Below are 57,671 nucleotides of genomic sequence, written 5' to 3' on the forward strand. Positions count from 1 at the left end.
ATCCAATCGTCCCGAACCTAAGCCAAGTGCCCTGTCCGATTCTGCTCATGAAGAGCACACGAACAAGCAACGTCTGAAAGTGCAGGATGTCAAAGCAACAGATCTCCTGACTCGCATGGATGCCAAGCAACATCTCAATATCATGCTGGAGAAAACCTCAACAATGACTGCCGCACAAGTTAATCGATATGTGAATGATCTACAAAGTTCACATGAACATATCAGATCCATTCATCTCATGGGTACCAATGGCTCGTTCAACAAGCCATTTGATCAGGCATCCCAGCAAGGTAGCAAACTAGAGCGACAGAAGCTTGACCATGCGCTGAATCTTGCCAAAAAAGCGGTAAATAAACGTCAAAGCTTCGAATCCTCTTCTTTCCCTTTGGGAAAAGAAAAGTACTTTGTTATGGGGCAACCCTCGAAAGATGGCAAAAGAGCTGTGATTGCCTTGTTCAGTCAGAACGTCTTAAATGCTGTTGAACAACATCAGCGCAAAAATCTGCGTATGATCCCTTATCCGCGTGAAGGCAAGTTCAAAATTGAGTCTGTTCACCCGGATACGCTGAATGAAATCACCGTGAAAACCGGGCATGATAATGCCAACGCCAGTCATTTCTACGAAAATGAAATTGTCATCCGTTTTCGGCAGGATCCCGGTGAACGGGATATGCGTATCATTAAATCTGATCTAAGAGCGCAATCTGCGCGTAAGCTGGGATACACGTATGTTTTTCGGTCAGAACACATGAATTACAAGCAATTGCATAGCTATTTCGAAAGTAAATGGAATCCACTCTATATGGAACCCCACTACATGTATTTAACCAATGACACCGTAACTGAACAAACCGATGTAACGATACCCAACGACATTTTGTTCTCCGATTATCAGTGGAACTTGCCTGCGATTGAGACGAACAGAGGTTGGAATATTACCAAAGGAAACAAAGATGTTATCGTTGCAGTGGTCGACACAGGTGTGGATATGAATCACCCTGACCTGAAGGGCAAGCTCCTTGAGGGCTATAATGTGGTCGAGCCGGGAAGCCAGCCTATGGACGATGTGGGACATGGTACACACGTCGCAGGCATTATCGGCGCGATTGTCAACAATAATGAAGGCGTGGCAGGCATGAGTTGGTATAACAAGGTACTCCCGGTGAAGGTGCTGGACAACTCGGGGTCTGGAACCACGTATGCCGTTGCCGAAGGCATCATCTGGGCAGCGGATCATGGAGCTAAAGTCATCAACATGAGTCTCGGGAATTATGCTGATGCACAATTTCTTCATGATGCCATTAAATACGCTTTTGACCGCGATATCGTGCTGATTGCAGCAACAGGGAACGATAATACGGAGCGTCCAGGCTATCCTGCTGCCTATCCGGAAGTATTCGCCGTATCTGCTACGGATCCGGATATGAGCAAAGCGTCCTATTCCAATTACGGGGATTATGTGGATGTGATGGCTCCAGGGTCCAGTATCGCAAGTACGTATCCGGACAATCAGTACGCAGCTTTGTCTGGCACATCCATGGCTAGCCCGCATGTAGCCGCACTTGCAGGTTTGATTCGTTCCTTGAACCCGGATTTAACGAACACGGAAGTGATGGATCTGATGCGCCAAAGTGTCATTGACCTCGGTGATCCGGGTCACGATAAGTATTTCGGCTATGGGCAGATCGATGTCTACAAAGCACTGCAAGCCGCATCAGGCAACAGCGCACCCTTACAGTTCTGGCCCCAGCATGTCAGACAACAAATGGATAATACGATGAAAAAGTATACCAAGTAGTCGTCATGACTCAATTCTGTAAAAACACAAAAGCAGCTGCGCCCCGGGGCGTACGCTGCTCTTTGGTTTATATCCAAATTCCCCGGGGCACCCGCTGCGATTAACGTTTGCGTGAAGTTGTGCGGGCTTTGCTTGATTTTTTCACGGATTTTTTCTTCGGATTATGGCTGGATACATAGCAAGGGTCTTCTTCTTTAACAACAACCGGGTACATGTGGTGGTGAATCGGAACACAGTGATGTTTTTTGATAACTTCAATCGGGTGGATTACAGGTACGATTTGCGGGATGTAGTAATCCTCAACAACCTGGATCGGGTCACAGACAATCGGGCAAAGCGGTGGACAGTAATGGTTCATTCAAAACCAACTCCCTTTCTGGTGATACTATAACCTATTGCATCAGGCCGAAAGTGGATTGGATGTATGTCCATACTCCGAAAAATTATATGAGCGGTAGCCTGTCCGCCACTGCCCCACCCTGCCCAGGTGTTACTCTGTTAATGACTCCGCAGAGAACACGAAGCCCTTCACACAAAAGTTCAACGCTCGTTACCGTGAAGCAGATGCGCAGACTTGAAGTATCCGTCTCCCCCACATAACAGGCGGAACCCGGCAGGAATGAGACCCCCGCGGCAAGTGACTGATGATGCAGCTCACGCATATCCAGACTACTCGGAAGTTGAAGCCACAGATTAAGTCCTCCCTCTGGCAAACGCCAGTGTATACCCTCAGTAGCATGTTCTTCCAGCACCTCAGCTGCCGCACACAAGCGAGAATACAATTCATCCCTCAAGCGGGATACATAGGCCCCATACTGATTCTGAATAAAGGATTGCAGTGCCTTCTGTGTAAGCAGTGGGCTCCCCAAATCTGCCGTAGATTTCGCAGCCACAAGCCTAGTCAGTACGCTTCCGTCTGCAATGGCGCAGGCTATACGGCAACCGGGAGACAGCACCTTGCTGAAGCTTTTGATATACACCACATGACCTGTCCCATCCATGGATTTAATGGAAGCCGGGGGAGGATCACGAAAATAAAGATCGGCAAACGGATCATCCTCCAGAATGAGGCAATGATAGCTTTGCGCGAGATTCAGGAGCTGTGCTCGCCTTCTTGCACTCATCGTAATCCCAGTCGGATTGTGATAGGTCGGAATTGTATAGATCAGCTTGGGCGGATAGGTGTCACATAAGCGGGTTAACAGATCAATACGCATGCCTTCGTCGTCCATCGGAACCGTAATGATCTTCGCACCTCTGCTTGTAAACACATCAATGGCTCCGGTATAGCTTGGCGCCTCCATATACACTACATCCCCGGGTCCGACAAAAGTCCGTGCCACAAGATCAATCCCCTGCTGAGCACCGCTTGTAATTAACATGCGTTCAGGTGTCACCTGTAGTCCACGCTCGGCAAAATGTTCCGCAAAGATCTGTCTGAGTTCCCGATCTCCCTGAAAAGATCCATATGCCGCCATACGCTCTGCATGATCAGAGGAAAGCCGATAGGCACTGTCAATAATCTCACGTGTAGGTAACAGTTCAGGCTGAATCGCTGACATATGAAGTTCATACCGTACTTGAGGTGACGTATCAAAATGTCTCCAGAGCTGTGCTCGCGGTAAATAATCCACCAATGCCATTTGCCAATTCCATGGCGTACTGGATTCACTATTGCTATTTTTCCGCTGCGCTCGGTCCACATCCTCCCTCTGATCCGTGTGTAATGCCCCTCTGACATAACAACCTTTACCCTGGGAGCAGGTAATCAATTGAATCGCTTCGAGTTCAGCATAGGCCTTCGATACGGTGACCAGGCTGACACCCAGATCCGTGGTCATTTTACGAACAGAAGGAAGTCGGGTTCCGGGTTCAATCAGTCCTGACCGGATGCGATCCGCAATCGTTAGTGCTATTTGCACGTACAATTTGGTACTGCTTCCCCTTTTTAATTCAATATGCATGCGTGCTCCCCCCAACTGTTATGATCCTCATTTTACTGTTATAGTGCAGTCCGTCTATTATAGTTTATAATATCAGTATAACAGTGAATAACAGGAGATGAGAATAACATGAGTATCCCTTGGTCCAAAATGGCACAAAACACCCCGTCCTCTGTCGTTCGCGACATGCTCCAGGCCGCTCAGGCACCTGGAATGATCTCACTAGCCGGTGGATTACCAGCGCAGACTTCATTCCCGCTGGAAGCTATCCGCGTTGCATATGAAAAAGTATTTATGAGCGGAGCAGCCGCTCTTCAATATGCGGAGACTGAAGGTTACCGTCCTCTTCGCGCCAAAATCGCCGAGCGTCTTGAATCCAAAGGCATTCCTGCTTCACCCGACCACATGCTCCTCACGACGGGTTCACAGCAATCCATTGACTTAGTCTGTCGCATCCTTCTTGATCCGGGTGACCGCGTACTGGTTGAATCACCTACCTACCTCGCTGCCCTGCAAGTTATTCATTCCTATCAGGCTGAATCTCACGGCGTAGCCTGTGATGATCACGGCATGTTGCCTGAATCTCTGGAGGAACAGCTCCAGCTGCATCGTCCAAAGCTCGTCTATATCAACCCAACGTTCTCCAATCCTACGGGTAAAGTATGGTCACGAAAAAGACGTCAGCAGGCTGTGGACCTATGCCGCAAGTATGGTGTACTCATCCTCGAAGATGATCCCTATGGCGAAATTCGGTTCAATCCGGAGCAATTGGATGTCCCTGCTCTCGCAGAATTGGATGCAGCATCCTATGAAGGCCCTTCTAATGTCGTTTACACAAGTACGTTCTCCAAAACGGTAGCACCGGGTCTTCGTACGGGTTGGATTCTTGCAGCTCCTGATATTGTCAAAATGGCAGCACGGGCTAAACAGGGTGCCGACTTGCATTCCAGCAGCATCGACCAAAGAGCTCTTCACGCACTGCTTGAATCTTTCGATCTGGATGCGCATATCCGCCAGATTTCAGAGGATTACGAAAAACGCATGAAAACACTGACGACTCTTATGGCAACCAAAGCATGGGAAGGCATCTCGTGGAATTCACCACAAGGTGGCATGTTCTTGTGGCTGCAATTGCCTGAAGGCATGCTTGCAAGCAATTTGTTCACTTACGGTATTCAGGAGAAAGTGTGCATTGTCCCGGGTGATTCCTTCTATGCGGGTACACCGGAGCTGAACCGCATGCGGATCAACTTCACGCATACGGATCCCGAGCTACTCCCGGAAGCTGTAGAACGAATGGATCGCGCCATTCAACGCTGGCATGCTTCGTTAACATCGGACAGTGTGGTTACACTGTAATGAACTGTCATGAACGTTTCGCTATTTATTAGCGTATGAAGGTTAAATAACTTAATATGAGAAACAAAAATAAGGCGGCAGGCCCGAGAATCTCGGAACTGCCGCCTTATTTTTATAGAACCTGTTATCAACAGGAGTTATGTTTTTTTGATGTTCATGGGTCCTTCTGATCAGTCAGGCCATCGAATGATTCATACGAGTTGTCCTCGACTGATAGGTGGACTACATTGTGTTGTTATAGTGTTGTTGTTGCAGTTAGGAAAGCTTACCGTAAGCCGGGTTCTGTGCTCTTCGTGGTTCATACGGGAACTACCCTCCCACCAGAAGCGACAATCATCTATCTAGGCCATACATTGCTGCACAGCTCAAGCGACCAACCTAGACACACCTCGGGCTAAGGTTGCCTCCTCCGAAAAGGCGGCTGTGTCCCATTAGGTCTTGCTCCAGATGGGGTTTACCAGGAACGAAGTCACCAGCGTTCCTCGGGGTCTCTTACACCTCGGTTCCATCCTTGCCTGTGCCGGAGAATCCGGCCATCGGCGGTCCATTTCTGTGGCACTATCCTTCAACTCGCGCTGACTGGACGTTATCCAGCATCCTGCCCTGTGGAGCCCGGACTTTCCTCTCGTGGCAACAAAGGCCACCAGCGATTGTCTGTCAAACTTTCCGAACAACATTACATAGTATACAGGCATTTGGGTTCCCAGACAAGCTTAATATTACTGGGAATCGCACAGCAACTGTCTTTTTAGATAAACTGGAATACTTCCGTATTTACCTCTGAAGCTGTAACTTGCGTATCATATCGTTTTTCTTGCAAACGGGAACGAAGCCAATCGGCTGTTTTCGGTTTCATAATCTTTTCGGAATTATGTCCCGGGTCGATGATACACATGCCGGCCATCAACGCATCATGAGCCGTGTGATAATCGATATCCCCCGTCACAATAACATCCGCGCCTTTGAAGCGAGCCGTAAGCGCGTAACGGCTGCCAGAGCCGCCAAGAACCGCTGCTTTTTTGATTGGTTTGTTCAGATCCCCTACTACACGCACATGAGGAACATTAAATTGGGTCTTAACGACCTCCACGAGCTCACCTAATGTCTTAGGCTCCCTAAGGGGTCCCAAGCGTCCCAGACCGAGCGTACGGCCTTTTAAATCCATTGCATAGAGGTCATACGCCACTTCTTCATACGGGTGAGCCTTAAGCATCGCCTGAACAACCTTACTCCGCAGGCTTTGAGGCACAATGGTCTCAATCCGCATTTCTTCCACACGTTCCATCTGCCCCTGGGTACCAATAAACGGCTGTGTCCCTTCACCTGGTACAAATGTTCCTGTACCTTCTGTGTTGAAGCTGCACTTGTTGTATTGACCGATACTCCCCGCTCCGGCTTCCAGAATGGCTTGAAGAACCTGTTCATGATGCGTGCGAGGTACAAATACAGCCAGCTTGTACAGATGATCTGTGTGTACATCCTCCAGCGATTCTTTACTCTCGATGCCGAGTGCCTCGGCCATCCAGTCATTCATGCCACCTTCGGCTACGTCCAGGTTCGTATGACTGATATAGACAGCGATATCATGCTTAATCAGTTTTTCATACAATTTACCCATAGGGGTATCCGTACTAAGTGACTTAACCGGTCGGAAAATGATGGCATGATGTGCGATAATCAGATTGGCTCCGATGCGAATCGCTTCGTCCACCACTTCATCCGTCACATCCAAAGCCACAAGAACGTGACTAATTTCTTTTTGCAAACTGCCCAGCTGCAGACCAATGCGGTCGTCCGGCACAGCCAGATGTTTCGGAGCGAGCTGCTCCATCAGTTGAATTACAGTTTGACCTTTGGCAAACATGCCAAAACCTCCTTCAAGTTTGCGATCAGACGCTCTACCTCAGCCGCCTTGTCCCGGGAAGAATCCTGATCGGATTTGGAGATGGAGTTAACAACCCCTTGCAGCTTGACGATCTCGCTTTCCCATTTGGCAAAAAATACATCCGTTGGACGATCCACCAAATAAGGTCCCATCCGCAGCAGCAAATCTTCCGTCAATTCTACCCCGTCTTGAAGCGGACGTGCACGATATACCTCAACATTTGCAATCGGGCTTACGGATTGTGGCATCGCCGTGATAATTTCATAGAGCTTACCGTCTTCTTCGAGCAACTGTTCTGCTACAACTACCCAATTATGCTCCAACAACCATCGTCTGAGGATATCCTCTCCCACATTCGGTTGCAAAATCAGGAGTTGGACCCCTTCCAGTTTGGATAAACCTCGGTCCAAAATAGAAGCAATCAGAGCACCACCCATGCCTGCAATGGTGATGACTTCCACTTCTCCCGCAGAAATCACATCAAGCCCGTCTCCACGACGTACTGTGATTTTCTCTTTCAGGCCAGCATCACTGACTTGTTTACATGCAGCATCATAAGGGCCAGGATTGACTTCCCCGGCTACTGCACTTGCGGCTTTCCCACTGCGGATCGCGGCTACTGGCAGCAATGCGTGGTCTGAACCGATATCAGCCATGCGGCTGCCATCGGGAATTTGATCATGTATTTGTTGTAATCGATTCGAAAGTTTCATGAAGCACCTACACCATTCATTTAATTTATTGATTTGCATTGAACAAGGAAAAGCGATAAAATAAAATCCAATCAAACATTTCAAGGATGAATTTCCAAAACCAAGAAATCAAGACGTTTAAATTAAAAATAAAGGAGACCCCGCCGCCGCTAAAGCGTCTTGCGGAAAGTCTCCCATAGTTCGATTATTCGAGGAAATCCTTAAGTCGTTTACTACGACTCGGGTGACGCAATTTACGAAGAGCCTTGGCTTCGATCTGACGAATACGCTCACGCGTAACTCCAAATACCTTGCCGACTTCCTCCAGCGTTCTTGTCCGTCCATCGTCCAGACCAAAACGTAGACGAAGAACATTCTCTTCACGCTCAGTCAATGTATCAAGTACATCTTCGAGCTGTTCTTTCAACAACTCATACGCAGCAGCATCCGCTGGAGCAAGTGCTTCCTGATCCTCAATGAAGTCACCCAGATGGGAATCATCTTCCTCACCAATCGGTGTTTCCAGAGAAACCGGTTCCTGTGCAATCTTCGTAATTTCACGAACTTTCTCCACACTCAGATCCATCTCAGCAGCGATTTCTTCTGGTGTCGGTTCACGCCCAAGTTCCTGCAACAGCTGACGGGATACCCGGATCAGCTTATTAATCGTCTCTACCATGTGCACAGGGATACGAATGGTACGCGCCTGGTCAGCAATAGCACGAGTAATCGCTTGGCGAATCCACCATGTGGCATACGTACTGAACTTGTATCCTTTTTTGTGGTCGAACTTCTCAACCGCTTTGATCAGACCCATATTACCTTCCTGAATCAAATCAAGGAACAACATTCCACGTCCAACGTAACGCTTGGCGATACTGACAACGAGCCGTAAGTTCGCTTCAGCAAGACGACGCTTGGCTTCTTCATCCCCGTTCTCAATCCGTTTGGCCAGTTGTACTTCGTCATCTGCCGACAACAATGGCACACGACCAATTTCCTTGAGATACATACGGACAGGGTCATTGATTTTGATACCTGGCGGCAAGCTCAGATCATCATCAAAGTGGAATTCGTCCTCTCCCTCTCTGGTGTTGTTCTCGGAATCTTCACTAGGACGAAGTGTAACCTCTTCATCATTTTCATTCACTACATCGATACCCAGATCACTCAGTTGCTCATAGAACTCATCCATTTGCTCTGCATCTTGCTCAAAAGGAGAGAGTTTCTCTATAATTTCCTTGTAATTCAGCGAAGCTCTTTTCTTACCTGATTCAATCAATTGATCTTTAACCTGATCCAGTGTCAATTCTGTTTCTAGTTCAGTATGCTGATCATTCGCCATAACTCGACTCCCTCCTCCCTAGAAACATCCAATAATCAGACGTTCACTGTCTCTCTAGGGCAATCATTTCAATTGCAATCTGTGCCGCGCGTACAGAATCACCTGCCCGCTCTGCAGCAATCATTTCTTCTTTTTTCAAATCGTACTCTTTCTTACGCGGATGCTTCAGCACTTCCCTGATGCAATCATCGAGCATTTGAATACTCCATTCACCTGGACCATCCATCATCGAGATTGAACTAACCGTCTTTTCCAGGCGATCGTCATGCAGTGAAGACATAAAACGGCTTGTATCCGACGGTTTGCCTTGCGCATAGTAGGCATATAGATAAGCAGCAATAGCTGCATGATCATCCAAGTTAAAAGCTTCACCAAGATGCTCATTCACGTACTGGGCAGCCTCATCATCCTGCAACATCCAGGCAATCAGTTTGCGTTCAGCAGCGTGGTAAGCTGGCAACAGATTGGGTGTAGGCACCTGCCTATTTTGTTGCCTACCATTATTCCACCTTTTCGGGTTATTATCCCCAAACTGGAGGTTATTTTTCATCGCCTCCCGTTCTTCATTACACTCCTGCTTCAATGTTTCGAAGGATACGTCCACTTCTGCAGCCAGTTCACGAAGATACACTTCCCGCTCTGTTGGAGAAGGTAAGGGGGCAATCAATTTTACTGCTTCTTTCGAATAGGCGATTTGTCCGCCACCCTCTAGCAGTATATGGCTTTTTTTTAGGTTTATAAGTTTAAATTTTGTAGTTGTCACGGCGCCGTCCACAATCTGGTTTCGGAACCGCTCACCACCATGCTTCCGGATAAAATCATCCGGGTCGAGTCCCTCAGGTATGAGAGCCACTTTGACCTGCAATCCGGCTTCCTCAAGAATGGGAAAGTTTTTGAGTGCAGCAGCCTGTCCTGCTCGGTCGCCGTCATAACATATGATGACCTCGTCGCACATGCCTTTGAGCATCAGTGCCTGATTCTCGGTTAACGCAGTACCCATTGCCGCTACACCGTTCTGGATATCCTGATCCCATGCGGAGATGACATCACCGTATCCCTCGAACAAAATGGCTTGTCTTTGTTTGCGAATTGCATTTTTGGCATGATGCAGATTATAGAGAACACGGCTTTTGTTAAATAACCGGGTTTCCGGTGAATTTAGATACTTCGGTTGCCCGTCTCCTAATATGCGTCCTGCAAATGCAATCGGCTTACCGCTCCTGCCATTGATCGGGAACATAATCCGGTCTCGGAATCGATCCACATATCCCTGACCTTCATTTCGCGGTGACAGTAGTCCACCCTTTTCCATCTCTTCCAGCGGATAGTTACGTTTTTCGAGAAATTGTACCAGGGTGTCCCAACGATTTGGTGCGAACCCAATCTGGAACTGGTCGATCAACTTGTCGCCAAAACCTCGTGAGCGTAAATACTCCATGGCTGACTTGCCGTGCTCTGTATTTTTCAACAAAAAATGATACAGCTTTGCGGTAAGCTCATAAGCCTCCAACAGACGTTCCGTCTCCGGATTCACATGAGCAGATTCACGCCCTTGCCAGTCGCCCATAGAGATGTGACTTTCTTCCGCCATCGTCTTGACAGCCTCGGGAAAGGATAACCCTTCGATTTCCATCCTGAATTTGATGGCATTTCCACCCGTGCCGCAACCGTAGCAGTAAAAAATCTGTTTCTCAGGTGTAACGGTGAACGAAGGCGTCTTCTCGGAATGAAAAGGACAGAGGCCTTTCATATACTTCCCCTGTTTGGTCAGATGCACAAATCGGCTCACCGTATCGACAATATCATTCTGCTGTAACACCGATTCAATAATACTTTCGGGTATACCGCCTTGTCCGGTACTCATCTCTGGCCACCTTCATCTCTTCAACACGTAAATATAATTCGATAAACTTACACATTCTCCTGCAAATCTTTTAAAAGTTTTGTCAGTTTATGTTGAAAAATTTCTCGATCCTGCTCTGTGAAAGGCTTTGGGCCTTTTCCGTAATGGCCTCTTTTTCGTGCTTTGGCCGCAGTATGACGAGAATCCAACATGAAATCAATGTCACGATCGTTAAACTCACGACCACGAAAGGATAAAACATAACAACGTTTGCCAAGCGCAAGTGCCGCAAGTCCATAGTCCTGAGTGATAACCACATCGTATGGCTTAATATGATTAGCAATATACAGGTCTGCGCTCTGATCACTACGATCCACTTGCACCGTTCGCACCCCTTCTCCTCCTTGAAGCAAATGATCAAATGAAGAGACTAACAGTACAGGGACGTTGAAAAGGCGAGCGGTTTGCGCAATCTCGGTTTTGACCGGACAAGCATCACCATCCACAACAATGTGGCGTATATTTAACTCACTCAAACCCAGACCACCCGGTTTCATAAAATAGCTGCATATTGTAATATACGACCCCGGCCAGGCAAAATCCTTCTGCCAGAACGAGGGAAATCAAAGGCTAAAATACGGAGCGGTTGTCAAAAATACATTTCACAACCCGTTCCGTATATTTATACCCTCATATATCCTTCTTTAATACTGAATTTTAGCATTGCTCCAAGACTGTGGAAAAGGACTCATGAAATACGCCCAATTACCAAACCAACTTGGAAAAATCAGCAAATCCTTTCAAGTCACGATCAATAGCCGCGAGCAGTGCAAGTCGGTTCGCACGAACAGCATCATCTTCAGCCATAACCATAACCGAATCGAAGAATGAGGTAATACCATCCTTCCAAGCGGATGCAATAGCCAGCGCTTCAGCAGCATCGTGCTGAGTCAACGCCTGACGGTACTCTGCATTCGTTCTGCTCCATGCCTCGTGTAACTGACGCTCTCCATCTTCTGTGAACAGTTCCGGATGTACGGAAGCATTGGATGCTTTGGCAGCCAGATTACCCACACGGTTGAATGATTCAACCGTTGTTTTGAATGCGTCTCCTGTCAGAACAGCTGCCATCAACGCTTCACCTTTTGGAACCACAGCGCTGATATCATCGAATCCGGAAGAAATTACTGCATCCACGACGTCGTAACGGACAGTTTCAGACAACAATTTTTTCACACGAAGTCCGAAGAAGTCTTGCAGATCTTTACGAACTTCTTCATCTGCACGTTTCAACAGGTTCATCTGGGCATGCACTTGAAGTGCCACTCCGAACACATCTGACAATGTCAGCGGGAGCTTGTGATCCAGCAAAATCTGTACAATACCTGCAGCCTGACGGCGCAGCGCATACGGATCTTGAGAACCTGTTGGAATGATGTTGATGGAGAAGCAACCCACGATTGTATCCATTTTATCCGCAGCACTCACAATAGCACCGACAAGAGAAGCAGGGGATTGATCTCCGGCGAAACGTGGCTGATAGTGTTCAAATACCGCTTTAGCTACCTCTTCTTTTTCGCCGGCTTTACGAGCGTAATCCTCACCCATCACACCTTGCAGTTCCGGGAATTCACCCACCATCAGTGTCACCAGGTCGAATTTGCAGATATCTGCTGAGCGGCTAACAGATTCAGCAACATCACCGGATACTTGCAGTTTGGCAGCAAGTCCATCGGCAATCTTGCGAATACGGCGCACTTTATCTCCAACCGTTCCGAGCTCTTCCTGGAAGACGATACTTTCCAGTTTCGACAATGCATCCTTAATCTGTAGCTTCTGATCTTCCTCATAGAAGAACTTGGCATCAGACAGACGTGCACGCAGAACTTTTTCATTCCCTCTGGCAATAACGTCCAGTGAATCACTTCCACCGTTACGTACCGTCACGAAGAATGGCAACAATTGTCCTTCATTGTCCAGTACAGGGAAATAACGCTGATGCTCACGCATGGAAGTAATCAATACTTCTTGTGGAATATTCAAGAATGAGGAGTCAAATGTCCCGAACAATACGGTAGGTGTTTCCACCAGGAACAGGACTTCCTCCAGCAAGTCTTCCTTAATCGCGATATCCCATTTCTTCTCAGCAGCCAGTGCCTGAATCTGGGATACAATCATCTGTTCACGTTCCTGGATATCAGCAATGACATGTTCTGCACGCAACACTTCCACGTATGAAGACGGAGTGGAGATCACGGCCTCCTTACCCAGGAAACGATGTCCGCGAGTTACATTACCCGATTTAACACCTGTCACTTCCAGATCGATAACATCACTGCCGAGCATAGCCACAATCCAGCGGATTGGACGTACAAATTTGAAATCATAGGAAGCCAAACGCATGAATTTCGGGAACGTCATGGCATGTAATACAGAAAGTAATCCTTCCCCAACCACAGAAGCCGTTTCCACACCTTTGCTGCTCTTCGTTGCATAGATATATTCGACACCGTTCAGTTCCTTGAACGTAAACTGGTCCGGTTCAACACCTTGACTGCGGGCGAATCCAAGTGCAGCCTTGCTCCAATTGCCACTGTCGTCCAGGGCAATTTTGCGTGAAGGACCTTTCACTTCTTCCTCGATATCTTCCTGTTTTTCAGCCACATTTTGAATCAAAACAGCCAGACGGCGCGGTGTAGCATATGCATTCACTTCACCATAAGCAATGCGGGATGCGTCAAGCCATTTCACGACACGCTCTTGCAGCTGTGCGATTGCTGCGCGCATAAAGCGTGCAGGTACTTCTTCCAGCCCGATTTCAAACAACAGATCCTTAGACATGCTCGGCTCCCCCTTTCTTGATCAGCGGGAAGCCTAGCTTCTCACGCTCTTCCATATATGTTGCAGCGACTTGGCGAGCCAGATTACGGACACGTGTGATGTAACCCGTACGTTCCGTTACACTGATAGCTCCACGTGCATCCAACAGGTTGAACGTGTGGGAACATTTCAGCACATAGTCATATGCCGGGAATACCAGATGCTGCGCCATGGCCTTGTTTGCTTCTTCTTCATGCATGTTGAAGAGTGTAAACAGCATTTTGACATCAGATACTTCAAACGTATATTTAGAGTGTTCGAATTCTGGCTGACGGAATACATCACCATAAGTGATACCTTCCACCCATTCCAGATCAAACACATTCTCTTTATCTTGAATGTAAGAAGCCAAACGCTCCATACCATACGTAATTTCAACAGCTACCGGATTTGTCTCGATTCCACCAACCTGTTGGAAATACGTAAATTGTGTAATTTCCATTCCATCCAACCATACTTCCCAACCAAGACCTGCACAACCAAGGGAAGGGTTCTCCCAGTTATCTTCAACAAACCGAATATCATGTTTGAGCGGATCAATGCCCAGACGCTTCAGACTTTCTAGGTAAATTTCCTGAATATTATCCGGAGAAGGCTTGATGATCACCTGGAACTGATGATGCTGGTACAGGCGGTTAGGGTTCTCACCATAACGTCCGTCCGAAGGACGACGGGAAGGCTCTACATAAGCCACTTTCCAAGGTTCCGGTCCAAGCGAACGTAAAAAGGTCATCGGGTTCATCGTACCTGCCCCTTTTTCCGTATCGTATGGCTGGACAATAATACAGTTATGCTCGGCCCAGAATTGTTGCAGCGTTAAAATCATCTGCTGAAAATTCATAATCATGCTCCTTTTCAATGGTTTGTTAGCAAGCTTAGAACGGTTCAGACAACAATAAATAGCCCCCGTCCTACGCCTGTTGTACAGACGTAGGGACGAGAGCTATTCCCGCGGTTCCACCCTACTTGGCTTGGATCAAACAGATGACTCTGTTCGTTCCAGCCCACTTTTCCGTATCCATTCATGCTCCCGAGTGCCGTTTCAAAGACCGATTTAGCCCGGCTTCCACCATCCCCGGCTCGCTCATTCATGATTCACAAGTGTACTACAACAACTTGCACCCACAAATGCAATAAATCCAGTCTTTTACTTTCTCGTTCAATGCATGTCTCATAAAGAGAAATTATATTTCATAATATATAAAATCTAGTATGAAGTCAAGATATAGTTTCACTTCCAGCAAAACGCCTCAAATCCCGTACTTCTCCATCTGATCGAGGAAAGAACGGGATTTAAGATTCAGACCAAGCTGATGATCCATAAAGGCCCGCATCAGTTTTTTGATCTCATCACGGGTAGATTCACTCACTGATATATTTCCCAAGCGCTGCAGATCCAACTGTGCGAACAAACGCAACAACTTCAGAGCTTTTGGACTGACTGACATCGCCGGAGGATCGAAATGTTTGCAGGCACGACACAGAACGCCGCCAAGTCTGGGACTAATAAACAACTGCTCATCCGGTCGCTCCTGGTTACAGGAGATACATTCATCAAACTGCGGACCATAACCGGATGCCTGTAATATTTTCATTTCGTACAGACTTGTAATAACAACCGGATCTTTCTCTTCCTTCAACGCCTGCAAACACGCCTTTAACTGTTTGAACCAAAAAGTACCTGTCTCTTCATCCTGAAGCACGCGATCCAATAGTTCACACGCATAAGAGGCATAAGAGGCCTTGACCAGATCTTCACGCAACTCATGATAGGATTCAACAATTTCTCCAGCATTCAGTGTACCTAGACCTGTATTGCGAAAATATACATATTGACCATACGTAAACGGCTGCACCAGTGCAGCATGTCGGCTCTTGGGCTTTTTGGCACCGCGGACGAGTACGCCTACTTTCCCGCCGCTTTCGGTGCAAAGCGTAATGATTTTGTTCCCTTCGCCGTAGTCCATGCTGCGGATGACAATCCCTTCCACCCTGTATAGCATGCCTCGTCACCTAACCATTCCCGAATCAGCCAGTTATACCTCGGCTTCTTCATCTTCAATCACTTCCCTTGCAGGTTCCGACTCCTGTCCTAACGAGTTACACGCCTCGGTATATAACAAATAGGACTCCACGTCCCCCGTCATCGCAAAAACCTTCCACGAAAAATCTCGCATCGGAATTTCATCCTCTCTTCGGAAATGACGTCTGCATCTACCAAATAGGATGGAGTCTTGCAAGGTAAACTATGTGTTGCAATTACTGGATACAATTCCGACGATCAGTCGCGACCAAAGCCAAGGTCACGCAGAACTCGATCCTGATTTCTCCAGTCTTTTTTCACTTTAACCCACAGATCCATGAAAATTTTGGAACCAAGCAGGTTCTGAATGTCATGTCGAGCACGTTTGCCCACTTCTTTCAGAAGCGCACCTTGCTTCCCAATAATGATCCCTTTTTGCGAATCCCGTTCCACAAAAATGACGGCTGAGATATAAACGACACCGTTATCCTGTACTTTCATATCCTCAATCGTTACAGCAATGGAGTGAGGTACCTCTTCACGAGTCATCTGTAGAATCTTCTCACGAATCAACTCGGCACATACAAACTGCTCCGGATGGTCAGTAACCTGGTCATCAGGATAGTACTGAGGACCTTCAGGCAAATACTTGCCGAGTTGTTCCAGTAGTGTGCTTACATTGCTGCCCAGCATGGCAGATACAGGTACGATTTCAGCGAAATCGTGCAACTTGCGATACTCCTCGATGAGGGGCAGAAGCGCTTCCGGCTCAATTTTATCAATTTTATTCATGACGAGAATGACAGGCGTACGGATATTTTTCAACTGTTCCGCAATGTAACGGTCACCGCCACCCATGCCCTCCGAAGCGTCAATCAGGAACAGCGCTGCTTCTACTTCTCCAAGTGTGTTCAGAGCAGTCTGGTTCATGTAATCGCCAAGTTTGGATTGACGTTTGTGAATCCCCGGTGTGTCCAGGAAAACGATTTGCTGATGTTCGGATGTATACACACCATGAATTTTATTACGTGTCGTTTGCGGCTTGTCCGACATGATCGCAATTTTCTGTCCGATCACCTGGTTCATCAGTGTGGATTTACCTACGTTTGGACGTCCAATAATGGCTACAAAACCGGATTTGAATGCTTGTTTTTTCATATGTTCCTCCTCAGGCGCCTAGGCCTGGAATATTGGTTTATTTTTTAGCAGAATTCAGATCAGAAGGCCCAAAAGCCCAAGGTAACAGTTCAGCAACGGTGGTCTCTTGCAGATCACCTTTCATGTTCCCCAAGATGACTTTCATATCGGGTTCACACAGTTCGTACATGACCTGACGACATACGCCACATGGAGCAATCGGACCATCCGTGTCTCCCACAATGGCAATCGCTTTGAAGCTGCGAGGCTGCTGGCCACCTGCAATGGCACTGAACATCGCTGTACGCTCAGCACAGTTACCTGGGGTATACGCAGCATTCTCGATATTACAACCATGATGCACATGCCCTTCACTGTCAAGCAAAGCTGCACCTACACCAAAATGAGAGTAAGGCGTGTACGCCTTCGTACGTGCCTTAATTGCCTCTTGCATTAACAAACCGTTATCCATCAATATTCTCTCCCTTAGGGTGCAATATAAAATCAAACTAGTGCATTTACACTGGACACTTCGCTGTCAGAACAACCTTCCGAGCGCTGTTATCCCCAGATTTTTTTGATCCCTTTTAATAAGGGAAAATCCGGGGATAAAGGCGCACACTTCGTTTCTTCAGGTTTCTTCTGACCTCTCCGTTATCGTGTTTGCATCAAGCAAATTTATATTTGTGTGTAGTATTAAAATCAAAACAAAACGAATCAAAACAAAGTTAAAACAAATTCAGTACAAACCTAGCCAGCTCATCATCGGCTTAATGAAAACGATACAACCGATGATGACGGCGAATACCGCAGCCAGCAGAACTGCCCCGGCCGCGGTATCCTTTGCCGCTTTTGCCAGCGGATGGATATGGGGATGTGCCAAATCAACTGCCGCCTCTACAGCCGTGTTCATCAATTCAGTCACCAGGACCAAAAAGACAGCGGTTAGCACAAACATCCAATCTATTCTTGAGATTCTGAAAAAAAAGCCGGCTACACACATCAAAACAGCCACTCCCGTGTGAACTCTCACATTACGCTGAGTCCGCAACCCATATGCGATTCCTTCCGCAGCATTGCGGAATACCAGACCCCAGGAGCGTCTTTTCATTATCGTGTCAACCCGGCCTGGGCCAATACCGCTTCTTGTTTGCCCATCATTTCAGCCTCACTATCTTCATCCTGATGGTCATATCCGAGCAGGTGCAAGAAACCATGGACAAACAAAAAACCAAGCTCACGTTCAAATGAGTGTCCATACTCCTCACTTTGCAGGATGGTCCGCGGTACGGAAATGATGATGTCTCCAAGAACATCCGGCATTTCTTCCATTTCTTCATCTTCGTCCAGCTCATAGATAATATCGAGTTCTTCATCCACCGTCTCGTTCATTGCAAAGGACAATACATCCGTAGGACGGTCAATACCGCGATAATCACGGTTCAACTCATGAATCTGCTCATCATTCACAAAAGTCAGAGCCACTTCCCCGTCTGCAACACCTTCCGCTTCTCCAGCAAGATTCAGCAACTGTTCCAGCATTGCAATCATTGGTTCTGTAATTTCTTTATCCTGTTGTTCATTATTCCATGCCAGATTAAGACTCATTCCTTCATAACTCCTGTCTACTAATATTAGAGGTTGTTCAAAAAGCCCGCTTTTGATTACGAATGATGCCTAAGGGCATCATCAGCATCGAATATGGAATTCAGCCGAAATAAGCGGGAGGCTTACGAAGTATGTTTCCTGAGGAAACATTGTAGTTGCTCACGTAGTTTTCCCTACGCTCCGCTACTCCATTTCTAACTTCATCCCATCTTCTCGGTACTGAAAACCAACCTTTTTGAACACGAACTATTGAATTAGCCTGCTTCGGGTGAAGTCGGCTTCGGTTTCTTGATCTCCTCCGGATATTCTATCCGGGAGTGGAAGATACCCATCACGGTTTCCTTCAATGTTCTGGCGACGATATCCAGTTCACGCATCGTAAGGTCACAATCATTGAATTGATGATCATCCAATCGTCCTTTAATAATTTTCTCAATCATGGACTCCACTTGCTCCACTGTCGGTTTGCGCAAAGATCTCACAGCAGCCTCCACACTATCGGCAATGCCAACAATAGCAGATTCCTTCGACTGAGCCTTTGGCCCAGGATAACGGAAGTCTTCTTCGGTGAAATCAGGCTCAACGCCTGCTTCTTCCGCCTGGCGCAGTGCTTTGTGATAAAAATAGTGGAGAAATGTCGTGCCGTGATGCTGTTCCGCAATATCCCGAATAGGTCTGGGCAGCTTGTAATCCTTTTGCATTTCCACACCATCGCGCGCATGGGCAACAATAATAGATTTGCTCAGTTTTGGATCAATGGAATCATGCGGATTCTCCATATTGTTCTGATTTTCAATAAAATAGATGGGCCGCTTCGTCTTGCCAATATCATGATAATACGAACCCACTCGGCAGAGCAATCCGTTAGCTCCTATGGCTTCTGCTGCTGCTTCAGACAGATTCCCTACCATAACGCTGTGATGATAGGTACCCGGGGTCTCCGTCAGCAACTTGCGAAGAAGCGGATGGTTCGGATTAGACAATTCCACCAGTTTGAGCGCTGACAAGATACCAAATGATGTTTCGAAAAATGGCATCAGCCCGATGACCAGTATGGCCGTCAATACGCCTCCAGCAAATGCAAATCCAACGCCATACAGTGTTGTGGTTCGGTTCCAATCTCCCGAGTCAATCAAAGCCAGTGTGAAGACGGCTATGGACCCGAACAGGCAGACCATAATGGCCCCTTTCAGGATCGTTGATCGCTGACTAGCCTTATGCGTTGCGAAGATCGCAACAAACGAAACTACGACAGCGAAGAACCCTAATTCGAAGTCAAAAAGTTGACCCTGATGCGTGTTCAAAATGATGCTGGACAACATACCGATCAATATCGAACATACAAAGGCAAGAGACGTATCCAGCAGCAGCGCAATTAACATTGCCCCTACCGCAACTGGTGCAAGGAAGCCAACATAAGACCTCTCATTGGTCTGGATAATCGCCGTGACATGCATAACTACAATCGTAATAATAAAAATGAGAACAAGCATCAACAGCTGCGCATTATTATATTTGAAATGCGTTCCGCTGCATTGCTGAATATACATCAGAATTGCTGCCGACAACAGGCAGGAAAACATAAGAAGTCCAAGCTGTGGCCAGTAGTTCACTTCATTTTTCAGCAAGTCATTCTCATCCAGGAGAGCATACATTTCCGGGGTGATCATCTCACCTTTGGCAACTAATGTATCCCCTTGCTTGATAAAGACGGTTTGCGTGTTCTCACGCGCCTGTACTTTGGCTTCCTTGGTTCCCTCTTCGTCGTAGAAGCGGTTAGAGGTCACCACGAGACGAGCAAGCTCCTGCACCACCTCACGTTGCGTGCGCTTACTAAGAGAGCTGACACTCACCATCTCGGCTACTTTGGCACGCGCGGTGGTTGCATCACTGATCTGATCCGTCATTAACCGGGCAACAATGTCCCTCGCAACTGGTTTCATCTCCTGGATATCATCCGATGTCAGACGTGAGATTTTGATGTAGGTCTCTTCCGGAATACGGTAGCTTTGCTCCTGTACCACATTTCTGATCTCTTCCAACAGCGTCTCGGAGTATGTACCGGCTTTCCGATTATTATTGATATAGTTGGTCACAAAATCCTTCTGGCGTTGCGGAATTTCATCCCGATAAATATCAATCTTATCCTGACTTGAAATCTGATCATCCTGGTTCAATCGATCTACACGATCAAGCAAGGTTGTCATCAAATTTTCGTTTCGCATCTGCACGATCTGAAATATCGGCTGTACGCGTTCAGCCGCTTCTTCCTGTGCTTTGAGTGTGGCCTTGTTATTCGGAATCTGCATGGGCGCAGCAATATCCACTTCACTTCGTGTACCTTCCTGAATATCATACCGCTCGGGGAGCAGCTTGGAAGCAAGACTCACGTAGAAAAGAATCACCAGAAACAAAAACAGAAGATAGCGTGCCCACACGCTATACTTCCATCCTGTAGCCTTATTCTGAAAAGATTTGCCTTTTGACGGTTCCTTCGAGGTCACTTTAGACAATCCCTTTCTATGCTTGATTTTCTGCGGCGTGGTTGTAAGCCACGATAATTTTCTGGACGAGGGAATGCCGCACAACATCTTGCTCGGCAAAATAGACAAATCCAATCTCATTAACTTCGTTCAAGATCGTATTCGCTTCCACAAGCCCGGATTTCTTACCACGCGGTAAATCAATCTGTGTCACGTCTCCGGTGATGACCATTTTGGAGCCAAAACCAAGACGCGTCAGGAACATCTTCATCTGTTCCGGTGTTGTGTTCTGTGCTTCATCAAGAATGATGAAGGAGTCATCCAGTGTACGCCCCCGCATGTAGGCGAGTGGCGCAATTTCGATTAACCCACGCTCCAGTGCCTTAGCGGTCTGTTCCTGTCCCATAACGTCATACAGGGCATCGTACAGCGGTCGCAGATACGGGTCTACCTTCTCCTGAAGATCACCTGGCAAAAAACCAAGACTCTCTCCCGCTTCAACAGCAGGCCGTGTGAGTACGATACGTTTGACGCTACCTTCTTTAATTGCGGCAACAGCCAGTACAACAGCAAGGTAGGTTTTACCCGTACCGGCAGGACCAATGCCAAATACAATATCACGTTTTTTAATTGTAGTTACATAGTGCTTCTGTCCAATGGTTTTAACACGGATTGGTTTACCTCGGTATGTCGTCGTAATCTCGCCCTTGAACAGATCCAATAGCTGGTCTGCCCGCATATCCTTGGCAAGTTCAATCGCATACTTCACATCTCTTTCGGTTAACACGTATCCGTTGCGTATCAATTGCAGTAACACATCAAATAATTGTTCAAGCGATTCCACCTGTTGTGCATTGCCGAAAATCACAATCTCCGCTTCACGGGATGCAATCTGGGCGGGAATCTCGGATTCAATCAGTTTAAGAAAAGTATCTTGGGGTCCAAAAAGAGATTGGCCCTCTCCCGCACTCTGGAGGGAGATTTGTATGCTGCGTGTTTGCTCTGACAAATATCCTCATTCTCCTTGACTATGGACTAGCGGAAGTTCCTCCGCAATGCTTTCTTCTACCTCAAATAAGACTTTCATATAAACTTTACCATTCTCTTTCTTCTCATGCAAAATTTTTTCACTTATAATTTTCGTTCCTTTGCCGTTTTTGGCGATAATATCGTTCCTTGCTCCTTCCAATCCTTTTGTTCTGGCCCATTCTATCGTTTGTTGTTCCTCATGCTCTCGGGTCTCCAGATCCTTCTCTGTCAGCCAGCCCATGGGAAGTGTAAAGGATCGCCAGGTCAATGGTTTGTGATTGCTCTCGGTATCAAATGAACTGAACGGTGTACTTCCATATCCCCATAGTTGGATCGCCCATTTCCCCAACACCATGTAAAAACGTTCTTTGCTCTCACCTGTCATCGTGTTATGTTTTTGAACAAGCGGGACTTCTACCTGATACTCACGCCATACCAGTCCACGAACTTCCCCTTTGGCAACAATGGTCTTGGTGTTCTCCTCATCCCCGAGAATACCAGAGATCAATACCTGACCCTTTTTGACACGCATGTCCTTCTGAACAACAGGACGTCCCTGCTCTGCATAGATTTGAGTGACAACAGCATCTGCTTTGCTGATCAAATGTCTGGGATTCAGTAATGGCTCGCGCTTCGGTTGCGCCGATTCCACGACCTGAATGGTAATGGTTGTCCCCTCTTTGCTCACACCAATCCAGGTTACATCCGGCAGGGCGAGTGCGAGCTGTCTGGAGAGCTTGTCTTGGCTTTGCAAGCGGAACCCCCACTGGAAAGGGTATACCCCCTCTTTCTTCGCTGCTGCGAGCACCTCGTCCGTAGGAATGGTAACGTTACCCTTGACCTCCACACTCCATACCATGGACGACAACGCAAACAAAGCTGCCACAAAAAACAACATTCCCCCGAGAAAAAACTTCCTTCGCAATAGTCGGGCCGCAAAGAAAGGAAAACCGCTGCGATGGGTCACTTTAACTCTGCAGCCTGTCCGTTTCAACATCGGACGCAGCCTGAAAAAATGCGGCAGCAGAATGTTCATCTCTGCCACGCGTCCATCGTGAGCACGCAGGTTCCACACTTCCAGTCCCTGCTCTGCCACCGTGTTGATCAATGCTTCAATGTCTCCCCCAGTGACCGTGATTCGGACTGCTCCCCGCAGTTTGTACAGACTGGGCTGCTTCATCCGTTCCCCTCCACTCCATTCATATGAATATCCAGAATTGTTCCTTCAACAGCTACTTCATCCGGCAAAATGTTGCGTATCACCAAGGCAGTCCCTTTGATCTCCAACTGGCCTTGGGAAAGAGCCAGCACGATGCGATCCGGCGTGAAATGGATGACACCGCGATGATTCTCTATATACAGTTGCTTACTGCCAATCAGGGTTAACCGTGGCATATCATAAAGCACATCCTGCGGCAGATCCAACACTTCACTGGTCCATCTGCGCAGCTTGCGGCTGATCCGGGTCATTCGAAGGTCTTCCCCCTTCCTCTACAGTTCAACTTATGCGCAGATTCATGAATTTATGAAAATTCCGGGGCGTGTTAGATACGAATGTTGAGAAAAAAAGATAGAACACAGAAAAAGCCGTCTCCGGCGGCTTTATGCTCACCAGAGACGGCTCTATTTCCGTCCAGCAACTTAACTTATTTACAGTTTCCCTCTTGTACCAAACGGCTGTTTGGAACGAGGAGAACCGAGTACTTCTGCCCACAGGACACCTGTGCGAATATCAGCAGGACGAAGCGGAGACGCTCCCGATTCATCAATGCTGGTCTCATCCCAACTGGAATCAGACACAACTGGCCGATTCGCAGAAGAGATGCGATTCAAGCGTTCTTCAATCAAGCGCTGCTGTTCTTCCATGCCTCTCATCTGTTCCTCAAGTGAATTTTCCATGGCACTCATCGTGCCCTCACTTCTGTAGTCAGTTGCGGGGCGAGAAGATGCAGCAGGCTCCGAGTACGGCTGATCATACTGATTCTCATATTGCTCGTCATCATACCGATCGTCATACTGTTCATCATAGCGGGGATCGACAGGTCCGGAAGACTGCTGCGGAGATGAGTTATCTCTTGAGCGTTCATCCCGGCCTGAATCACCACTGCCTCCAAACGTAGGCATCCCGTTAGCAGGACGCTTTTTGTTCGGATCAGCCGATTTGGCAGCTTTCCCCAAGAAGGAGAAGAGCGCAAAACCGATGACGGCCACAATATACAGATTATCAAAAATCCATTCAAATAGGCCCATATGCACTCACCGCCTATCTTCCGTTTTTGGAATCACCCTGATCGTTGGAATTCGAACCTTCACCAGGTTTTCCCAATGTGTTACGCATTTGAGTATCTGCTTCAATATTCTTCAGGTTCATGTAATCCATGACACCAATTTTACCACTACGCAGTGCTTCGGACATCGCCAAAGGTACTTGGGATTCGGATTCAACAACGCGTGCTCTCATTTCCACTACGCGTGCTTTCATCTCTTGCTCTTGGGCTACGGCCATTGCACGACGCTCTTCTGCTTTCGCTTGAGCGATTCGTTTGTCGGCTTCTGCTTGCTCTGTTTGCAAGAATGCACCAATGTTTTTACCTACATCAACGTCCGCAATATCAATGGACAGGATTTCAAAAGCAGTACCTGCATCCAGACCTTTGGACAATACCGTACGGGAGATCAGATCCGGATTTTCCAGGACGTCTTTGTGAGAATTGGAGGAACCGTTCGTACTTACGATACCTTCGCCGACACGGGCGATGATCGTTTCTTCACCAGCACCACCGACGAGACGGTCAATATTGGCACGAACCGTAACCCGTGCTCTAACTTTAACTTCAATACCATCTTTAGCTACCGCAGAGACAATCGGTGTTTCGATAACACGTGGGTTAACGCTCATTTGTACGGCTTGCAATACGTCACGACCTGCTAGGTCAATGGCAGCAGCACGTTCAAATTCGAGCGGAATGTTCGCACGTTGTGCAGCAATCAGAGCGTTTACAACACGGTCAACGTTACCACCTGCCAGGAAGTGACTCTCCAGTTGGTTCATTGAAAGTTTAAGACCCGCTTTAGTTGCTTTAATCATTGGATTTACGATACGGCTAGGCGTTACACGTCTCAGTCTCATCGCAACCAGTGTAATAATACTTACGCGTACGCCGGATGCAATCGCTGAAACCCAGAGCATAACCGGGAAAAAGCTGAAGAATACGCTCAATACGATAATACCTACTACCGCAATGAGCAAAATCGTAATCATAGATGTGTCCATTGTTTAATTTCCTCCATTTGCAATTTGAATTTGTTAAAAATATTTAGAAAAGACAATCATAAGTCCGCTGCTAAATTAAAGAATGCACCACCTCGCTGGCAGCTTCAGCTACGTGGTTATGTACATTGCCGAAGCGTTGATCCGCTTCGACAACAGAGCGAGTTACACCGGCAATGCTTGCTGAACCACAATCCGGGTACCTTCCGCTTTAATCACAATAATCGGTGTATCAATCGGAATGAAGTCTCCGTCGGTCACGACGTCAATTCGTTCCCCTTCAAACATCGCTGTTCCAGAAGGACGAAGCGGTGTCAGACTGATTCCTTGCAGACCCACCAGCTCTTTGCGTTCTGTCGCTGATGAATAACCACGATCCGCAGACATACTGTCACTCAGTATGAACCGATTCCAGATCCCTCGATCCTTAAAGATGATTGAGATGATCGCAATGACTACCAGCGCTGCTCCAAAAGCGATACCCAGAGATACAAATGCGTCACTGGTATCATAAGCAGCCCTTACAACACCGGCCACAAGCGCAATCGATCCCAAAATCCCCAAAATACCGAAGCTCGGAATAAACATCTCCAGAATCATCATGATGAGTCCGACAGTAAATAGTACCCATGTCTCCGCTCCGGCAAATCCCGCAATGTAATTACCTGAGAAATATAAGACGAAACACACGATACCCACAATACCAGGAACTCCAAAACCAGGAATAATCAATTCAATGATCACACCCGCGATTCCGAGGAACAATAATACAGTCATGACAACAGGATTGGTAAGAAAAGATGAAATATTCTCTGCTGTCGTCCGTTCTACCTTAAATACATCATCCTGACTGTAACCGAGCCAAGTTGCCGCTTCTTCCGGTGTGTTGCTGATGTGGTCGGCATAACCGACTTTCAGCGCTTCTTCAGCCGAGAGAGCAATAATTTCACCTTTTTGCTTGGTTTTATTGATCTCTGGCATCTCCACAACCATGTTAACATCCGTCATTCCAGCTGCAATTTTGCCATCACGGCCACTAATCTCGGCCGCTCCCTGCATTTTGCTCTTCCAGAATGCAACAAGCTTTGGATCATCAACATGCTTACCCGAACTGTCCACCATTGCCGCCGCACCAATCATACTGCCTGGTGACATTACGATCTTATCTGCATTCAGAGCCAGAAAACTTCCGGCTGAAGCAGCATCTCCACGGACAAATGCAACCGTCTCAATCGGACTGTCCTTAATTAGGGTACCCAATGCTTCCGCAGTGTCGACACGGCCTCCCGGCGTATTGATATCAAGAACGATCAGGCCAGCGTTCATTTTTTCCGCTTCCTTGAACCCGCGTTCCATGAACTTGCCAAGTCCCTGCTCGATTGGTTTATCAACCGGAATAATATATACGGCACCACTCTTCTCAGCTGCATGCGCTGACGGTGATCCAATCCAGACAGGAAGCAACAGCGTCAGCAGCATTAAGAGCATCAATGGCCCCGTAAGCTTCTTCCGGCGCTTTCCCTTCACAATAGTCCCCCCTTTTCCATTAATGTTATACTGTCCAGCTTATGGTATTTATTACGTGCAATGCAACATTTCGTTTCAAAATCTTAAAATTATATTTGAAAACAAGCTCAATTGCAAGAATATAAATCCATAATAATATATATTAACCATCAAAAAGAAAAACCCACCTGTCACAAGGATATCAAGGTTGTACAAGGAAAAAACACCCCCTGACAAGTCAGGAGGTGTTTATTGATTTGCTTTATTGCAGAAATTGTTGAACTGCTTGATTTACCAGTTTGCCGTCCGCTTTGCCTTTAACTTTCGGCATAAGGGCCGCCATGACTTTCCCCATCTCGGCTTTCGAAGAAGCACCGGTTTCCTGGATGGTCTGCTGTACAATAACTTTAATTTCTTCTTCGGAAAGCTGTGCGGGAAGGTACTGGATGAGTACTTCAATTTCCGCTTTTGCATTTGCCGCGAGGTCTTCACGGCCCGCTTTGTCAAATTCTTGGAGGGCATCTTTGCGCTGTTTGATTTCACGACTCAGGATATCAAGCACTTCGTTGTCATCCAAATCTCTTTTCAAATCTATTTCAAGATTCTTGATCGTCGAACGAATCAACCGAATGTTGGAGAGTCTGAACTTGTCCTTACTCTTCATCGCTTGCTTCATATCTTCGTTCAATCGTTCGCTAAGATTCATGTAGTTAAAATCCTCCTAAAACTTTCTCTTACGAGCAGCCTCGGACTTTTTCTTGCGCTTTACGCTTGGCTTCTCATAATGCTTACGTTTCTTCACCTCAGCCAATACGCCATCTTTAGCGATGGAGCGTTTAAAACGACGAAGTGCAGCATCAATAGTCTCGTTTTTGCGAACTTTAGTTTCAGACACCAGTTTTCCCTCCCTCCGACCAGACCGTCCAAGAGCAATAACACGGTTCATCATCTTTCATTATAGGCGAAAGGTAATAAAGGTGTCAACCTCAATGTAATGATCACTTATTTATATGAGCCATGTTCACATATTCATGGATTAAATGCATATGCATAATGACTCAATATTAGCACACGTTTGCATGTTTATTTGTGAGAATCAGTCAAGCTTGTCAACGCGCCAAGTCTTGTACCACCCAGCAAATGATAATGCAGATGATGAACGGTTTGTTCTCCATCCTTACCACAATTGTTGATTAAGCGATATCCTGTTTCCTCCACGCCAAGACGCTTGGCCGCCTCTTGAGCAGCCAGATGAATCTCGCCGATCAAAGGCAGATCTTCTGCAGTCACTTCATTCATGGAAGCAATATGTTTCTTCGGAATGACGAGCACATGTGTCGGTGCTGCGGGCTGGATGTCATGAAACACGATAACATGGTCATTCTCCAATACTTTATTGGAGGGAATGCTGCCCTCTACAATTTTGCAAAATAAGCAATCCATAGTTCATACCCTCCTTTGTAAACCATTGTATGTATTCCCTCTTATCATACTAGAAGTAAAAACCCACGTCCAATCTGTAGGCACACAGCCAGCCAGTCTAAACAAACTCTTCGTTCCTCTTCCTTTCATCGATCCATATGTATGGCTTTCAGGTGAAGAAACAACTCAAGAAATTCATGGAAATCAGTCAAGTAAAGAGGTACAGAGTTGATGATTTAAAGCCATAAAATTCCATATTTTTCTTTTAAATTACACTTTTTATAGTATATAATCCCCATTGATATAGTTGCTTTTATTCTTGGCAATCCAACGAGGATATTAAGGTAATGGGTAGAGAGTTTGTGGCTTTATTTGACCAATGGTCAAATGATTATGATCAAACCGTGATGGGACATGACCAACAATATCAGGAAGTATTTGAGCATTATGAAGAGATCCTTCATACCGTGGTCTCAGAGGTGAGCGGAACAATTTTGGAATTTGGCGTAGGAACGGGAAATCTTACAGAAAAGTTGATAGCGGCAGGCCATAAAGTATACGGGGTTGAACCTTCACAAGGGATGATCCATCAGGTGCAGAAGCGGAATCTGAATTTCGAATTGTTTGAAGGAGACTTTCTGGAATTCCCTCCTCTACCTGAACCAATCGATGCCATCGTGAGCACCTATGCTTTCCATCATTTAACGGATGCAGAGAAAGAACAGGCGATTTCAATATATGCCAAGCTACTCAGCCCCAATGGAAAAATCGTGTTTGCGGATACCATCTTTCAGGATCAGGAGAGTCGTCATCAGATCGAGGATGAGGTAGCTTCTCTAGGCTATACCGAACTGCTGACAGATTTACGGACCGAATACTATACGACAATGGATGTTTTACAAACCCTTTTATCGAAATATGGTTTTATCACGCACTTTTCCCGATTAAACAAATATGTATGGTTAATGAACGCACAAAAGGAGATTGGTTAATTTGACCATTTATAAACATGTACAGGAACTTATAGGCAATACGCCTCTGCTTGAATTAACCCGTTATACATTACCGGAAGGAATCCGTCTATTTGCCAAACTGGAATTCATGAATCCCGGAGGAAGTGTGAAGGATCGGATTGGCAAGTTTTTATTGGAGCAGGCCTTGGCAAGAGGAGACGTTAAGCCAGGTGGAACAGTAATTGAAGCTACCGCAGGCAATACAGGAATTAGTCTTGCGATGGCGGCTGTAGGCCTGAATTTAAAGGTCATTTTCACAGTACCTCAGAAGTTCAGCGTCGAGAAGCAGCAATTGATGAAAGCTCTTGGAGCTACGGTCGTGAACACACCCACATCAGAAGGAATAACGGGTGCTATAAGCAAGGCGGAATCGCTGGCGAAAGAAATACCGGGGTCGTATATCCCAGGTCAGTTCTCCAATCCGGATAACCCACTCGCACATTATGAACATCTGGGCCCTGAGATTTGGCGTGATTTGAACGGACAGGTGGATGTATATATCGCTGGAGCCGGGTCTGGCGGTACTTTTATGGGAGGATCCCGCTATTTGAAGGAGCAAAACCCGTTAATCAAAACATGTATCGTCGAACCTGAGGGTTCGATTCTCGCAGGAGGTCCCTCGGGACCACATCGTACAGAAGGAATAGGCGTCGAAACGTTATCTTCTTTTATGGATGTAAGTTACTTTGATGCTATTCATACGATCTCAGATGAAGATGCCTTTGAGCGGGTCAAGGATCTAGCCTTGCTGGAAGGCTTACTGGTAGGAAGCTCATCAGGTGCAGCTATGCAAGCCGCATTAAACGAAGCCGGCCACGCAGCCCCCGGAAGTAACATCGTCGTTATTTTCCCGGATAGCAGCGAACGGTATTTAAGCCAAAATATCTATAATGGAGGACAATAACATGAGAGCAAAAACAAAGCTAATTCATGCAGGAATTGTTGGTGATCCACACACTGGAGCAGTGAGTGTACCTATCTATCAAGTAAGCACGTATGAGCAAGAATCGGTTGGCGTACACAAAGGATACGAGTATTCACGTACTGGCAACCCTACCCGTCACGCGTTGGAAGAAGTCATTAAAGAGCTGGAGGATGGCGTTCGCGGTTTTGCTTTTAGTTCAGGAATGGCTGCGATCCACGCTGTACTGTCTTTGTTGAAGACTGGAGATCACGTCATTCTGACGGATGATGTCTACGGCGGGACTTACCGCATTTTCACCAAGGTGCTGAATCGTCTGGGGATCGAGTCTACCTTTGTAGATACCACCTCACTACAGGCACTGGAGCAGGCTTTGCAATCCAATACGAAGGCCATTTATGTAGAAACACCTACCAATCCGTTACTGAAGGTCACCGATATTGCTGCTGTAGCGAAATGGTCGAAACAACATGAGTTGCTGTTCATCGTGGATAACACGTTCAGTACGCCTTATTGGCAAACCCCGTTGGCTCTGGGGGCAGATATTGTACTGCATTCTGCAACGAAATATATCGGCGGTCATAGCGATGTTGTGGCAGGACTTACGGTTGTCAACAGCGAGCAGCTTGGAGAAGACCTGCATTTTATTCAAAATGCCATTGGCGCTGTTCTGGGACCCATGGATTCATGGTTGCTAATGCGAGGTCTAAAAACATTGGGACTACGGATGGAAGCGCAAGAACGCAATACAGAGCAGATTGTGACATTTTTGAATCAGCATCCGACCGTGAGCAAGGTGTATTATCCTGGGTTGCCCGACCATCCGCAGCACAAGCTGGCATCCACGCAAGCCAGAGGATATGGCGGTATGGTTTCCTTTGATGTAGGCAGTGCCGAAAAAGTAGATGAGGTGTTAAGCAAAGTCCGTTATTTCACATTGGCTGAAAGTCTGGGTGCGGTGGAGAGTTTAATTTCTGTACCTGCCCGAATGACGCATGCTTCCATTCCCTATGAACGTCGGCAAGAATTGGGGATCACGGATGGTTTGATTCGTATCTCCGTCGGGATCGAGGATGTTGAAGATTTACTTGATGATTTGAAATCTGCATTAATTTAAGGGAATTTTAAATGAAGTCTATGCTGGCCATCAATCAATTCTTACACTAATTAGGCTCCAAAAAGGTCATGCCTTACAGAAGTTCGCTTCTGCAAAGGCATGACCTTTTGGATATTCGGTATGTTGCCACTTGTATTACAATGACTGTCGCAATACATCAGGCTGGACTCCATATGTGATAAGACCGCTATATTTCATACTCTACAGTATCCATGAATGAAACATATTTATCCTAAACTTGTTCTTTTCAGAGATTTTATAAGATGCATGAGAATGAATCACTGTCGTTATATCTGATTTTCTAATTTCAATAGTACGGTAAAAGAGTTAACGCCGTAAGCGCAAATAACGGGAGCACCAGTCGGTTAAAACGTCTACGGCCATAACCATAATACGGATAAGGAGTAGGGTACCCGTATCCCGGATAAAATCCGCGGGTATGACCTATTGGGTAGTTCGCTCCCGGCATTGCATTTGGAGCCCAGTTCGCATGATTCACCATAGCTTCTGTTCCAACGGGAACCGCCAGATAAATCATTTCATCATCCACATTTTCCATAATGCCATCGTAGTGCATACCGTCATTCATCTGTACACATACATAACGGTGCATGTGTTCCTTACAGATTTTCTTCGCTTCCACCTTTTCCACTTGCCAACGCCTCCTCGATTCTGCTCTTGATCACCTTTTCATGGTATTCAGGACTGGGCGAATTGACACTACGGGAAGAAAGCAAAAAAAAGAAGCACCCCGTGAGCGGCTTCCTTGGAAGGCTGCTGCGCGGACATCTATTCAGGAAACGTCCTGATCAGATGTCCGCCGGGGTACTTAAAACAAGTTTGTCGGCTTAACTGTAGTATAACAGCGGGATGAACCTGTATCTGTGATGTAACTCACTCCGCTATGTTATAAAAGCAAGAAAAGAAATATTTTTACAATAAGATTCGGTAATATTCAGTTGCTTGGACTATAAGAGGCGTTTCTATCATTTGTATCACTTACACGTTGCCCTCTACAGGGTCTCCAAGACCACCCGTGAGCCGTTTCCAGCTTCACCTGCCGGGATCACCACAAGCTTGCGTGGCAAGCGTGCACGAAGTTCAGGCACGTGACTGATTACACCGACAGCCAATCGGTCGTCATGCAGTTTTTCCAGCGACGTAATGACGGTATCCAACAATTCCGGGTCAAGTGTACCGAACCCTTCATCCAGGAAGAAGAATTGAAGCGGGTACTGACCTCGCAGCTGAATCTGGGCCGACAGCGCCAGGGCCAGTGACAATGAGGTCAAAAACGTCTCGCCACCGGACAACGTCGATACCGGTCGTTTGACTCCCCCGTTGGCATCATCACAGATCACAAAACCACCACCAGAGTCTACCTCCAGTGAATAACGCTGTTTGGTCAGGAAGCGCAGACGCTGAGATGCCGCGTGACTAACCTGCATCAGTTGTTCTTCGGCAATATACTCGACAAAAGCATTGCCTCTGAACGCAGATTGCAGTTTGCTGAGCAGCTCACCTTGACGGCTTACCTCCACCCGCTTGTTCTCCAGTTCGGTCCAGCGAACATGTCGCTGCTCCACATCCTCCAGATCACGTTCTGCGCGTGCTTTGGCACGAAGGGCAGCTTCATCCTCAATCCGAACCTGCTGCAATCGTGCTGTGCATGCTAACCACTGTTCCTCCGATACGACTGCACCACCCAGCTTCTGTTCCAGTTCACGTAATTGGGATACCAGCTCACGCTCACGTTCACGGTGCTGCTGGATCTCGCCTGCCAGTCGTTCTGCTTCCTGTGATGGAATCGCCGCGGACACAACGGCATCATCCGAGTCAAACGGGGATTTTTCCAACAATTGCTTCCACCGTTCCTGTGCCTGTTGCAAATGTTCTGTGGCCGAGGTGGCTGCCTGCTGAGCCATAACGTCTTTCTTGGCTGATTCCTGCTTCAGCGTGTCCGCCTCTTTGAAGCGTTGTGCCGTGTCCGAAGCTGTTTTCCGCAGTCCATCCAGACGAGCCTGAGCCGCAGCAATCAGATCTTCTACCCGCTGCTCCCCAACCCACTGGCGCAGGCGTTCTTCCTTCTCGGCGAGCTGTTTGCTATTGCCCTGCCACTGCGTTTGCCACTGGATCAGTTGTTTGTCCAATTCCACCAGCTTCTGCTGGAGAGATTGAATGATCTGGTCTTTTTCCTCAAGGAACGTCACGCTTTTGTTCAGACGTTCCTTGATGTCTTCGGCGCGCGCATCGCGCTCCTGCATCGCCTGATAGAGGGCCTTGGCCTCCTCCTGAGGGATGCCTGGCAGTTCTGTGGCCCAGCGGCCCTGCAAGGCAGCCGCTGCCGCCTCGCTCTCGGCCAGCTTGCGCTCCGCCTGGACGAGCCCGGCACGGCCGGCCTCCTGCGCAGCTGCCGCTTCCATGCGGCGCTGCTGCGCGCCCACAGCCGCCTGCTGCAACGCGGCGGCTTCGGCCTGGAGCGGCGCTGCTGCCGCAGCCAGCGCCTGCGCGGCTTCGCGCAGCGCAGCGGCACGCGATGCCCAGCCTGCCGGGGAGCGCCCGTGTTCGGGCGACCCGGCGGGCTCGGGCTCCGCTGCCGCAGGCGCGGCCTCGGCTGCGGCCGGAGCTTCGCCGGCCGCAGCGCCAAGCTGCGTCAGCAGGCTGCGACGTTCGTGCAGCTGCTGGCGCAGCCCAAAGCGCAGCTCCTGCAGCTCCGCGTGCAGGCTGCGCAGCAGTTCCAGGTCCGCATCGGCTGCGTGCGGACCTTCTCCCGGCGGCGCAGCCGGGAGTGGGTGATGCGGCGAGCCGCACACCGGGCATGGCTCGCCGTCACGCAGCTCGGCGCGCAAGGCGGAGGACAGCCGATGCAGCTCCTGCTCACGCATCGTGCCACGCAGCTGTTCCTCCGCAAGGGCCAGCAGGCTCTGTTCGCGGCTGATGTCCTGCTCACAGGCAAGCAAGGCCTCAAGACCTGCTGACGCCTGTTCTACCAGATGCTGACGCTGATTACTCAGGCGTTTTTCTTCCTCAGCCGCCCCCTTCAGCTTATCGGCTCCCTGTTCTGCCGACTGCTTATAGGCTTGCATGTCAGCTTTGTTTTGCTGCAATTGCTCCGCGGCAGTATCCACACGATGCTTCAGTTCAAGCGCAGCCTGCAGCTGTCTGCGCTCCTCTGACTTCACTTCATTTGGCTTGAGGCTCTCCTGTAGTTCCTCACGCCGTTTGCGTCCACGCTGTTGCAATTCCTTTTCTTTCTCAAGCTGCTGTCCCAGCGCAGTCTGTTCGCCCTGACCCTGTTCCAGCAGCTGCGCGAGGCGCGAGCAATCGGCTTGAAGTCCGTCCCGTTCCCGTTGCAGCTCTTTCGCTTGTTCCAGTTGTTCCAGGCGCAACAGCAGTTTCGGTTCTTCCTCGGCCATTTGCGAACGTGCCGTCTCGGCCTTCTCCGCTTCCTGAACAGCCAGACGCTCATGTTCCAATGCTTGCTGATGAGCTGTCTCGGCGGTATCCTGCCGCTGCTTCTGCGTAAACTTGGCATCTCGAACCGTCTGCAACGCAGGCAGTATTGCATCTGCCGCAACAGATTGTTTCAGCCGTTGTTCACCTGCCTCAACCTGTGGTTCCAGTGCTTTCAGCTTCTGCTGTTCATCTTTCCGGGCCTGCCGTTCGTTACTTAGCTCACGGATTTTACACAGCTGTTCGACTTCCTTCGTAGCTTCATCCAGCGCTTTGCGAGACAATTCAGACTGTTGAACTGCGGTTTGGAGAAGACGTTTGGTTTCTGCCAGTGTCTCTTTGCTGGCATTACCAAGTCCCTGTTGCTCTGCAGCAAGAGATTGGTGAACCATATCGTTATCCTTGACCCGCCGACTTAATTTGATGGCCAACTGATCCCCATACTTCTCCAGATGGAATAATCGTTGCAGCATCTGGCGACGTTCACTGCCTTTGAGTGACAAAAACTCGGCAAACTTCCCTTGCGGAAGTACCACTGCCCGTGTAAAATCATCCATCTTCAAACCGATCACATCTTCAACGCAGCGATTCACATCTGCCAACTTGTCGGCAAGTACCTGCTCTTCGCCATTGACTGTCTCTATGAATTTGCTAATCGTGTTACTAACGGACACTTCATTATTCCGTTTGAAACGTCGCTCTACCCGGAACCTTCGAGTTCCTTCCGCTGACATCAGTTCGAATGTAAAAGCAACCGACAGCGAATCTTCTGCATGATTCATAATGCCTTGTGTACCGTTCACCGCACGTTCTACTTTTCCGTACATGGCGAGTGTGATGGCATCGAGCAAGGAAGATTTACCACTGCCCGTAGGACCGAAAATACCGAATAGACCCGTCTCCGTCAGCACGGTAAAATCAATTTCCTGCATCTCCCGATAACTTTGCAGTCCGGCAACTTTTAATAAAATGGGCTTCATCTTTCCTCGACCTCCTCACGCACACCCGGCTCGTCTTCATCCACAAGTTCCAGGAAAAGCTGTACCAGGCTGTCTTCAGGTTGTGCACCACCCGTCTGGCGCTGATAGAATTTACGGAACAGTTCATGTACCGGTAGCTCGGATCGTTGCTCCAAAAGCCCTGCTGCAGCCATCTCGGGGTACACGGGGCGAATATGAATAATACCCTCATGTGATTTTCGCAACTGCTGAATCTCCTTCAGCGACATCGCCTCGTCCAGCCACACTTCCATGTCGATAAAAGCCTGCGGATCACGTCCCTCGTCCAGCCAGCGATATACTTCTGCTAGACCACCACGTGCCTGCCAACGCACAAGCGGACGCCCAGACGTTAACAAGACTTCCTCTACCTGTGCAGCTCCACCCGGTGCCAGATCGACCATCGTGACAGACTTACTCTGCCCCGCTTCCGAGAAGCTGTAGGCCAGCGGAGAACCGCTATATCGAATCACTCCGTCTCCCTTGACAGCCTGTGCACGATGAAGATGCCCAAGCGCTGTGTATTGCGCACCAGTCGATAAAGAAGAAGGGTCTACCGTGTATGCCCCACCGATCTGAATCGGACGTTCCGAATCACTCTCAAGTCCACCGAGCACATAGATATGGCTCATGGCCAAGTTCACGGTATCCGGGCGAAAAGAAGCTGCCAGACGCTGCATTAACATGCCCACCCGGTGACTGTATGCCTGACGAAGCACATTTTCGTCCCCATCCGTGGTCAGCAATTCATTCAATCTGGCTTCAGAAGGATAAGGTAATGCGGCAATCTGTGCAGTTTCTCCGGTTCGCTTTGCATAGATGGTTACCGCTTCTGAAGTAGGCATCCCTACGAGTGTAATGCCCTGCCTGTTCACCAGTGGAGTTACAGAAGCCACCCGCTCTGGCTGATCATGATTCCCTGCAATTACCACGAGAGGTCTTCCATGCTCCGTCAGACGTGCTGCCGCTTCATAAAAAAGTTGTTCCGCCGCTGCGGGAGGATTCACGGAATCATACACATCTCCGGCCATCAATATGGCATCCGCCTGCTGCTCATCAGCCACCCTGACAAGTTCATCAACGAAATCTTCCTGTTCACGCAGTCGGCTTCGTCCTTCCAGCGTTTTTCCCAAATGCCAGTCCCCTGTATGCAAAATACGCATTGTCCGTTCCACCCCTCTCCCATTTGATATACATGGTTTTGAATTCCGATCTTTTTATAACTTCACTGCATGTCCACCATCAAAAAAGTACAGCCACTTCCGGTCAACTTTCCGTCCCAATATATCTTCAATGGCCCTTCCATACAGCTCCAGCTGGAAGCCATAGTTTTCCGTAAGTGTACGCAGTCCACCGCGATGGTCCAACACCCGATCCGTCTTGTAATCGAGCAACACAAGCTCACCGTCCACCTCATACAGACAGTCAATAATTCCCCGGACCAACACCGTTTCATCTTCAATGGTGGCCTGCATTTTATTTTCTTCATCTACAGTCTGGATTTCTGATTGCGTAGACTGCACATGTAGCCATTCCACAGGGGACTGATGTGCCGGAAGTCCATACACAAACGGGATCTCCCGTTTTACCCACGCTGCACGCATTAGCTCTTTACCTGGTTCTGTATCGAAAAATCCGACCAGCTCTTCGAGTTCGATAGCCTCCACGTGGTGGGGCAGCAAAATCTGAAGCTCAACCAATCGCTGAGTGGTCTGCTCAATAAGCTGTGAGTCAATGGCCGATTCATCTACAGGAAGATGTTGCATCAACGTATGATACACGGTCCCCCGCTCTGTCCCTGTCAATTGCTTCTCTCCCATAAATTTGGGACGACGCAGATGCAATTTGAATGACGTACCCGCAGATCCCGCATCCGAAACATTAACCGTACCGTTTGAATCTGACCCTGATCCGGTCTCACGCTCGTTAGATTCACCAGATACGCCACGTAGTACATGACCTGCTTCATCTTTGGTGTAATTGCTTCCTGGGGTGTTGTGATTCAATAATGTCTCGGATTGTTCTCCCAGTTCCTCCATCACCTCTACGGACTGGATGTCCTGCATCGCAAGTAACGTTTTCAACTCAGTAACAGATGTGCTGGCTGCCACTTGAGTTGCTGCTTCATAGGGGTACGTCCACGAAAGCCGTTGATCAACCTCGCGAATCAGCCGTGTCTCCACTTGTTGAAGAGCTACTGTATCTGCACCTTCATCTCCAATGTTTTGGTTAGCCGTATCTTGTGCACTCTTCGTCAGCTCTTCTACAGTTGCGGATATAACCAAATTCACAGGCTGAACTGCTTTTAGTGCAGCAATTCGTTCTTTCCGCACCTCAGTCATCCCGTCTTCTTCCCCAAGTGTCTGATCCACCACATGGTCACGAGACACCTGATCGGCAGAAACAATAGAAATCGCCCATCGTGATTGATCATCTGCAAGACAGGCTGAGAACGAATCATTGCTTCCTGCAAGTTCTCGCAGCACAGCCGCATCTGGATGTCTCATCAGGGATGGCCCAATCCAGTCCAGGTAGCTCCGCCCTGCAGCAAGCAGATAGTCTGGCAATGCCAGTTCAGGGCTGTCCTTGACCTGAGACCACGCCAGCGCTTTTTTCGAGGCATCTTTTACGGTACCCAGCAGAATCATTTTCTCTTTGGGACGGGTCAACGCAACATACAGCACACGCATCTCTTCAGCAAGCAGTTCAAATTGCGCACGACGACGAATCGCCAGATTGGCTAATGTAGGATAGGCAACCCGATTTTCACGATCTACAAACCTCGGGCCAAATCCCAGTTCCTTATGCATTAGAAACGGTGCGTTCAGATCCTGCTGATTGAACATCTTGGATATGCCACCGACAAAGACAATTGGAAACTCCAAACCTTTACTCCGGTGAATCGTCATGATCCGTACGGCGTTGTCCTGCTCACCAGAGCTACTTGCTACAGTCCCGAGGTCTCCCCCGTTTTCCCGCAGTCTGGAAACATAGGTCAGGAAACGGAACAAGCCGCGATTCGCAGTTGATTCCTCATATTGTCGTGCGCGATCGTACAATGCCTTAAGATTACTTTGACGTTGCAGTCCTCCTGGAAGACCACCAACCCAGTCCAAATAACCGGTTTCCCGATACATACGCCAGATCAGTTCACTTAAACTGCCTTGTCTTGCCTCAAGTCTCCACTGCTGCAATTGACGCATAAAACGAATTAACTTTTGCTGCAGCTCCGAGCCTGAAATCTCCGTTATGTCCATATCTTCGCTTGCCTGTCCAGTAAAACCAGCATCTTGAACTCCATCTCTATGCACATCGAATTCGTGTACATCGTCCAGAATCTCTGCCTCAACAGAAGCTGCTGTTTCCCGCTGTCCTTGTTCCATCTCTGACCAAGCTTCCGGCCACTGCAACTGGACGATATTGGAATCAGGATGATTATCCTGCCGGGATTGTTGTACGGCATTAGTGGAAGTATCGCCCCATTCTCCAGCAGCCGATATAACTGCATCGTAGAATGACTGTCTTTTGTCACCGAGCCGAATCTGTGCCAGTTCTTCTTCATCCAGTCCTACAATCGGGGAACGAAGCACGGAAGCGAGCGGGATATCCTGCCTTGGATTATCAACAAGCTGAAGCAGAGACATCATGATTTCCACTTCCGTAGCCTGGAAGTAGCCCTTGCTCTGCTCCCCTCCAGCAGGAATTCCCTGCTGCCTGAATTCCTCAATCATGAGCGGAGCCCACATCAAGGTTGAACGCAGCAAGATGACCATGTCACCGTAACGTGCCGGTCGCATCGCTTTCAGGGCTTTGTCATATACATGGAGGGCAGGTTTGTCCGTATCCCCAACCATCTCACGAATCCGCCTCGCGATCGCCCGCGCTTCCAACTGGGCCGTTTCAAGTTCGGCACTCTCCAGTTCTGCGGAGACCGATGAATCCCCGTTCTCATCCGTACTCTCTGTCAGATCAGGACCACCGCCCTGACGATCAATTAGCATGAGCTCAGGTGTATATGCCTCATCGCCAAGCGTCTCTGACGGGAACGTAGCCCCATATGCCAGTTGAGCTCGTTCATCGTAAGCAATCTCTGCTACGCCTTCGTTCATGAGTTGCCGGAATATCATGTTAACCGAATGCACAACTTCCGCTCGACTGCGGAAATTCCGCGCAAGATCAATACGTTGACCTGTACGATGCAGACGATCTTCATCATTTACGTTCTCACGTGTGCTCGCTCCATATTGACGATACTTGTTCATAAACAGACCCGGCTCAGCCAACCGGAAACGGTAGATACTCTGTTTGACATCACCTACCATGAATCGGTTACCCGGGTTTTCTCTCGAGATCAGCTTCACGATATCTTCCTGAACCGTATTGGTGTCCTGATATTCATCGAGCAACACTTCATCGAATCGCGAACGGTACTCCATAGCCGCGTCGGAAGGCATCGACAGTTCAGGCGTCGAATCCTCATGTCGCAAAATGTGAAGGCAGTAATGCTCCAGATCACTGAAGTCAACTTGCCCACGTTCCAGTTTGGCCTGTCGATAACGTTCTCCAAATGTACTAACCAGCCTCGACAGTTCCTGCATGAGTGGTGCCGCCTGCTCCAGTTCCTGCCAGAACGAAAACGCAGTTCTTCCGAACAATGAACCTTTCAGGTCGGTCACTGCCTTTTTCGCAGCCTCACGGAGTTCCTTCACCTGATCCTGTAAAGCTGGGTCCGTCTGATCTTTTTTGCAGGGTTTCAGTTTGCCGAATGCAGCGGGTTGAAACACTTCTGGCAACCTTTCCCATGGAATAACTTGGACCGCAGACAACAGCTCTTCTACCATCAACAGGTCTTCTTTTAACGTATCTGAATAAGGTGCCGGACCTTCTGGCTGCATGGAAATATGGATACCTTGACGGAGCAGTCCTGCTGCACCACTTAAAGCAAGAGCCGCATCACGCAAAATACTCTGAACCCATGCTGAATGTCCAAGCGCCTCCACACTTTCCACCTGAAAAGCGGATGCCATCTCTGAGAGCCAATGATCCGGCCAGGAGTGACTGCGGGAGAAATCATACAACCGTTGCACAAGTCGATGCATGGCATCATCGTTTCGTTCTCCACTGAACCAGTCCACCAATTCGCGGAATGTACTACCTTCATCTTCTTCACCGTACTTTTCCTCAAATAGTTCTTCAAGTAGTTCCTGGCGCATGATTTCCGCTTCATTTTCATTCAGGATACGGAAAGCCGGGTTCAACGGAATTTGCTGATAGTACCGGCGAATGACTTCCATACAGAATGAATGCAATGTTGTAATAGATGCCCGCCCAAGCAGGGACAGCTGCTTACGCAAATGTTCTTCCCCAGGCTGTTCTTCAAGCGCACGTTCCAGCGCTTCCCGAATACGTTGTTTCATCTCGGCGGCAGCCGCTTTGGTAAATGTAGCTACAAGCAAGCGATCCACACTGAATCCTTGGGAGGGATCTGCAATCTTGCGAATAATTCGTTCAACCAGCACGGCTGTCTTGCCTGATCCCGCCGCTGCGGCAACCAGAATGTCTTCTCCGCTTTCGGAGATGGCACTCCATTGGTCATCACTCCAGAAGCTACCTTCCGGTTTTGGCATATTCGTCATGATGTTTCCCCTCCCTTGGTGTGAGATAACATATCCCAGATTTGCTGTTTGCCCGGTTTGGACAACAGATTATATTCATTTCCCTCAATATTCTCATCAAACTGACAAACAGGCTTATACGGACAGAAGGTGCACGCCACTTCCTGCTGAATACGATAAGGCTCAATGGCCACATCCCCATCCGTAATTCGGGTACCAATCTCACGGATATTACTGCGAACCGAAGCAAGCAGCGTATCCCATTGCTCTGGCGTAGCTACAGCGGCGCTGCTATAAAAACTTCCGTCTGCCTTAAGGGCAACCGGAATAATGGCTGAATACCCCTTATCCAGAGTGTTATCCATTTGAGCAATTGCGTCCCGATCCGCCAGCAGCAAACCTTTCATTTTGAACCGTTTCAGCAGTTCTTGTCCGGCCTGCTCCGATGTCATGCCGTTTGCGGATTGCAACAGCGGGTTATGCACATGGAAATACAACGTTCCTCCCGGCATCGCCGTTTCCCCAAGCCATTCCTCGGCAGCACTAAGCAGCACCTCCAGATAGGTGAGCATTTGCAATGACAGACCATAGTACACTTCATGTAACTTGAGGTCCGTCTGGCTTGATTTATAGTCAATGACACGCAGGAGCAGACCATTCTCGCCTTCTGCCACATCCACACGGTCAATCCGACCCACAATTTCCATCACACAGCCGTTCTCCAGTTCAAAACGGAGTGGCGGCAGCGGTTTATCCGGTCCAAAATCAAGCTCCAGCCCAATCGGTTCGAAGCTTCCGCGTCTGGACTGTTCCCCGAGAATAACGGATGCCCGGCTAACAATGTCCTTCAATTTGCGGAAAATATAACCGTATCGCTTGGTGCTGAGCAAAATCTCCCCTTGCAGCTGTGGTGCAATCTGCTCCACGGTTTGCTCGGCTTCCTGGCGGCATTGGTCTGGAGTCAAGCTGCCCCAACTACGATTTTCTTCACGCAACCGCATAGCCAGCTGGCTAAGTGCAGCATGAAACAGTTGTCCGATATCAGGAGCCTGAAGGCGATACAATTGCCGTTCTTTGAGACGCAGCCCGTGCGAAGCAAAATGGGAGAACGGACAAGCTACGAACCGCTCCATTCGCGAAACACTCGTCCTTACCTCTGTGCCATACAATCTGCGACTGGTAGCTGTACGTAGTGGTAATGCCCGATTACGATAAAAGATTGATCCCAGCAGTTGCTCCAACTGAGGTCTGCTTGTCTCCCGAGATGCATGCCAGTTGTAGACTGCCCACCACATTTCAGGAATGTCTTCTCCGCGGCGCCATTTGCGCAATTGTCCAATGAGCGCAGACAAACTCTGCCCTGGATGTGTAACATAGGACCAATGAGCTTCTTCCGAGTTCGCAACCGGTGGTTGAGCAAGCAATGGCTGTTCTTGTAAACCAAACATTTTCCGTACATGGCGGACAATCTCGGAAGGAAGCAGTGCTTTCCCCTCATCATCAGCAACCGGGTAACTCAGCCACAACTGGCTGCTTGCCGCTGTAAGTGCCGTATAGATCAGAAAACGTTCATCCAGCATCTGCCTTGTTGCACCTGGTCCAAGCGCCACGCCTCTTTCTGTCAGCAACGATCTTTCCAGCTCCGTTAATACGCCATCATCCTGAGGTACGGCGGGCAATTCACCATCAACTGCACCAAGGACAAATACGTATTTGATGTCCTGAAGACGTGTACGGTCCATGGAACCGACCAATACCTGATCCAGTGCTGGAGGTACCAGACCCAGCTTCAGTTCGGTCAATCCGGTCTCAATCATCCCGGCAAACAGCGTGATATCCAGCCGTTCATTCCCCATCATATCGACCATCTGATCCAATAGATCCAGCACAGCTCCCCACATCTGCCGATGTTCTCTCGAACGTTCGGGATCTCCCTGAGCTTTAGCTTCAGCAGACATATGTTCCAACTTCCAAGGAATTTCGGCATCTTCCAGCAGTCTGTATAATGCTTCGCATTGGGCTTTGGCTGTCTTTGCCTTTTTCATTCGTTTCTCAAAAGCACCCAAGGAATCTGTAATGACCGTTCGACAACTCTCCATTAAAGAAAGCATTTGGTCCCGTCCTCGACTACGGCCATCCTGACCGTTATCTTCCAGTGATAAGCTAGGAACATACTTCCACGGTTTGCCGTCAGTCCAGCGATATCCATGAATACCACAGGCCAGTGCATAATTCTCAAGCTGGTCCATATCTTCACGGGTTATGGAACCATCACGCGGAAGCAACAGATCCGTTTTGACACAGCGAAATACATCCTCGTAACGCCAATGGCGACGAACAATATCCAGTGCGGAACGGATAAACTCAGATAATGGATGATGAAGTTCATTTCTTCTGCGGTCCAGAAAGACGGGTACGCCATAATCCCTAAATAGCGGTTCAGCTATATCAGCGTAGGTATCCAACTGGCGGACAAGTACCGCCATATCCCGATAACGCGCACCTTCGTTTTGTGCCAGGCGCCGCATCTCACGCAGTGCTCCCTCCATCTCAGCTCGACGGTTCTCCGCTGCAACCAGGCGGATTCCGGAATCAAGGCCATCACTTTTCCACCGAATTCGGCGGTCGAACCCAGCCTCTAGATGAGCAAGTCCTGGACGATCCCTGTATCTCGGTGGAATCTCTGAATCTAGCACAGTTATATCGCTCGGTACACCCAGTTCTTCAGCCATTCCTTTCAGGCGCGCGTAGGCACTCGCTGTGGGATAAAACAATTCCAGTTCTCCAGGCAGCGCACCGTGATCATATGGACGATCCAATGTCAGTGCAATCGTCACGGAAGAGGACTGCAACATGAGTCGACCAATCACACTCATCTCCTGTGGCGTGAATCCCTGAAAACCATCAATCCAGATCTGGGCATCCTGCAGCAATGCACTTTCCGACAAACGCTCTGTCAGCTCGGTCAACGTGTCTTCATCATCAATATATAATTGGGTCAGTTCCTGTTCATAGTCACGATATATTAGATTCAAGTCATGCAACTTGTCCTCCAGAATCGGCGAAGTGGATGAGATATTCCCTCCAGACAGCCCTTCTTCCAGCAAGGATGGATCAACTTCATAACGTTTAAATTCACTATATAAGTCATTTAATTCGCCTATAAAACCCAGCTGACTGCCGGATGCACCAAACAGCTTCAATTCTTCCTTACGGCGCTGGATGACTTTGTATAGCAGCATCTTCTTGCCTTCGGCTCCGATCGGAATACGAGCAGAACCGCCGGCTTCCTGCATTACGCGGTAGGCTAACCGGCGAAAGCCAAGCACTTCTGCGCGCATTGTACCTTTAATTGCTCCTGAAGACACCAATGATTGCTCCGTTCGAAAAGAACTCTGTTCCGGAACAAGTAAAATCAAAGGTTTACCTTGCGGCTCCTTTTGCAGCAGGGATGTAATTTCCCGGGTAATCAGCGAGCTTTTGCCGCTGCCTGCCCGACCAATAACAAAACGAACGGACATGTCTAATCCTCCAAACCACACGTACAAGATTTTAATTCCCAGTATAACATATCTGACTTGGTTCGGAACATACGTTTGCCACTATCCGGTAAAACCGGAGAACATCTCCGTTAACACGGCAAAAAGCCCGCAGCTGTTCACACTGTGGACTTTTGACTGAAAGTATCATTCATTTAAACTTTACTTTACCTTACGAGAGATTAAAAAAAGTGAGAAGAGACTCTTCTAATTCTTTTTACTACGCACTTCGAAAATAGCAAATTTCAGGTAATGTCCCTCATCCACGCCCAAAATTTGCGGATGATCCTTACCAGCTGCTTTCCAGTCGATTAGACGCAGCACTTTGCCTGCATCTTCCGCTGCATCCGCAATCGTATCCAGGAAGAGGTCTGGACGCATGTGATATGAACAGCTAGCTGTTACCAAATATCCGCCCTCATTAACCAGTTTCATTCCTTGCAGGTTGATATCCTTATATCCACGGCACGCACCTTTAACTGCTGATTTCGTTTTGGCAAACGCAGGAGGATCAAGGATGACCACATCAAAGGTTTTACCGCCAGCTGCAAGCGCTTTGGATGTATCTACTTTTTGTTCACCAGCACGCGCACGTGCAGTACGTTCATCCAGTCCTTTCACTTGCTCACGCAAGTACTGGAATGCATCGGCAACTACGAATTCGACCCGGTCGGTGAATCCGTTCAGCTCCACATTCGTTCGTGCACTCTCAATGGCATGCTCTGAAATATCAAGACAAGTCACTTTTTTGGCTCCATATTTGCAAGCATTCAACGTGAAGCTACCCGTGTGAGAGAAGCACTCCAGTACGGTGGCACCGTCCCAATAAGGGAATGTAACCACCTTACCACTTTTATTCACAGGCAAGAGCTGCTCTGTACCATCCTGCTCGGTCTGTTGAAGTGTAATTCCACTCTTATAGCCCCAACCCTTCATGAGGGGTTCGATCGCTGCACGATTCTCACGTTGGTCGAAGAAGTAACCTGTCTTCTGGCCTTCCACGATATCCACTTTAATGAGAAGTCCATTCTCTGTAACGGTGACATGCCGCGGGCACTCCCCGTACAGCGGGCCTTTGGTCTGCTCCAAACCTTCCAGTTCACGAATCGAGACATCACTGCGCTCATAGATGCCTTCCGGCTGCATCACTTCAATGAGTGCTTGTACAATGGCTTCACGGCAACGATCCATGCCGAGTGTAAGCAACTGTACAACGAGAATGCTGCCGAACCGGTCAACGATCAATCCTGGCAGAAAATCAGCTTCTCCGTATACAAGACGGTACGCCTCTCCATCCTGGATAAAGCGTTCCCGATGACGCAAGCAATCGCGGAAACGAGCTGCAAAGAACGCCGTGTCCATCTGTTCGGACTCCAGCGGTTGATACGATACAACCCTTACAGTGATCTGAGATGCAGGATTATAATAACCTGTCGCCAAATAGCGACCTTGATGATTCAATACATTGACCAGATCTCCCGGTTCCGGGTTTCCGTCAACAGAGGCAATTTCATTGTTAAATATCCATGGATGCGCATGTTCAAGCCGCTTTTTGCGACTGCGTTCGAGTGTAACTGATGGCAAGGTAGATCCACTTCTTTCATAGTTAGTTAAAAAGATAGGTTTGGTGCGGCGCGTAGATGGCGTTTCGGTTACGAATCGATCTTCCGATCGCTGTTGTCTCCAGATTTTTTTGATTCCCTTTTTTAAAGGGAAAATCCGGAGACAAAGGCGCACGCTTCGCTTCTTCAGATTCGATTTCGTCCCCTCCACTACGTTTGCACGAATCACCGTATCTTTCGAATTGGGGTGCGACAGTTAAGATGCTTTAGTGACGAATTGTTACTACGGTCGCTTTATTTAAATGACGTTACGGTTACGGATTGGTTTTGAGCGTTTTTATTCTTTTTTTGGACTTCCCTACTAAAAAAAGTCTGAAATAACCGCAACACATGTGCGGCTTGCTTCCGCAGATTAGATTCGTCCCTCCACTACGTTTGAACGAATCACCGTATCTTTCGAATTGCGGTGGGGTAATTTAGGTCGCTTCCCTCTGAATTCCTTTAGGCTTGTCATGGTTGTCTTTGTTTACTCATAGGATGAGTTAAGGAACCGGACGGAAGGAATGATATTTCTATGTTTAGAGATGTGATATTGCCCTTACTCTATGGGCTTATTATCTTTTTTGGTGGCATGAAGTTAATGGAGACCGCCTTGCAACGCATGGCTGGGCCCATGTTGGCAGGTTGGCTCAATCGTGCTACCTCTGCTCCATGGAAAGGCATGGCCTTCAGCGCGGGTGCAACGGCCCTGTTGCAGAGCAGTACTGCGGTCACGGTACTCACCATTGGACTGGCTAATGCCAGATTAATTACCTATGGACGCACACTCGGCATCATCCTCGGCACCAACATCGGGACATGTCTGACGACGGAGCTGGTAGGACTGCAGATCGGACGTGCTTCCCTACCGCTACTCGTCCTGTCGCTGACGGGCTGGGCCACGTTTGTTGTACTTGGTGAACGTAATCTGGCCGCTCCTAAACGCACGCGCCAGACTCTGTTTAATATCCAGTACAGCTTCCTCGCGACTGCTGGATTTGCACTCGTCATGACAGGCATTCAGGTGATGCAATCCATTGCCTTACCCTTACGGAGCATGGGCGTGTTTCAATGGTTTCTCGACCGCTCAGCCGACAGCTTGTGGTGGGGCTTCCTGGCAGGTGCCTGTCTGACAGCGCTCATTCACAGTAGCGCGGCTGTCATTAGCATGGCGATTACGCTCGCAGCCACAGGGGTATTGCCTGTGGAGATCGGCATCGCCATTGTGATCGGGTCCAACGTGGGGACCTGCATCACCGCCGTGATCGCTGCCGCGGGCGGAGCATCCGCAGGCAAATTTGTCGCAGCCTCCCATGTTGTATTAAACATTGCGGGAGCGCTGCTGTTTATGCCGCTGATCGGCCAGCTGCATGCAGCTTCGGCCTGGCTGTCAGCGGACAACGGGGCACAGATTGCGCATGCCCAGACCCTTTTTAACATCACCAGTTCACTACTTGCTTTACCATTCTGTTACTTGCCAATCTGGCACAAAAAACCACCGGTCCACGCCCCCGCGGCGAAGTCACCCGTGGCTTGATGATCTGCCTATCAGACCCACAGAGCGCGCGGGCTAACTGATTCGAACCAGAACTATAATGCGTTATACGTTAATGCCTAACTTGTTCAGGGCTACACGCAAGATATCATCGTTATTATCATATCCGCTCTGCTGCTGTCTGGACCATGCTTCTTCCGGAGCATACCAATCCACACCCTTGATCTCTTCAATCTGAGGCTGTAGATCACCACTTTCGGCTTCAACAAGATAGTAATGGACTTCCTTATCTACTGGGCCAAACTCTGCATGTTGGTACGTATAGGCGATGATATCGACTGGCTCCACAATACGACCGACCATACCCGTCTCTTCCAGAATCTCACGCAGTGCCGTCTGTTCAATTGTCTCTCCATCTTCCATTTTGCCTTTGGCGAGAGTCGTTTTACCATAACGATCTACGATAAGCTGAATTTGAAGATTTCCATCTTCCCCTGTTCTATAGACAACTCCGCCTGCTGAAATTTCTTTTTTGTTCATCGTGCTCTCCCCCATCGACTTCAATATCTTATTTTTTTGCAAAAGAAGGACCTCATCTCCCGGGTAGGCTCCCCAAGGAAATGAAATCCTTGTTTCTGACGCCTCGATTACATCGCGGCGGACTTCAGATTCTCTTCCAACACACGTACCAGCGTAGCCTGACTCTCATTGACGCCAGCTTCAACCACCTTGACTCGGCACACTTTACCGACCATATCCATGGTTCCGTCAAAGACCAGCTGAATGTAGTTGTCGCTATAACCGTGCAGCTTGCCACTTCCCTCGCGGCCTTTGGCTTCACCTTCAGGAATGACATCCAGTACCTGTCCGACAAACTGCTCAGCGTACTCCAGCTGCATCTGCTCCGACAAGTCAATCAGTTCATGCACACGTGCATTTTTGACCTCTTCGTCCACCTGATCTTCCATTCGTGCTGCTGGTGTCCCCGTACGCTTGGAATAAGGAAATACGTGCATTTCGGAGAAACCGATTTTCCGCATCAATTCATAGCCATTACGATACATCTCATCGGTCTCACCCGGAAATCCAACAATAATGTCAGTCGTAATCGCTACATCTGGCATCGCTTCCCGAATGCGAAACATTTTGTTGTAGAACTCTTCTGTCGTATATTTGCGACGCATGCGTTTCAACACCGTATCATCCCCCGCTTGCAGCGGAATATGGAAGTGACGGACGAGTTTGTCCGAACGTTTGATCACGTCGAGCATGCGGTCATCGATCTGACTCGCTTCAATCGAGCTGATTCGAATACGCTCCAGACCCTCTACTTTATCCAAATCCCACAGCAGATCGGTCAGATCATAGTTCTCCATGTCATCCCCATACCCACCTGTATGAATACCAGTCAGAACAATCTCCTTGTATCCGGCGTGTACGAGTTGATGCGCCTGTTGAACGATGCTGTTCGCTTCCCGGCTGCGTGAGAGACCACGAGACCACGGAATAATGCAGAATGTACAGAAGTTATTGCAACCATCCTGAATCTTCAGGAAAGCGCGGGTACGATCAGCAAAATCCGGTACGTCCATCTCTTCAAATACACGGGTTTTCATAATATTACGCACCGCGTTAACGGGTTGACGTGACTCCTGAATTTCATTGACATATGGCAAAATCTTGTCACGGTCCTGTGTACCGATGACCAGATCCACGCCAGGGATGTCCAGAATCTCTCCCGGAGAAGTCTGCGCATAGCAGCCTGTAACGGCCACAATTGCCTCCGGGTTGCGCCGAATGGCACGACGAATAATTTGACGGCTCTTTTTGTCGCCGGTATTGGTTACTGTACAAGTATTAATCAAGTATACATCCGCTGTCTGTTCGTCAAAGTCCACTTGATCGTATCCTTCGTTTTTGAACAATTGCCAAATCGCCTCTGTATCATAGAAATTAACTTTGCAGCCTAAGGTGTAAAACGCCACGGATGGCATAATTACATTCCTCCCATTTCTCCGGATTCATATAGCACGCAAGTTAGTGCTGCCATTCCAGCTGTCTCAGCACGCAAAATGCGTTTGCCCAGTCCAACAGATACAGCACCTGCCTGATCAGCTTCTGCCGTCTCCTTCTCAGAAAATCCACCTTCCGGTCCAACAACGATCAATACTTCTGCACTCGCACCAGGTGCAAGCTGTTCAACAAACGGTTTCAGCGCATCTCTCAGCTGTTTACCGTTTTCTTTCTCATAACAATAACATACCAGGCTATAGCCCTCAAAAGAAGATAACAGCCCTTTCCAGGAAAGTGGCTGCTCAACGGATGGAATGCGATTCCGGTGACTCTGTTCGGCAGCTTCCTTGGCAATTTTCCGCCACCGCTCCAACCGTTTGCCTTCTTTCTTGGCATCATATTGCACAATCGTACGTTCTGATAGGAAGGGTACAAATGATACCGCCCCGATCTCAGTACATCTCTGGATGACTGTTTCCATCTTGTCACCTTTGGGTAAACTCTGTGCCACGGTTACACGAATCCGCGCTTCATGGTCCATAACCAGTGACTCTACAATATTGGCCGTCACTTGGCCAGCTTCAATGGTCTCAATCTCCACGAGTGCTTCTCTGGAGTTTCCGTCACTGACAATCAGTTTATCTCCAGGCTTACCACGCATAACCTTGCCGATATGGCGTGCATCATCACCTGTGATAATCACAGCGTGTTCATTAAACTGTTCTGCAGATACAAAATATCGCTGCATAAGTCAATCCACCCATTCTGTCCTGTTATGACTGGAATTCACCCCGCCCAATGACAGGCGTGAATCCAATCGCCACAGATGATCATACAACTTTTACATGTTTCTGACCAGTATATCCGTCCAAACACGATACGCTTTTAGCGATATAATTCAATAATCACCTTTGCCAGATCTACATACATCGTTTGCGCGAACTCATACAAAGGTTGAATCGTCACATTTTGCAAAGGAGGTATAACTAGAATTAATAGGAAGATAAAAATGGACCATTGCTCCACACCTTGCAGCTTGCGGCTGATTGAAGGTGGCAGTGCATCTTCTAGAATCCGATAACCATCCAACGGGGGCAACGGAATCAAGTTAAACAGGAACAGGAAAAAGTTTGTTAAGTTAAAGATAGCGAAGAACGTCGTAATTGCTGTCAGCAGCCGCTCATTATCAATCCCGCCGAGTGCTCCTGAACCAACCAGTGAAGCATAGATGATTGTACCGATGATCGCGAGTAACAGATTGCTTAGAGGCCCTGCTGCGGATACGATGATGCCCATCAATCTAGGCTTGTCAAAGTTAGCCCGATTAACCGGAACCGGACGTGCCCAACCAAAACCGGCAATAATGAGCAGGAGCACACCAAACAAATCAAAGTGAACAACCGGATTCAGTGTAACCCGACCCAACAGCTTGGCTGTCGGATCACCGAATTTGTTTGCAAAATATGCATGCGAGAATTCATGCACCGTAAATGCGATCAGAATGGTCAGCAGGAAAAACGGAAGCTGATCGATCGGATAACGAAAGAACGAATTCCAAAAGTCCATGGGTTACCCCTTTCTGGCTACAAACGCCAGCCAATCCTCATCACGGTGGATCGCACTCACTTCAAACCCTGAGGCTACCAGTGCATCATGCACAACCTGCTCTTTGTTCTTCCAAATGCCCGATACAATATAGGTACCACCAGACTCAAGCGCATTATAGACATCATCTACGAATAACAAAATGATCTCAGCCAGAATGTTCGCCACGACAACCTTAACTGGCAGTTGCACACCAAGCGCAGGGTCCTGACTCCCGAGGACGGACAACAGATCACTCTCTTTAACCGTAATTTGTTGCTCCAGCCCATTCAGTTCCACATTCTCCCTGGCACTGATTACCGCAACCGGATCAAGATCGAGCGCCAGCACATGTTTTGCCCCAAGTTTTATAGCTCCGATAGCCAAAATACCCGAACCTGTACCTACGTCAATAACTTCCTCGCCGCCCTTAATAACCGTTTCCAGTGTGCGCAAGCAGAGAGAGGTCGTTGGATGTGTTCCTGTACCAAAAGCCATGCCTGGATCAAGCTCAATGATTTTCTCATCCGGACTTTCAGGCGTATACTCCTCCCACGTTGGTTTGATCGTCAGACGTTCCGATACACGTACCGGCTTGAAATATTGCTTCCAGGCTGTTGCCCAGTCATTTTCATCCACTGTACGCGTCTCATAACGAACCTCACCTGTATCAATTCCAAATTCAGAGAGTTCCTCAATTCTCGGATGAACTTCGGACTGCAGTGCAACCATATCCGTACCTTCGGAGAAGTACCCTTTGATGACCGCAAAGCCTTCAGGAATATCATTCAAAGGAACGTCGTATAACTCACCATACGTTGTGTCCCGTTTTTTATTTAAAGTACCGGACTCTTCAATCGAAACCCCTCCAGCACCCGCTTCATGTAAAAAATTCGAAATCATCTCCACAGCTTCTTCTGTGGTATGTATTGTTAGTTCATGCCATAACATACTTGGTTTTTCCTCCTCATTTTTTAAACATCCCAACTATTGTACTACACAAGCGAGCCGGAGCACAAAGCCGACCACGAAAAGAAAAACAAAACAGGATATCCGCGTCTAACTGCTCGAATATCCTGTCATCTATTCAACCATATCTATTTCATTTATTTAAGCATTTTGCATAATTGGAATCTCACTTAACAAAAACGACCACCGTTCTGCGTGATCATCTCTGCGGCTTGCGGGAGCGAATCGTTGGATATGGACACGGTCAGCAAAATTTCTTGTTTTATCCTGTCGGCCGAATCCGCTTCGGGCGTATCATACACCTGACCATTGGATAACATTTCCGTTTCATCACTAATCAGGGCAAGTACATTCAATTCGCCACTAAATCCTCCGACGACAGCCGTAGGAGAATTATCGGAGCCCGTAACATCGTGTGAGTTTAAGGCAGACGCTTCATTGCCAAGGCTCTCGATACTCAATTGGTTCGGGTGTAACAATTCCAGGGCTCTGCGTGCAGACTCGGCCTCAGCCCAGCTTGTAAATACAGCTTCGAGGGTAACCGCCGAGCGATCTTCAGTCATGAAGCTCCCGTCCCTGACGTCGATCAGCCGCTTCACTGCGGCGTAGTGCTTCGATATCCTCATGATCCGCAGCTTCAGCGCTGAATTCCACGTCCTCATTTTTAGCGGACTGCAATCGTTTCATCTTTTCCGTTTTCGTGAGAATCTTGCCTGGACGTTCATGTTCTGCCATTGTTATGCTCCTCCCTCAAATTAAAATGAACTAAAACGTGTTACACTGTAACACTCCGATTGTAGTCCCATCCTCCGATCGCTGTTATCCCCAGATTTTTTTAATCCCCTTCTTCCAAAGGGAAAATCTGTGGATAAAGGCGAACGCTTCGCTTCTTCAGATTGGTTCTACACTCTCCGTTAAAGTGTAATTATCTGTCCATCTTATATGGATTTCCTGAAACTAGATCATTCCACCGGCTTGTTCGATAATAGACATCGCGCGGTGATGTACCGATTCATCTACGATGACCGTTAGCAATACATCCCTTCCCGTAGGTCCACCTTGTCCACCATCACTCATGCCGCTTGCAGAAGGATCCGCCGCAGCCATGATTCCAGCGCTCGCATTCGTTTGCATCGAATCGGGCACCCATGATGAAAAACTGCCGGAAACGCCCGGCTTGTAGGAAGCCCCGCTTGGTCCTACACCCGCATATCGGCTGAATCGATTAATCGACAGGTCCTCCACTCGCAATGCCTCCAGTTTTTTGGCTGCCCCTTGTGCCTGCTCCGGGCTATGAAAGTACGCCAAAATATTTTTCTCGGTCATCCGCTTCACCTGCTTCCCTAATTTCTCGCATATCAGCTATGCATATCATTCTCGCCATGCTATCTTTCCGCAAGTTAGCTCAGAATATACCGAAATGCTCCCACAAATTACTGTCGTTCTTCGTAGCATAAATCCATGGATTCTACGAAAACCACTGAAGCACTAAAAAAGGCGTACAAAAAAGGACACCCACGGTAAAAACCGGTGTGGTGTCCTTTGGGACTTGCTTTATTTTATTCTCAGTCGCCGCGGAAGGCGCGTTTTACTCTGTCAAAGAAGGATTGTTCATGCTCATGTGTTTGCTCTCCATCCAGCGCAGCAATTTGGCGAAGCAGATCCTTCTGCTCGTCATTCAGCTTACTAGGTGTAACCACAACCACTTTCACATGCTGATCCCCTTGCCCCATACCGCGCAGGCGTGGTACGCCTTTGCCTTTGAGTCGGAAATACGTTCCCGTTTGTGTACCAGCTGGTACTTTCAACTTCACTTTCTCAGTCAATGTCGGGATCTCAACTTCATCTCCCAGAGCTGCCTGAGCAAAGGTAAGTGGGATTTCGCAATAAATATCGTCACCTTCACGCTCGAAGAAATCATGTGATTTCACGCGAATGACAATATACAGATCTCCCGCTGGTCCGCCACGCAGGCCTCCCTCGCCTTCACCTGTCATACGCAGTTGCGCGCCATCATCTACACCCGCTGGAATGCGAACATGGATTTTGCGTTGCTTGCGGACTTTACCGCTGCCACTGCACGTTGTACATTTTTCTTTGATAATTTGGCCCGAACCGCTACAGTTCGAACATGCACGACGATTAACCATACGACCGAACGGTGTATTTTGCACGACTTCCTGCTGACCGCTACCTTGGCAGACCGAGCAGGTTTCCGGTTTCGTTCCAGGTTTGGCACCTGAGCCATGACACGTATCGCAGCCTTCGGTACGCGGAATCGTAATATCGGTTTCTTTGCCGAATACCGCTTCCTTGAACTCAATCGTCATCGTGTACTGCAGATCATTCCCCCGTTGCGGAGCATTTGGATCACGTCGTCCACCGCCACCGCCGCCAAAGAACATGTCGAAGATGTCGCCAAATCCGCCGCCGCCAAAATCACCGCCACCACCGAATCCACCTTGATTCGGATCGACATGACCATATTGATCATACTGGGCACGCTTCTGACCGTCACTCACTACATCGTAAGCTTCTTTAACTTCTTTAAATTTAGCTTCCGCATCAGCAGCCTTGTTTACGTCAGGGTGATACTGACGGGCAAGCTTACGGTAAGCCTTTTTAATCTCATCGTCGTTAGCCGTTTTACTAACGCCAAGCACCTCATAATAATCACGCTTTTCAGCCACTCTTCCACCCCCATATCATTCACCATATCGCACATCGTGACAAAAGGAAAGCCAAAGCACGGGAGCCCCGGCTATGACTTTCCCTCTAATTCGAACGTCACCGATGTTTAATTCGCGTAGAACTACGAATTAGTTTTGTTTTTTATCTTCATCCACAACTTCGTAATCAGCGTCTACGACGTTGTCACGTTTTGCAGAACCTTGTTGCTCTTCAGCACCTTGTGCTTCTTGCTCTTGCGCCTGTGCTTGCTCATACAGTTTTACAGACAATTGTTGAACGATCTCTGTCAGTTCTTCTGTAGCAGCTTTGATATCCTCCAAGTTGTCGGAAGCCAGAACGCCTTGCAGTTTTTCTTTAGCTGCATTCGCTTTTTCAACTTCGCCAGCGTCTGCTTTTTCGCCAAGATCTTTGATCGTTTTGTCAACAGAGTAGATCAGTTGATCTGCACTGTTTTTCGCTTCAACGAGTTCTCTGCGTTTTTTATCTTCTTCAGCGTGCAACTCAGCATCTTTCATCATTTGCTCAACTTCAGCATCGCTCAAACCGCTGGAAGAAGTGATTGTGATTTTTTGAGTTTTGTTTGTACCTTTATCTGTTGCAGATACGTTAACGATACCGTTGGCATCAATATCGAAGCTAACTTCGATTTGTGGAACGCCACGTGGAGCTGGTGGAATATCACCCAACATGAAACGTCCAAGCGATTTGTTACCCGCTGCCATCTCACGCTCACCTTGCAGAACATGAATCTCAACACTTGGTTGATTGTCTGCATATGTGGAGAACACTTGAGATTTGCTTGTAGGGATCGTTGTGTTACGCTCGATCATTTTAGTGAATACGCCACCCGCTGTTTCGATACCCAGGGACAATGGAGTTACGTCAAGCAATACAACGTCTTTCACATCACCTGTCAGTACGCCCGCTTGTACAGCAGCACCCAAAGCTACAACTTCATCTGGGTTAACGCCTTTGTGAGGCTCTTTACCCGTCAGTTTTTTGATCGCTTCTTGTACAGCTGGAATACGTGTGGAACCACCAACCAATACGATCTTGTCGATATCGTTAGCTGTCATACCCGCATCGCTCAATGCACGACGAGTTGGTTCAAGCGTACGCTCAACCAGACCTTCAGAGATTTCTTCAAATTTCGCACGGCTCAGGTTCAACTCCAAATGCTGAGGAACACCATCAGCGACTGTGATGAACGGCAAGGAGATCGTTGTAGTCAATACGCCGGAAAGTTCTTTTTTCGCTTTTTCCGCTGCATCTTTCAAACGTTGAACCGCTGCTTTATCTTTACTCAAGTCAATGCCTTGATCTTTTTTGAATTCACTTACGAGGTAATCGATAATCACTTGGTCAAAGTCATCGCCGCCCAGTTGGTTGTCCCCGCTAGTTGCTTTAACTTCGAAGAAGCCATCACCCAGTTCAAGAATGGATACGTCGAACGTACCGCCGCCCAGGTCATATACGAGAATCGTTTGGTCTTCGGATTTCTCCATACCGTATGCCAAAGCTGCTGCTGTTGGCTCGTTGACGATACGCAGAACTTCCAGACCTGCAATTTTACCCGCATCTTTAGTTGCTTGACGCTGACTGTCATTGAAGTAAGCTGGTACTGTGATAACTGCTTGAGTTACCGTTTGACCCAGATAAGCTTCAGCATCGGATTTCAATTTTTGCAGGATGATTGCAGAGATCTCTTGTGCAGAGTAGTCTTTGCTATCGATTGTTTCCTTGTGGGAAGTACCCATGTGACGTTTGATCGACATGATGGTACGATCCGGATTTGTGATGGCTTGACGTTTTGCTGTTTCACCAACAACACGCTCTCCATCTTTTTTGAAACCGACTACGGATGGAGTTGTACGTGCGCCCTCCGGATTTGGAATTACGACAGCCTCGCCGCCTTCCATTACTGCTACGCATGAGTTTGTTGTTCCTAAGTCAATACCGATTACTTTGCTCATCCGAAAATTTCCTCCCTCAACAATTTAAAATGAATGGGTCTGATCTGACCCTTATTAGATGTTCATGTTGCTAATCGTGCTCTATGTGTACAAACCTTTATATTAAACTTCGCCCACATTGTTCAACCAAGGAGCCTACTCATTCCTTCCGATACGGAAATTATGAGCTGACTTTAACCATAGCTGGACGAAGCACTTTATCTTTTAGCATGTAGCCTTTTTGGACTTCCTCAACAACGATACCTTCTTCGTATTCGTCGCTCTCCACTTGCATGATTGCTTGGTGGAATTCAGGATTGAACGGTTGTCCTACCGATTCCATTGCTGTCAGTCCTTCATTCGTCATCACAGTTTCCAATTGACGGAAAATCATTTGGATGCCTTTGGAGAAAGATTCGGACTCTGTTCCTTCCGGTACAGTAGCCATGGCGCGCTCGAAGTTATCAATAACCGGTACCAGTTCG

General features: G+C 48.1%; 49 protein-coding genes and 1 other RNA gene (2 of these 50 running past the window's edge). 6 read left to right on the forward strand and 44 right to left on the reverse strand.

What is annotated here, in order from left to right; genetic code table 11:
- Nucleotides 1-1,798, forward strand: the 3' portion of a protein-coding gene (locus tag MKX75_RS20445) for a S8 family peptidase (protein ID WP_076332319.1). The gene continues 77 nt to the left of window position 1, outside the view; only the last 1,798 of its 1,875 coding nucleotides appear in the window; its start codon lies beyond the left edge, outside the window; the stop codon is at nt 1,796-1,798.
- Nucleotides 1,799-1,898: 100 nt separating this feature from the next.
- On the opposite strand, the gene MKX75_RS20450 is transcribed toward MKX75_RS20445, so the two are convergent.
- Together MKX75_RS20450 and MKX75_RS20455 are read right to left on the reverse strand one after the other, a co-directional pair.
- Nucleotides 1,899-2,156 (reverse strand): hypothetical protein, encoded by a 258-nt coding sequence (locus tag MKX75_RS20450; protein ID WP_036615016.1) that lies wholly within the window; start codon nt 2,154-2,156, stop codon nt 1,899-1,901.
- Nucleotides 2,157-2,241: 85 nt separating this feature from the next.
- Entirely contained in the window at nt 2,242-3,762 is a 1,521-nt protein-coding gene (locus tag MKX75_RS20455) for a PLP-dependent aminotransferase family protein (RefSeq protein WP_062835486.1), read from the reverse strand.
- Between the two features lie 108 nt (nt 3,763-3,870).
- Here MKX75_RS20455 and MKX75_RS20460 point away from each other — a divergent pair, with 108 nt between their 5' ends.
- Complete coding sequence (locus tag MKX75_RS20460; protein WP_339166575.1) at nt 3,871-5,100, forward strand: PLP-dependent aminotransferase family protein; 1,230 nt, start codon at nt 3,871-3,873, stop codon at nt 5,098-5,100.
- Nucleotides 5,101-5,356: 256 nt separating this feature from the next.
- Here the strand turns inward: MKX75_RS20460 and rnpB are convergent.
- From rnpB to MKX75_RS20585, 25 genes are all read right to left on the reverse strand, one after another.
- An RNA gene (gene rnpB, locus MKX75_RS20465) (RNase P RNA component class A) lies at nt 5,357-5,766 on the reverse strand.
- A gap of 82 nt (nt 5,767-5,848) precedes the next feature.
- Entirely contained in the window at nt 5,849-6,964 is a 1,116-nt protein-coding gene (locus tag MKX75_RS20470; RefSeq protein ID WP_339166577.1) for a Nif3-like dinuclear metal center hexameric protein, read from the reverse strand.
- Complete coding sequence (locus MKX75_RS20475; RefSeq protein WP_339166578.1) at nt 6,940-7,698, reverse strand: class I SAM-dependent methyltransferase; 759 nt, start codon at nt 7,696-7,698, stop codon at nt 6,940-6,942. The genes MKX75_RS20470 and MKX75_RS20475 overlap by 25 nt, the downstream gene beginning before the upstream one ends.
- Nucleotides 7,699-7,882: 184 nt before the next feature.
- A complete protein-coding gene (rpoD, locus tag MKX75_RS20480; RefSeq protein WP_062835490.1) occupies nt 7,883-9,022 on the reverse strand; it encodes an RNA polymerase sigma factor RpoD in 1,140 nt (379 codons plus the stop codon).
- Nucleotides 9,023-9,065: 43 nt separating this feature from the next.
- A complete protein-coding gene (gene dnaG, locus MKX75_RS20485) occupies nt 9,066-10,886 on the reverse strand; it encodes a DNA primase (protein ID WP_036615029.1) in 1,821 nt (606 codons plus the stop codon).
- A gap of 47 nt (nt 10,887-10,933) precedes the next feature.
- On the reverse strand, nt 10,934-11,422 hold the full coding sequence (locus MKX75_RS20490; protein WP_062835491.1) for a DUF188 domain-containing protein: 489 nt from the start codon (nt 11,420-11,422) through the stop codon (nt 10,934-10,936).
- Nucleotides 11,423-11,630: 208 nt separating this feature from the next.
- The gene (glyS, locus tag MKX75_RS20495) at nt 11,631-13,706 is read right to left on the reverse strand and encodes a glycine--tRNA ligase subunit beta (protein WP_339166580.1); all 2,076 of its coding nucleotides are present in this window, start codon (nt 13,704-13,706) and stop codon (nt 11,631-11,633) included.
- Entirely contained in the window at nt 13,699-14,586 is an 888-nt protein-coding gene (gene glyQ, locus MKX75_RS20500) for a glycine--tRNA ligase subunit alpha (RefSeq protein WP_017687252.1), read from the reverse strand. The genes glyS and glyQ overlap by 8 nt, the downstream gene beginning before the upstream one ends.
- Nucleotides 14,587-14,630: 44 nt before the next feature.
- Nucleotides 14,631-14,837: a hypothetical protein gene (locus MKX75_RS20505; RefSeq protein ID WP_339166582.1), complete on the reverse strand. Its 207-nt coding sequence runs from the start codon at nt 14,835-14,837 to the stop codon at nt 14,631-14,633.
- A gap of 158 nt (nt 14,838-14,995) precedes the next feature.
- On the reverse strand, nt 14,996-15,748 hold the full coding sequence (recO, locus tag MKX75_RS20510) for a DNA repair protein RecO (protein WP_047843778.1): 753 nt from the start codon (nt 15,746-15,748) through the stop codon (nt 14,996-14,998).
- A gap of 33 nt (nt 15,749-15,781) precedes the next feature.
- Entirely contained in the window at nt 15,782-15,922 is a 141-nt protein-coding gene (locus MKX75_RS20515) for a YqzL family protein (protein WP_076332313.1), read from the reverse strand.
- A 104-nt stretch (nt 15,923-16,026) separates the two neighbouring features.
- Nucleotides 16,027-16,926 (reverse strand): GTPase Era, encoded by a 900-nt coding sequence (gene era, locus MKX75_RS20520; protein ID WP_062835494.1) that lies wholly within the window; start codon nt 16,924-16,926, stop codon nt 16,027-16,029.
- Nucleotides 16,927-16,963: 37 nt separating this feature from the next.
- On the reverse strand, nt 16,964-17,377 hold the full coding sequence (locus tag MKX75_RS20525; RefSeq protein WP_062835495.1) for a cytidine deaminase: 414 nt from the start codon (nt 17,375-17,377) through the stop codon (nt 16,964-16,966).
- Nucleotides 17,378-17,644: 267 nt separating this feature from the next.
- Nucleotides 17,645-18,016, reverse strand: coding sequence for a diacylglycerol kinase family protein (locus tag MKX75_RS20530; RefSeq protein ID WP_076332312.1), 372 nt, complete (start codon nt 18,014-18,016; stop codon nt 17,645-17,647).
- On the reverse strand, nt 18,016-18,513 hold the full coding sequence (ybeY, locus tag MKX75_RS20535) for an rRNA maturation RNase YbeY (protein WP_076332311.1): 498 nt from the start codon (nt 18,511-18,513) through the stop codon (nt 18,016-18,018). Before ybeY ends, MKX75_RS20530 begins: the two co-directional genes overlap by 1 nt.
- A gap of 254 nt (nt 18,514-18,767) precedes the next feature.
- The gene (locus tag MKX75_RS20540; protein WP_145151045.1) at nt 18,768-21,017 is read right to left on the reverse strand and encodes an HDIG domain-containing metalloprotein; all 2,250 of its coding nucleotides are present in this window, start codon (nt 21,015-21,017) and stop codon (nt 18,768-18,770) included.
- A 16-nt stretch (nt 21,018-21,033) separates the two neighbouring features.
- Nucleotides 21,034-22,005, reverse strand: coding sequence for a PhoH family protein (locus MKX75_RS20545; RefSeq protein WP_017687243.1), 972 nt, complete (start codon nt 22,003-22,005; stop codon nt 21,034-21,036).
- Between the two features lie 6 nt (nt 22,006-22,011).
- A complete protein-coding gene (gene yqfD, locus MKX75_RS20550) occupies nt 22,012-23,205 on the reverse strand; it encodes a sporulation protein YqfD (protein ID WP_076332309.1) in 1,194 nt (397 codons plus the stop codon).
- A complete protein-coding gene (gene yqfC / locus MKX75_RS20555) occupies nt 23,202-23,495 on the reverse strand; it encodes a sporulation protein YqfC (protein WP_017687241.1) in 294 nt (97 codons plus the stop codon). The genes yqfD and yqfC overlap by 4 nt, the downstream gene beginning before the upstream one ends.
- A 180-nt stretch (nt 23,496-23,675) precedes the next feature.
- The gene (locus MKX75_RS20560) at nt 23,676-24,275 is read right to left on the reverse strand and encodes a hypothetical protein (protein ID WP_339166586.1); all 600 of its coding nucleotides are present in this window, start codon (nt 24,273-24,275) and stop codon (nt 23,676-23,678) included.
- Nucleotides 24,276-24,288: 13 nt separating this feature from the next.
- Complete coding sequence (floA, locus tag MKX75_RS20565; RefSeq protein WP_076332307.1) at nt 24,289-25,299, reverse strand: flotillin-like protein FloA; 1,011 nt, start codon at nt 25,297-25,299, stop codon at nt 24,289-24,291.
- 162 nt (nt 25,300-25,461) lie between these two features.
- Nucleotides 25,462-26,784 carry an NfeD family protein gene (locus MKX75_RS20570; RefSeq protein WP_339170538.1) on the reverse strand — a complete coding sequence of 441 codons (1,323 nt, stop codon included), beginning with the start codon at nt 26,782-26,784 and terminating at the stop codon, nt 25,462-25,464.
- A 280-nt stretch (nt 26,785-27,064) separates the two neighbouring features.
- Nucleotides 27,065-27,508: a GatB/YqeY domain-containing protein gene (locus MKX75_RS20575; protein ID WP_062835503.1), complete on the reverse strand. Its 444-nt coding sequence runs from the start codon at nt 27,506-27,508 to the stop codon at nt 27,065-27,067.
- Between the two features lie 15 nt (nt 27,509-27,523).
- Nucleotides 27,524-27,697, reverse strand: a complete 174-nt coding sequence (gene rpsU / locus MKX75_RS20580; protein ID WP_005547957.1) for a 30S ribosomal protein S21 — start codon at nt 27,695-27,697, stop codon at nt 27,524-27,526.
- Between the two features lie 188 nt (nt 27,698-27,885).
- On the reverse strand, nt 27,886-28,245 hold the full coding sequence (locus MKX75_RS20585; protein ID WP_076332306.1) for a histidine triad nucleotide-binding protein: 360 nt from the start codon (nt 28,243-28,245) through the stop codon (nt 27,886-27,888).
- 326 nt (nt 28,246-28,571) lie between these two features.
- On the opposite strand from MKX75_RS20585, the gene MKX75_RS20590 reads away from it, so the two are divergent.
- The 3 genes from MKX75_RS20590 to MKX75_RS20600 are packed head-to-tail and all read left to right on the forward strand — an operon-like array spanning nt 28,572 to nt 31,276.
- The gene (locus MKX75_RS20590; protein ID WP_339166587.1) at nt 28,572-29,216 is read left to right on the forward strand and encodes a class I SAM-dependent methyltransferase; all 645 of its coding nucleotides are present in this window, start codon (nt 28,572-28,574) and stop codon (nt 29,214-29,216) included.
- A gap of 1 nt (nt 29,217) precedes the next feature.
- On the forward strand, nt 29,218-30,141 hold the full coding sequence (locus MKX75_RS20595; protein WP_339166589.1) for a cysteine synthase family protein: 924 nt from the start codon (nt 29,218-29,220) through the stop codon (nt 30,139-30,141).
- Between the two features lies 1 nt (nt 30,142).
- The gene (locus MKX75_RS20600; protein WP_339166591.1) at nt 30,143-31,276 is read left to right on the forward strand and encodes a bifunctional cystathionine gamma-lyase/homocysteine desulfhydrase; all 1,134 of its coding nucleotides are present in this window, start codon (nt 30,143-30,145) and stop codon (nt 31,274-31,276) included.
- A gap of 307 nt (nt 31,277-31,583) precedes the next feature.
- Here the strand turns inward: MKX75_RS20600 and MKX75_RS20605 are convergent, their stop codons facing one another.
- The 6 genes from MKX75_RS20605 to MKX75_RS20630 form a co-directional block, all read right to left on the reverse strand.
- Complete coding sequence (locus tag MKX75_RS20605; protein WP_339166592.1) at nt 31,584-31,928, reverse strand: hypothetical protein; 345 nt, start codon at nt 31,926-31,928, stop codon at nt 31,584-31,586.
- Nucleotides 31,929-32,289: 361 nt separating this feature from the next.
- The gene (locus tag MKX75_RS20610; protein ID WP_339166593.1) at nt 32,290-35,709 is read right to left on the reverse strand and encodes an SMC family ATPase; all 3,420 of its coding nucleotides are present in this window, start codon (nt 35,707-35,709) and stop codon (nt 32,290-32,292) included.
- Nucleotides 35,706-36,890, reverse strand: a complete 1,185-nt coding sequence (locus tag MKX75_RS20615; protein WP_264928872.1) for an exonuclease SbcCD subunit D — start codon at nt 36,888-36,890, stop codon at nt 35,706-35,708. The genes MKX75_RS20610 and MKX75_RS20615 overlap by 4 nt, the downstream gene beginning before the upstream one ends.
- A 54-nt stretch (nt 36,891-36,944) precedes the next feature.
- The gene (addA, locus tag MKX75_RS20620) at nt 36,945-41,363 is read right to left on the reverse strand and encodes a helicase-exonuclease AddAB subunit AddA (protein ID WP_339166595.1); all 4,419 of its coding nucleotides are present in this window, start codon (nt 41,361-41,363) and stop codon (nt 36,945-36,947) included.
- The gene (gene addB / locus MKX75_RS20625; RefSeq protein ID WP_339166597.1) at nt 41,360-44,863 is read right to left on the reverse strand and encodes a helicase-exonuclease AddAB subunit AddB; all 3,504 of its coding nucleotides are present in this window, start codon (nt 44,861-44,863) and stop codon (nt 41,360-41,362) included. Before addB ends, addA begins: the two co-directional genes overlap by 4 nt.
- A gap of 225 nt (nt 44,864-45,088) precedes the next feature.
- Nucleotides 45,089-46,465, reverse strand: coding sequence for a class I SAM-dependent rRNA methyltransferase (locus tag MKX75_RS20630; protein ID WP_339166599.1), 1,377 nt, complete (start codon nt 46,463-46,465; stop codon nt 45,089-45,091).
- 552 nt (nt 46,466-47,017) lie between these two features.
- Here MKX75_RS20630 and MKX75_RS20635 point away from each other — a divergent pair.
- Nucleotides 47,018-48,019 (forward strand): Na/Pi symporter, encoded by a 1,002-nt coding sequence (locus tag MKX75_RS20635; RefSeq protein WP_339166600.1) that lies wholly within the window; start codon nt 47,018-47,020, stop codon nt 48,017-48,019.
- Nucleotides 48,020-48,082: 63 nt separating this feature from the next.
- Here the strand turns inward: MKX75_RS20635 and MKX75_RS20640 are convergent, their stop codons facing one another.
- The 11 genes from MKX75_RS20640 to grpE all read right to left on the reverse strand — a co-directional run.
- The gene (locus MKX75_RS20640) at nt 48,083-48,517 is read right to left on the reverse strand and encodes an NUDIX domain-containing protein (RefSeq protein WP_339166602.1); all 435 of its coding nucleotides are present in this window, start codon (nt 48,515-48,517) and stop codon (nt 48,083-48,085) included.
- Nucleotides 48,518-48,624: 107 nt separating this feature from the next.
- The gene (gene mtaB / locus MKX75_RS20645) at nt 48,625-49,971 is read right to left on the reverse strand and encodes a tRNA (N(6)-L-threonylcarbamoyladenosine(37)-C(2))-methylthiotransferase MtaB (RefSeq protein ID WP_339166604.1); all 1,347 of its coding nucleotides are present in this window, start codon (nt 49,969-49,971) and stop codon (nt 48,625-48,627) included.
- Between the two features lie 2 nt (nt 49,972-49,973).
- Nucleotides 49,974-50,738 (reverse strand): RsmE family RNA methyltransferase, encoded by a 765-nt coding sequence (locus MKX75_RS20650; protein ID WP_062835516.1) that lies wholly within the window; start codon nt 50,736-50,738, stop codon nt 49,974-49,976.
- 137 nt (nt 50,739-50,875) lie between these two features.
- Nucleotides 50,876-51,556: a site-2 protease family protein gene (locus MKX75_RS20655; RefSeq protein WP_076332295.1), complete on the reverse strand. Its 681-nt coding sequence runs from the start codon at nt 51,554-51,556 to the stop codon at nt 50,876-50,878.
- A 3-nt stretch (nt 51,557-51,559) separates the two neighbouring features.
- Nucleotides 51,560-52,525 carry a 50S ribosomal protein L11 methyltransferase gene (gene prmA, locus MKX75_RS20660; RefSeq protein ID WP_339166606.1) on the reverse strand — a complete coding sequence of 322 codons (966 nt, stop codon included), beginning with the start codon at nt 52,523-52,525 and terminating at the stop codon, nt 51,560-51,562.
- A gap of 188 nt (nt 52,526-52,713) precedes the next feature.
- Nucleotides 52,714-53,106 (reverse strand): hypothetical protein, encoded by a 393-nt coding sequence (locus tag MKX75_RS20665; protein WP_062835519.1) that lies wholly within the window; start codon nt 53,104-53,106, stop codon nt 52,714-52,716.
- On the reverse strand, nt 53,099-53,278 hold the full coding sequence (locus tag MKX75_RS20670; RefSeq protein WP_062835520.1) for a YfhD family protein: 180 nt from the start codon (nt 53,276-53,278) through the stop codon (nt 53,099-53,101). The genes MKX75_RS20665 and MKX75_RS20670 overlap by 8 nt, the downstream gene beginning before the upstream one ends.
- Nucleotides 53,279-53,500: 222 nt before the next feature.
- Nucleotides 53,501-53,869, reverse strand: coding sequence for a hypothetical protein (locus MKX75_RS20675; protein WP_017687219.1), 369 nt, complete (start codon nt 53,867-53,869; stop codon nt 53,501-53,503).
- A 239-nt stretch (nt 53,870-54,108) separates the two neighbouring features.
- Nucleotides 54,109-55,233: a molecular chaperone DnaJ gene (gene dnaJ, locus MKX75_RS20680; RefSeq protein WP_062835521.1), complete on the reverse strand. Its 1,125-nt coding sequence runs from the start codon at nt 55,231-55,233 to the stop codon at nt 54,109-54,111.
- Between the two features lie 129 nt (nt 55,234-55,362).
- Entirely contained in the window at nt 55,363-57,207 is a 1,845-nt protein-coding gene (gene dnaK / locus MKX75_RS20685) for a molecular chaperone DnaK (RefSeq protein ID WP_062835522.1), read from the reverse strand.
- Between the two features lie 160 nt (nt 57,208-57,367).
- Nucleotides 57,368-57,671: the 3' portion of a nucleotide exchange factor GrpE gene (gene grpE, locus MKX75_RS20690; RefSeq protein WP_260986657.1), read on the reverse strand. 263 nt of this gene lie beyond the right edge of the window; the window shows 304 of its 567 coding nt (coding positions 264-567); the start codon falls outside the window, past its right edge; the stop codon is at nt 57,368-57,370.

It is taken from the genome of Paenibacillus sp. FSL R5-0341 (assembly GCF_037975235.1).
GTDB lineage: Bacteria > Bacillota > Bacilli > Paenibacillales > Paenibacillaceae > Paenibacillus > Paenibacillus amylolyticus_A.

Excerpts from the sequence above, each read along its gene's own strand:
- MKX75_RS20450 (WP_036615016.1), bottom strand. The coding sequence starts at position 2,156 with ATGAACCATTACTGTCCACCGCTTTGCCCGATTGTCTGTGACCCGATC.
- MKX75_RS20455 (WP_062835486.1), bottom strand. The coding sequence starts at position 3,762 with ATGCATATTGAATTAAAAAGGGGAAGCAGTACCAAATTGTACGTGCAA.
- MKX75_RS20460 (WP_339166575.1), top strand. The coding sequence starts at position 3,871 with ATGAGTATCCCTTGGTCCAAAATGGCACAAAACACCCCGTCCTCTGTC.
- MKX75_RS20470 (WP_339166577.1), bottom strand. The coding sequence starts at position 6,964 with ATGTTTGCCAAAGGTCAAACTGTAATTCAACTGATGGAGCAGCTCGCT.
- MKX75_RS20475 (WP_339166578.1), bottom strand. The coding sequence starts at position 7,698 with ATGAAACTTTCGAATCGATTACAACAAATACATGATCAAATTCCCGAT.
- rpoD (WP_062835490.1), bottom strand. The coding sequence starts at position 9,022 with ATGGCGAATGATCAGCATACTGAACTAGAAACAGAATTGACACTGGAT.
- dnaG (WP_036615029.1), bottom strand. The coding sequence starts at position 10,886 with ATGAGTACCGGACAAGGCGGTATACCCGAAAGTATTATTGAATCGGTG.
- MKX75_RS20490 (WP_062835491.1), bottom strand. The coding sequence starts at position 11,422 with ATGAAACCGGGTGGTCTGGGTTTGAGTGAGTTAAATATACGCCACATT.
- glyS (WP_339166580.1), bottom strand. The coding sequence starts at position 13,706 with ATGTCTAAGGATCTGTTGTTTGAAATCGGGCTGGAAGAAGTACCTGCA.
- glyQ (WP_017687252.1), bottom strand. The coding sequence starts at position 14,586 with ATGAATTTTCAGCAGATGATTTTAACGCTGCAACAATTCTGGGCCGAG.
- MKX75_RS20505 (WP_339166582.1), bottom strand. The coding sequence starts at position 14,837 with ATGAATGAGCGAGCCGGGGATGGTGGAAGCCGGGCTAAATCGGTCTTT.
- recO (WP_047843778.1), bottom strand. The coding sequence starts at position 15,748 with ATGCTATACAGGGTGGAAGGGATTGTCATCCGCAGCATGGACTACGGC.
- MKX75_RS20515 (WP_076332313.1), bottom strand. The coding sequence starts at position 15,922 with ATGCGAGATTTTTCGTGGAAGGTTTTTGCGATGACGGGGGACGTGGAG.
- era (WP_062835494.1), bottom strand. The coding sequence starts at position 16,926 with ATGAAAAAACAAGCATTCAAATCCGGTTTTGTAGCCATTATTGGACGT.
- MKX75_RS20525 (WP_062835495.1), bottom strand. The coding sequence starts at position 17,377 with ATGGATAACGGTTTGTTAATGCAAGAGGCAATTAAGGCACGTACGAAG.
- MKX75_RS20530 (WP_076332312.1), bottom strand. The coding sequence starts at position 18,016 with ATGAAAAGACGCTCCTGGGGTCTGGTATTCCGCAATGCTGCGGAAGGA.
- ybeY (WP_076332311.1), bottom strand. The coding sequence starts at position 18,513 with ATGAGTCTTAATCTGGCATGGAATAATGAACAACAGGATAAAGAAATT.
- yqfD (WP_076332309.1), bottom strand. The coding sequence starts at position 23,205 with ATGAAGCAGCCCAGTCTGTACAAACTGCGGGGAGCAGTCCGAATCACG.
- yqfC (WP_017687241.1), bottom strand. The coding sequence starts at position 23,495 with ATGACCCGGATCAGCCGCAAGCTGCGCAGATGGACCAGTGAAGTGTTG.
- MKX75_RS20560 (WP_339166586.1), bottom strand. The coding sequence starts at position 24,275 with ATGGGCCTATTTGAATGGATTTTTGATAATCTGTATATTGTGGCCGTC.
- floA (WP_076332307.1), bottom strand. The coding sequence starts at position 25,299 with ATGGACACATCTATGATTACGATTTTGCTCATTGCGGTAGTAGGTATT.
- MKX75_RS20570 (WP_339170538.1), bottom strand. The coding sequence starts at position 26,784 with ATGCTCTTAATGCTGCTGACGCTGTTGCTTCCTGTCTGGATTGGATCA.
- MKX75_RS20575 (WP_062835503.1), bottom strand. The coding sequence starts at position 27,508 with ATGAATCTTAGCGAACGATTGAACGAAGATATGAAGCAAGCGATGAAG.
- MKX75_RS20585 (WP_076332306.1), bottom strand. The coding sequence starts at position 28,245 with ATGGATTGCTTATTTTGCAAAATTGTAGAGGGCAGCATTCCCTCCAAT.
- MKX75_RS20590 (WP_339166587.1), top strand. The coding sequence starts at position 28,572 with ATGGGTAGAGAGTTTGTGGCTTTATTTGACCAATGGTCAAATGATTAT.
- MKX75_RS20600 (WP_339166591.1), top strand. The coding sequence starts at position 30,143 with ATGAGAGCAAAAACAAAGCTAATTCATGCAGGAATTGTTGGTGATCCA.
- MKX75_RS20610 (WP_339166593.1), bottom strand. The coding sequence starts at position 35,709 with ATGAAGCCCATTTTATTAAAAGTTGCCGGACTGCAAAGTTATCGGGAG.
- MKX75_RS20615 (WP_264928872.1), bottom strand. The coding sequence starts at position 36,890 with ATGCGTATTTTGCATACAGGGGACTGGCATTTGGGAAAAACGCTGGAA.
- addA (WP_339166595.1), bottom strand. The coding sequence starts at position 41,363 with ATGACGAATATGCCAAAACCGGAAGGTAGCTTCTGGAGTGATGACCAA.
- addB (WP_339166597.1), bottom strand. The coding sequence starts at position 44,863 with ATGTCCGTTCGTTTTGTTATTGGTCGGGCAGGCAGCGGCAAAAGCTCG.
- MKX75_RS20635 (WP_339166600.1), top strand. The coding sequence starts at position 47,018 with ATGTTTAGAGATGTGATATTGCCCTTACTCTATGGGCTTATTATCTTT.
- MKX75_RS20640 (WP_339166602.1), bottom strand. The coding sequence starts at position 48,517 with ATGAACAAAAAAGAAATTTCAGCAGGCGGAGTTGTCTATAGAACAGGG.
- mtaB (WP_339166604.1), bottom strand. The coding sequence starts at position 49,971 with ATGCCATCCGTGGCGTTTTACACCTTAGGCTGCAAAGTTAATTTCTAT.
- MKX75_RS20650 (WP_062835516.1), bottom strand. The coding sequence starts at position 50,738 with ATGCAGCGATATTTTGTATCTGCAGAACAGTTTAATGAACACGCTGTG.
- MKX75_RS20655 (WP_076332295.1), bottom strand. The coding sequence starts at position 51,556 with ATGGACTTTTGGAATTCGTTCTTTCGTTATCCGATCGATCAGCTTCCG.
- prmA (WP_339166606.1), bottom strand. The coding sequence starts at position 52,525 with ATGTTATGGCATGAACTAACAATACATACCACAGAAGAAGCTGTGGAG.
- MKX75_RS20665 (WP_062835519.1), bottom strand. The coding sequence starts at position 53,106 with ATGACTGAAGATCGCTCGGCGGTTACCCTCGAAGCTGTATTTACAAGC.
- MKX75_RS20670 (WP_062835520.1), bottom strand. The coding sequence starts at position 53,278 with ATGGCAGAACATGAACGTCCAGGCAAGATTCTCACGAAAACGGAAAAG.
- MKX75_RS20675 (WP_017687219.1), bottom strand. The coding sequence starts at position 53,869 with ATGACCGAGAAAAATATTTTGGCGTACTTTCATAGCCCGGAGCAGGCA.
- dnaK (WP_062835522.1), bottom strand. The coding sequence starts at position 57,207 with ATGAGCAAAGTAATCGGTATTGACTTAGGAACAACAAACTCATGCGTA.